Origin of the sequence: Corallococcus sp. CA049B, assembly GCF_003611685.1 — a bacterium.
Classification (GTDB): domain Bacteria; phylum Myxococcota; class Myxococcia; order Myxococcales; family Myxococcaceae; genus Corallococcus; species Corallococcus coralloides.
The window spans coordinates 1-44725 of sequence record NZ_RAWC01000053.1; the positions used below are offsets into that span (position 1 = coordinate 1).

General features: G+C 70.4%; 46 protein-coding genes and 1 tRNA gene. 22 read left to right on the forward strand and 25 right to left on the reverse strand.

Features of this window, described 5'->3' with window-relative positions:
- Nucleotides 1-187 precede the first annotated feature (187 nt).
- Nucleotides 188-261: transfer RNA gene (locus tag D7W82_RS14505), tRNA-Arg, on the forward strand.
- A gap of 194 nt (nt 262-455) precedes the next feature.
- On the opposite strand, the gene D7W82_RS14510 is transcribed toward D7W82_RS14505, so the two are convergent.
- The 25 genes from D7W82_RS14510 to D7W82_RS14630 all read right to left on the reverse strand — a co-directional run bounded on the left by D7W82_RS14510 (nt 456) and on the right by D7W82_RS14630 (nt 26492).
- Nucleotides 456-2204 (reverse strand): molybdopterin-dependent oxidoreductase, encoded by a 1749-nt coding sequence (locus tag D7W82_RS14510; protein WP_120618956.1) that lies wholly within the window; start codon nt 2202-2204, stop codon nt 456-458.
- 50 nt (nt 2205-2254) lie between these two features.
- Complete coding sequence (locus D7W82_RS14515; protein ID WP_120618922.1) at nt 2255-3046, reverse strand: succinate dehydrogenase/fumarate reductase iron-sulfur subunit; 792 nt, start codon at nt 3044-3046, stop codon at nt 2255-2257.
- A 222-nt stretch (nt 3047-3268) separates the two neighbouring features.
- Nucleotides 3269-5182, reverse strand: coding sequence for a fumarate reductase/succinate dehydrogenase flavoprotein subunit (locus D7W82_RS14520; protein WP_120618957.1), 1914 nt, complete (start codon nt 5180-5182; stop codon nt 3269-3271).
- A gap of 2 nt (nt 5183-5184) precedes the next feature.
- Nucleotides 5185-5904, reverse strand: coding sequence for a succinate dehydrogenase cytochrome b subunit (locus tag D7W82_RS14525; RefSeq protein ID WP_120618923.1), 720 nt, complete (start codon nt 5902-5904; stop codon nt 5185-5187).
- A 441-nt stretch (nt 5905-6345) separates the two neighbouring features.
- Nucleotides 6346-7443, reverse strand: a complete 1098-nt coding sequence (locus tag D7W82_RS14530; RefSeq protein ID WP_120618924.1) for a glycosyltransferase family 4 protein — start codon at nt 7441-7443, stop codon at nt 6346-6348.
- 121 nt (nt 7444-7564) lie between these two features.
- The gene (locus tag D7W82_RS14535) at nt 7565-8848 is read right to left on the reverse strand and encodes a hemolysin family protein (protein ID WP_120618958.1); all 1284 of its coding nucleotides are present in this window, start codon (nt 8846-8848) and stop codon (nt 7565-7567) included.
- A gap of 84 nt (nt 8849-8932) precedes the next feature.
- A complete protein-coding gene (locus tag D7W82_RS14540; protein ID WP_120618925.1) occupies nt 8933-9361 on the reverse strand; it encodes a response regulator in 429 nt (142 codons plus the stop codon).
- A gap of 50 nt (nt 9362-9411) precedes the next feature.
- Complete coding sequence (locus D7W82_RS14545) at nt 9412-10263, reverse strand: metallophosphoesterase (RefSeq protein WP_120618926.1); 852 nt, start codon at nt 10261-10263, stop codon at nt 9412-9414.
- Nucleotides 10264-10324: 61 nt separating this feature from the next.
- The gene (locus tag D7W82_RS14550) at nt 10325-11512 is read right to left on the reverse strand and encodes a ceramide glucosyltransferase (RefSeq protein ID WP_120618927.1); all 1188 of its coding nucleotides are present in this window, start codon (nt 11510-11512) and stop codon (nt 10325-10327) included.
- Nucleotides 11513-11599: 87 nt separating this feature from the next.
- Entirely contained in the window at nt 11600-12283 is a 684-nt protein-coding gene (gene phoU / locus D7W82_RS14555) for a phosphate signaling complex protein PhoU (RefSeq protein WP_120618928.1), read from the reverse strand.
- A 31-nt stretch (nt 12284-12314) separates the two neighbouring features.
- Nucleotides 12315-13058, reverse strand: coding sequence for a phosphate ABC transporter ATP-binding protein PstB (pstB, locus tag D7W82_RS14560; protein ID WP_120618959.1), 744 nt, complete (start codon nt 13056-13058; stop codon nt 12315-12317).
- Nucleotides 13059-13104: 46 nt separating this feature from the next.
- The gene (gene pstA, locus D7W82_RS14565; RefSeq protein WP_120618929.1) at nt 13105-14016 is read right to left on the reverse strand and encodes a phosphate ABC transporter permease PstA; all 912 of its coding nucleotides are present in this window, start codon (nt 14014-14016) and stop codon (nt 13105-13107) included.
- Nucleotides 14013-15008 (reverse strand): phosphate ABC transporter permease subunit PstC, encoded by a 996-nt coding sequence (gene pstC / locus D7W82_RS14570; protein WP_171425638.1) that lies wholly within the window; start codon nt 15006-15008, stop codon nt 14013-14015. Before pstC ends, pstA begins: the two co-directional genes overlap by 4 nt.
- A 58-nt stretch (nt 15009-15066) precedes the next feature.
- The gene (locus D7W82_RS14575) at nt 15067-15891 is read right to left on the reverse strand and encodes a phosphate ABC transporter substrate-binding protein (protein ID WP_120618930.1); all 825 of its coding nucleotides are present in this window, start codon (nt 15889-15891) and stop codon (nt 15067-15069) included.
- A 108-nt stretch (nt 15892-15999) separates the two neighbouring features.
- The gene (locus D7W82_RS14580; protein WP_120618961.1) at nt 16000-16689 is read right to left on the reverse strand and encodes a response regulator; all 690 of its coding nucleotides are present in this window, start codon (nt 16687-16689) and stop codon (nt 16000-16002) included.
- A 299-nt stretch (nt 16690-16988) separates the two neighbouring features.
- Nucleotides 16989-17390, reverse strand: coding sequence for a hypothetical protein (locus D7W82_RS14585; protein ID WP_120618931.1), 402 nt, complete (start codon nt 17388-17390; stop codon nt 16989-16991).
- Between the two features lie 180 nt (nt 17391-17570).
- The gene (locus tag D7W82_RS14590; RefSeq protein WP_120618932.1) at nt 17571-18050 is read right to left on the reverse strand and encodes a histidine phosphatase family protein; all 480 of its coding nucleotides are present in this window, start codon (nt 18048-18050) and stop codon (nt 17571-17573) included.
- Nucleotides 18051-18115: 65 nt separating this feature from the next.
- On the reverse strand, nt 18116-18565 hold the full coding sequence (locus tag D7W82_RS14595; RefSeq protein ID WP_120618933.1) for a DUF1634 domain-containing protein: 450 nt from the start codon (nt 18563-18565) through the stop codon (nt 18116-18118).
- Nucleotides 18562-19425, reverse strand: a complete 864-nt coding sequence (locus tag D7W82_RS14600) for a sulfite exporter TauE/SafE family protein (protein ID WP_120618934.1) — start codon at nt 19423-19425, stop codon at nt 18562-18564. Before D7W82_RS14600 ends, D7W82_RS14595 begins: the two co-directional genes overlap by 4 nt.
- 96 nt (nt 19426-19521) lie before the next feature.
- Nucleotides 19522-19779, reverse strand: coding sequence for a hypothetical protein (locus tag D7W82_RS14605; RefSeq protein ID WP_120618935.1), 258 nt, complete (start codon nt 19777-19779; stop codon nt 19522-19524).
- On the reverse strand, nt 19780-21546 hold the full coding sequence (locus tag D7W82_RS14610; protein ID WP_120618962.1) for a chloride channel protein: 1767 nt from the start codon (nt 21544-21546) through the stop codon (nt 19780-19782). It abuts the gene before it with no gap.
- Between the two features lie 171 nt (nt 21547-21717).
- Entirely contained in the window at nt 21718-23292 is a 1575-nt protein-coding gene (locus D7W82_RS14615) for a S1C family serine protease (RefSeq protein ID WP_158617666.1), read from the reverse strand.
- A 186-nt stretch (nt 23293-23478) separates the two neighbouring features.
- On the reverse strand, nt 23479-24429 hold the full coding sequence (locus D7W82_RS14620; protein ID WP_120618963.1) for a metallophosphoesterase: 951 nt from the start codon (nt 24427-24429) through the stop codon (nt 23479-23481).
- A 13-nt stretch (nt 24430-24442) separates the two neighbouring features.
- The gene (locus D7W82_RS14625) at nt 24443-25804 is read right to left on the reverse strand and encodes a cell wall metabolism sensor histidine kinase WalK (RefSeq protein ID WP_120618937.1); all 1362 of its coding nucleotides are present in this window, start codon (nt 25802-25804) and stop codon (nt 24443-24445) included.
- A gap of 7 nt (nt 25805-25811) precedes the next feature.
- Nucleotides 25812-26492, reverse strand: a complete 681-nt coding sequence (locus tag D7W82_RS14630; protein ID WP_120618938.1) for a winged helix-turn-helix domain-containing protein — start codon at nt 26490-26492, stop codon at nt 25812-25814.
- Nucleotides 26493-26845: 353 nt separating this feature from the next.
- On the opposite strand from D7W82_RS14630, the gene D7W82_RS14635 reads away from it, so the two are divergent.
- The 21 genes from D7W82_RS14635 to D7W82_RS14735 form a co-directional block, all read left to right on the forward strand.
- Nucleotides 26846-27445 carry a DUF177 domain-containing protein gene (locus tag D7W82_RS14635; protein ID WP_120618939.1) on the forward strand — a complete coding sequence of 200 codons (600 nt, stop codon included), beginning with the start codon at nt 26846-26848 and terminating at the stop codon, nt 27443-27445.
- A gap of 58 nt (nt 27446-27503) precedes the next feature.
- On the forward strand, nt 27504-27692 hold the full coding sequence (rpmF, locus tag D7W82_RS14640; RefSeq protein WP_014395447.1) for a 50S ribosomal protein L32: 189 nt from the start codon (nt 27504-27506) through the stop codon (nt 27690-27692).
- Between the two features lie 20 nt (nt 27693-27712).
- A complete protein-coding gene (plsX, locus tag D7W82_RS14645; RefSeq protein ID WP_120618940.1) occupies nt 27713-28774 on the forward strand; it encodes a phosphate acyltransferase PlsX in 1062 nt (353 codons plus the stop codon).
- A gap of 44 nt (nt 28775-28818) precedes the next feature.
- On the forward strand, nt 28819-29820 hold the full coding sequence (locus tag D7W82_RS14650; RefSeq protein WP_120618964.1) for a beta-ketoacyl-ACP synthase III: 1002 nt from the start codon (nt 28819-28821) through the stop codon (nt 29818-29820).
- Between the two features lie 28 nt (nt 29821-29848).
- A complete protein-coding gene (gene fabD / locus D7W82_RS14655; RefSeq protein WP_120618941.1) occupies nt 29849-30787 on the forward strand; it encodes an ACP S-malonyltransferase in 939 nt (312 codons plus the stop codon).
- Nucleotides 30784-31533, forward strand: coding sequence for a 3-oxoacyl-[acyl-carrier-protein] reductase (fabG, locus tag D7W82_RS14660; RefSeq protein ID WP_120618942.1), 750 nt, complete (start codon nt 30784-30786; stop codon nt 31531-31533). Before fabD ends, fabG begins: the two co-directional genes overlap by 4 nt.
- A gap of 106 nt (nt 31534-31639) precedes the next feature.
- Complete coding sequence (acpP, locus tag D7W82_RS14665; protein ID WP_014395452.1) at nt 31640-31888, forward strand: acyl carrier protein; 249 nt, start codon at nt 31640-31642, stop codon at nt 31886-31888.
- Between the two features lie 86 nt (nt 31889-31974).
- Nucleotides 31975-33231, forward strand: a complete 1257-nt coding sequence (gene fabF / locus D7W82_RS14670; protein WP_120618943.1) for a beta-ketoacyl-ACP synthase II — start codon at nt 31975-31977, stop codon at nt 33229-33231.
- A 103-nt stretch (nt 33232-33334) separates the two neighbouring features.
- A complete protein-coding gene (gene rpiB / locus D7W82_RS14675; protein ID WP_120618944.1) occupies nt 33335-33781 on the forward strand; it encodes a ribose 5-phosphate isomerase B in 447 nt (148 codons plus the stop codon).
- Between the two features lie 60 nt (nt 33782-33841).
- Nucleotides 33842-35098 carry a serine hydroxymethyltransferase gene (gene glyA, locus D7W82_RS14680; protein WP_120618945.1) on the forward strand — a complete coding sequence of 419 codons (1257 nt, stop codon included), beginning with the start codon at nt 33842-33844 and terminating at the stop codon, nt 35096-35098.
- Nucleotides 35099-35107: 9 nt separating this feature from the next.
- Nucleotides 35108-35611, forward strand: coding sequence for a transcriptional regulator NrdR (gene nrdR / locus D7W82_RS14685; RefSeq protein WP_014395456.1), 504 nt, complete (start codon nt 35108-35110; stop codon nt 35609-35611).
- Between the two features lie 10 nt (nt 35612-35621).
- Nucleotides 35622-36785 (forward strand): bifunctional diaminohydroxyphosphoribosylaminopyrimidine deaminase/5-amino-6-(5-phosphoribosylamino)uracil reductase RibD, encoded by a 1164-nt coding sequence (ribD, locus tag D7W82_RS14690; RefSeq protein WP_120618946.1) that lies wholly within the window; start codon nt 35622-35624, stop codon nt 36783-36785.
- A gap of 40 nt (nt 36786-36825) precedes the next feature.
- Nucleotides 36826-37491 (forward strand): riboflavin synthase, encoded by a 666-nt coding sequence (locus D7W82_RS14695; RefSeq protein WP_120618947.1) that lies wholly within the window; start codon nt 36826-36828, stop codon nt 37489-37491.
- Between the two features lie 27 nt (nt 37492-37518).
- A complete protein-coding gene (gene ribE, locus D7W82_RS14700; protein WP_120618948.1) occupies nt 37519-38019 on the forward strand; it encodes a 6,7-dimethyl-8-ribityllumazine synthase in 501 nt (166 codons plus the stop codon).
- A gap of 5 nt (nt 38020-38024) precedes the next feature.
- Nucleotides 38025-38450, forward strand: a complete 426-nt coding sequence (nusB, locus tag D7W82_RS14705) for a transcription antitermination factor NusB (RefSeq protein ID WP_120618949.1) — start codon at nt 38025-38027, stop codon at nt 38448-38450.
- Nucleotides 38447-38938, forward strand: coding sequence for a M17 family peptidase N-terminal domain-containing protein (locus D7W82_RS14710; protein WP_120618950.1), 492 nt, complete (start codon nt 38447-38449; stop codon nt 38936-38938). The genes nusB and D7W82_RS14710 overlap by 4 nt, the downstream gene beginning before the upstream one ends.
- 54 nt (nt 38939-38992) lie before the next feature.
- On the forward strand, nt 38993-39367 hold the full coding sequence (locus D7W82_RS14715) for a response regulator (protein WP_120618951.1): 375 nt from the start codon (nt 38993-38995) through the stop codon (nt 39365-39367).
- On the forward strand, nt 39364-41607 hold the full coding sequence (locus D7W82_RS14720; protein ID WP_120618952.1) for a chemotaxis protein CheA: 2244 nt from the start codon (nt 39364-39366) through the stop codon (nt 41605-41607). Before D7W82_RS14715 ends, D7W82_RS14720 begins: the two co-directional genes overlap by 4 nt.
- A gap of 34 nt (nt 41608-41641) precedes the next feature.
- Nucleotides 41642-42205, forward strand: a complete 564-nt coding sequence (locus tag D7W82_RS14725) for a chemotaxis protein CheW (RefSeq protein WP_120618953.1) — start codon at nt 41642-41644, stop codon at nt 42203-42205.
- Entirely contained in the window at nt 42202-42729 is a 528-nt protein-coding gene (locus tag D7W82_RS14730) for a chemotaxis protein CheW (RefSeq protein WP_120618954.1), read from the forward strand. The genes D7W82_RS14725 and D7W82_RS14730 overlap by 4 nt, the downstream gene beginning before the upstream one ends.
- An 81-nt stretch (nt 42730-42810) precedes the next feature.
- On the forward strand, nt 42811-44725 hold a 1915-nt coding region (locus tag D7W82_RS14735), incomplete at its 3' end, for a HEAT repeat domain-containing protein (RefSeq protein WP_233587573.1).

Sequence of the window (44725 nt, forward strand, 5' to 3'; positions counted from 1 at the left end):
GGCTCGGGGCAGGGGACGCCGCGGGCGTCCGGGGTGACTCCGTGCAGGCCAGGCAGGCAGCGAGGAGACAGGCGGATAGCAGGGGAGCGCGGTTCATGTCCCCGGGTCTAGTCCATGGCAGGTCGGGATTGCGTGCTTGCGTCGTCTGGGGACTTCGGTTACTCCTCCGGCATCGGAAAGCGGTTCTGCGCGATTAGCTCAGCTGGATAGAGCGTTGGCCTCCGGAGCCAAAGGCCGCAGGTTCGAATCCTGCATCGCGCGCAGAGACAAGGGCCCGGGATTGTTGGGGATTTTTCCCAATAATCCCGGGCCCTTCGTCGTTTCCGGCCGGGCCTTGCTGCAAGGAGGCAGCAAACGGAATGGCTGCCGCACCGGAGCTTCCGGTCGCTGGGCAGTGCCTCCCGCCAGGCAGGGGGCCATGGTGAGCACCCACGTCGTGCGTTCACCGCTGCTGGTCAGATCGACTGCCGATACCCGAAGAACTCGTGGTCTTCGTTGTAGCCGCCCTGCCCGCCGCCGACCTCGGAGTAGTCGGCTACGAACTCGATGCCGGCGATCCACTTCACCTGCTTGAAGCCGAGCTGGACCTCGTTGCGAAGGCGAAGCGGCGCCCCGTGACCGTAAGACAGTGGTTGGCCGTTCATGTCGTAGGCCAGCATCGTCAGGTGGTAGCTCATCTGCTTGATGGGGTGCGCGTCATAGTAGAGGCCCTGGTCCGGACCGTCGCCGAGCGAATAGAACACCACCCACTTCGCTTCCGGCTTGGGCTTGACCAGGTCGAGGACGGTCTGCATCGAGACGCCACCCCATTTGGCGACGCCCGACCATCCCTGGATGCAGAAGTGTTGGGTGATCTGCTCGTGGTACGGCAGGGCGCGCAGCTCGGCCAGGCTCAACTCGACCGGCTTCTCGACGAGTCCGCCGACCCGGAGCCGATAGCTCGCGAACTGGCCATTGAAGAGTGCCCGGTACTCGGCCGACTCGGGATACTTGCCGTTGTGCCAGAAGTACGGGGAGATGTCGTTCTCCGAGTATTCACCGGGTTTCGCATCCGCATGCTCGAACAGTCGCTGCACCGGGCCGATCAGGGCGAAGCCGATCCGCTGCACCCAGCGCGGATGTCGCAGGGTCACGGGGGTCGCGGCGACCCAAGCGACCGTGACCACCACCATCGACGCCGCGAACATTCCGAACCCGACCCAGTCGCCGCTGTCGACCCCAGCGTAGATGTGGTTCAAGTTCCGCAGCGCGCCGGTCGTGAAGACCAGGGTGACGTGAACGACGATGAAGAGGAGGAACCAGCAGAGGACGAGGAAGTGCAGCGAGCGAGCCATCTGGATGCTGAGCCGCTTGCTGACGCGCCTGAACCGGGTGGAGAGCGCGGGTGACATGCCCAGCCCGGTCACGAGGGCGAGCGGCGCGGCCACGAAGACGGTGATGAAATAGGCGATGGCCTGCAGCCCGTTGTATGCGGCCCAGCCGTTGTCGACAGGCCAATCGAGCGACAGGTACTGGAGGAGGACCGACGCGGCATCGGGGAAGACCTGCCAGCTCGTCGGGACGAGCCGACGCCATTCTCCCGTCGAAAACAAGAGGACGTAGAAGACGATCCCGTTGGCGAGCCAGAGCATGTCGACACCGAGGTGCCACCAGCGTGCCAGCCCAATAGAGTGGCGGATGCCCGGCAGCCCGAGGTGTTTCGGCAGGGTGATGGAGTCCTGCTTGGCGGTCCAGAGTGGGACGTCAGGCACCTTCTTCTGCATGCGGAGCCACTCTCGCCCGGGCGTCGAGTGCCGCGTCCAATACAGCCGGGGATGGTCGGCCAGGATCTGCAGCCCAGCCCGGATGATGAAGATCAGGAAGAACAAGTTCAAGAAGTGCTGAACGCGCAGCCAGACCGGCATCGCGGTGGTGAAGCGGGTGGCGAAGCCGGTCCCCGGGTGTCGGAGGATGAACTGCTGGACCTCCGGCATCGTGCGGAGCCCCTTCGCCACGGAGATCGCCGCGATCAAGGCCACGAAGCAGAGCGGGATCATCCAGAGCAGGTTGAACCAGCGGTTCGCGCCAATCCGTACCCGTGGCGCGATCCCGAAGGCGGCGGGGAGGGAGCCCGCCCAGGTCTCGGGATCGACGACCTCCTCTCCCGCGGTGAGCCGCGTTCGAAAGTCGCGCACGGCGTCGGGTGTCACCCCATTTTCGTCCATGTGGAGCGTCCCGGTCGGCTGTACGCCGGAAGGGCTGCGCCGTTTCACCATTACGGTTCGCTCACGGAGTCGTTGGTGCGGTCGGGCGTGGACCGCCGCCCGTCGGCCAGCTTCGCCCGGCTCCAGTCACGGCTCGTGCGCGCAATGGTGTCGATGCTGATGGATTTGGGGCACGCCGCCTGGCACTCCCCGTGCCAGCTGCAGTTGCCGAAGCCCTCGTCGTCCATCCGCGCCACCATGGCGAGCGCCCGGCGCGCGCGCTCCGGCTGCCCCTGCGGCAAGAGGCCCAGATGAGAGAGCTTGGCCCCGACAAAGAGTGCCGCCGATGCATTGGGGCAGGCCGCGACGCAAGCACCACAGCCGATGCAGGCCGCGGAGTCCATCGCTGCGTCAGCGCCTTGCTTCGGGACCATCGCGCTGCTTGCCTCGGGGGCAGCCCCTGTCGGAACCGAGATGAAGCCGCCAGCGGAGATGATCCGATCGAAGGCGCTCCGGTCCACGATCAGGTCCCTGAGCACCGGGAACGCCCGCGCTCGCCACGGCTCGATCACGAGCTCCTCACCATCGGAGAAATGACGCATGTAGAGCTGACAGACCGTCGTACCCCCGATGGGGCCGTGCGCCGCGCCGTTGATCATGACGCCGCACGAGCCGCAGATCCCCTCGCGGCAGTCGCTCTCGAAGGCGACTGGCGCTTCTCCCTTGGACGCGAGCTGCTCGTTCAGGGTGTCGAGCATCTCCAGAAAGGACATATCGGGCGTGATCCCCCCGACCTCGTAACGGCTGAAGGCCCCCTCGGACTGAGGGTTCTTCTGCCTCCAGAGCTGTAAAACGAAGTTCACGTCGAGCCCCTTTCTCTCGAAAAGCGTGTCACGTCGCAGCGCGCCTGGCGCCCCATGAGCAGGCGGACGCGAACGCTCCGTTTCCGCGATCCACGCGGCCCTTGCCTGTCTTCAGGCTCCCCACCCACCGTGCCCATGCCTTGCGTAGCGGCATGCTGCCCCCTCTCTCAACGTGAAGTTCGAAGTCGGCGAGGAGCGGTGGTCACGGCTTGGGGCCCGTTCTCACTTGTAGGTCCTGGTGGAGGGTGGGACCGCCTCGAACGAGAGCGGCTCCTTGTGGAGGACCGGTGGCCTGCCCCCGTCCTGGTGCTCCCACACCGCGACGTGGGCGAAGTGTTGGTCGTCGCGTCGCGCCTCGCCGTCGGGCGTCTGGTGCTCCTCCCGGAAATGCGCGCCGCAGGATTCGTCTCGCTCGAGCGCGTCGCGGCACATCAGCTCCGCGAGCTCGTAGTAGTCAGCGAGGTGCCCGGCGCGCTCCAGCGACTCGTTCAGTGTTTCCCCGGTATCGGGTAGCCGGAGATCGCGTTCGAACTCGCTCCGCAGCACGGGGATTCGCTCGAGCGCCGCCGAGAGTCCGCGCTCGCTGCGTGCCATGGCACAGTGCTCCCAGAGGAGGGCGCCGAGCTCCCGGAAGTGATCCTCCACGGTCCGCGTGCCTCGCGAGGCGATGAGGCGATCGAGCTTCGCCCTGGCGCCGCGCTCCGCATCCCGGAACGCCGAGTGCTCCGGGTCGAGTGGTGAGGGCCCGGCGCGCGCCAACCCGGCGGCGATCGTGTTCGGAACGATGAAGTATCCATCGGCGAGCCCCTGCATGAGGGCGCTCGCGCCCAGGCGGTTTGCCCCGTGGTCGGAGAAGTTGGCCTCGCCAAGAACGTACAGGCCCGCAAGCGTGCTCCGCAGATCGTAGTCCACCCAGAGGCCGCCCATGGTGTAGTGGACCGCCGGGTAGATTCGCATCGGCACGCGGTATGGATCCTCGCCAGTGATCCTCTCGTACATCTCAAGCAGGTTTCCGTAGCGCTCGCGGATTGCACTCTTGCCGATACGGCGCAGCGCCTCGTCGAGATCGAGGTAGACGCCACGTCCGCCCGGACCCACGCCCATCCCCTCGTCGCAGACCTCCTTCGCCGCGCGCGAGGCGATGTCCCGAGGTGCCAGGTTGCCGTAAGTCGGGTACCGCCGCTCGAGGTAATAGTCTCGCTCGTCGTCCGGGATGTCGCACGGAGCGCGCCGGTCCCCTTTGCGCTTCGGCACCCAGACTCGTCCGTCGTTGCGGAGCGATTCGCTCATCAGCGTCAGCTTCGACTGGTGGGGGCCGCTCGCCGGGATGCAGGTGGGATGGATCTGCGTGAAGCACGGATTCGCGAAGCCGGCGCCCCTGCGATGCGCACGCCAGATCGCGGTAGCATTGGACCCTCGCGCGTTCGTCGATAGATGGTAGACGTTGCCGTAACCTCCGGTTGCGAGGATCACCGCATCGCCGGCGAACGAGCCAAGTGCTCCGGTCAGCAGATCGCGCACGACGATCCCTCGCGCCCGGCCATCCGCGACGACGAGATCGAGCATCTCGGTTCTCGCGTGCATGCGCACCTGTCCAGACTGCACTTGCCGCTCGAGCGCCTGGTACGCGCCAAGGAGGAGTTGCTGCCCGGTTTGACCGCGCGCGTAGAAGGTCCGCGAGACGAGCGCGCCCCCGAACGAGCGTGTCGCCAATGTTCCCCCGTACTCACGGGCGAACGGAATCCCCTGGGCCACGCAATGGTCGATGATTTGATTGCTGACCTGGGCGAGCCGGTAGACGTTTGCCTCTCGCGAGCGAAAGTCGCCGCCCTTGAGCGTGTCGTAGAAGAGCCGCCAGATGCTGTCCCCGTCGTTGCGGTAGTTCTTCGCGGCGTTGATGCCGCCCTGCGCGGCGATGCTGTGCGCGCGTCGCGGCGAGTCCTGGAAGCAGAAGCAGTGCACGCGATAGCCGAGCTCGCCGAGCGAGGCCGCCGCGGAGGCTCCCGCCAGGCCTGAGCCGACCACGAGGATGGTGTACTTGCGGCGGTTGCTCGGCCCGACGAGGTGCCCTTCACGCAGGCGCTGGTCCCACTTGGCAGGCAGCGGTCCTTCCGGGATCTTGGCGTTGAGCTCCATGACTAGCGCACCCACCCGAGCCAGACCGCGAGCGGAATGCTCGTGAAGCCACCCCAGAGAAGCAGGGCCAGGAGCCACGCGACTGGCCGACGCTTCGGTTGGGGCGAGGGCCTCGACACCCCGAGGCTACGCAAGGACGCCCATGCTCCGTGCCAGACGTGCAACCCGACGAGCACCATGGCGCCGAGATACGCCGCCGCGACCCAGCCCACGCTGAATCCCCCGACCACGTTGCGATACACGTCGTGTTCGTTGAATGGCACGGGCTCGATGATTCCGGCGGTCAGGTGCAGGATGTGGAACACGATGAATCCGCCGAGCCCGAGGCCGGTGAGCCGCATCGTGCGAGACGCTACCGTGGCGGAGCGCCGGGCCACGCGGCGGTAGCGCACCGGACGCGCGCGCCGGTCCCGCGCCCAGAGCAGCACGGCGGCGCCGACGTGGATGACCGCGGAGAGGAGAAGCACCGCGCGGGCCACCCACAGGAGCAGGGGTTCGCGGACGAGGAACGCAGAGTACGAATTGAGCGCCGTGGAGCCTTGGTAGACGAGCAGATTGCCGAGCAGATGGAGGACGAGAAACGTGACGAGCACGACGCCGGTCACGGCCATCAGCACCTTCAGCCCCACCGTCGTCCGCCAGCGGCGCTGGCTCACCGAGGCGCCGGCGGCGGGCGCCGCGTCATGGGGTGGCCCTTCGGCGGGTTCGTCGAGCGTCCTCATTCCGTCCGCCCCTTCGCGGAGGGCCGTCGCCCATCTCGGAGTCGCAGGATTCGAATGCTCACCCGCAAACGCGAGACGTCTCCGATGCCACCCCTTTCGAGCAGGGGCGACGAGAAGTACGTACGCAAGCCTCCCGGAGGGAGCTCCAACGGCTGGCGCAGATGGATCATCGCGCTCCTCACGAGGGCCTCCGCGGCCATGGCAGCGCCTCCATCTGCGCGCCAGGGCGTCCCGGTGCAAGTCCATTACCCGCGAAGTCCCAGAACTGCACACGGCTCAGGTGCTGCGGGGTGGCCTGTCGAATACAAGCACCTGGCAACGAGGAAGAAGGCATCCCGCTGGAGGTACTCCGCGCACTTCGGTCTGGAGGGCGGGCAAGGTCCGGCTCGGTGAGGGGCAGGCCTGAGCGCTCCGGCTACCCGGAGGGTTCGCATCCGCCGCTCAGACGCCCGTCACCTGGCGGATGAACGCGAGCATCCGCGAGCACGTCGTGTCCAGGTCCATGTGCGCCTCGGCCATGCGGCGGGCCTCCCGTCCCATGGCCTCCAGTGTCGCCGGGCGCTGCAACAGCGCGTCCAGCATGTGCGCCAGCGCCGTGTAGTCCCCCGCCGGCACGATGCGCCCGTCCACGCCGTCGCGCACCAGCTCGCCCACGCCGCCCGCGGGCGTGGACAGCACCGCCAGGCCCGCGGCCTTCGCCTCCGCGATGGCCCAGGACGACATGTCCGCCATCGTCGGCAACACGAAGAGGTCCGCCGCCTGCGCCAGGCCAATCAGCTCCGGCGAGTTCGGCTGCACGCCCACGTGGACGCGCACCCCCGGCGGCGCCTCGAAGGGCGTGGTCGTCACCAGGTCCAACCGCCAGTTCCTCCGCCGCGTCTCCCGCGCCCAGCGCAGGAGCAGCTGGCCGCCCTTGCGCCCCAGGTCGCCTCCCACGAAGAGCAGCCGCACCACGCCGTCGCGGGGCTTCTTCTCCGGCGCGGGGCGCCACAGCGTCGTGTCCACGCTGGGCCACACGACGTGCACGCTCGCGCCGGGCACGCCGTACTCCTCCACCAGCGAGCGCTTGGTGTACTCCGAGAAGGACAGCATCCCCTTCGCGATGGCGTACGTGCGCCGGTGCAGCACGTTCTTCGCCCGGCCCAGCCAGCCCGCGTGCTGCGTGCGCAGGCCGTAGTAGCGCAGGTATTCCTCCAGCCCGCTGGGCGTCGCGTCCGTGGAGATGACGCTCGGCACGCGGCGCATGAAGCCGTGCGACAGGTGCGCCAGCCGCTGCGTGTGCACCACCGCGGCCCGCACCGGCTCCCGCGAGGAGGCCTGGTTCAGCGCGACGCGGGCCCGCAGCCCTCCGCGCATCGACAGCCGCGAGCGCACCATGGGCAGGTACTCCCAGAGGTCATCCGCGTGTTCGTCGATGGGCAGCCACACCGGCGTGATGTCGGTGCGACGCCCCATGGCCCGCTTGAGGTTGTCCAGGAACACCGCGTTGCCGAGCGTCGTCTCGATGACGAACGCGATGCGTGGGGCTGAGGACTGCATCCGCTGCGCGCGCCTCCCCAGGGCCGGGGTGCCCCTCCCGGGCATATAGGTGCCCGGTGCGGCATCACCAACGGCACCCCAGGGCACCCGTCCGGATTCACACGAAGAGGAGGGACCGCTGTCACGCCTCCGACTGCACGGGCTGCTCCGGCAGGTGGAAGCGCACCTCGCGCACGCGGCGCGGCGACGCCTCCACCACCTCCAGCACCGTGCCGTCCGGCATGGTCAGCTTCGTGCCCGGCTCCGGGATGGCGCCTCCCGCGAGCGCGATGCACAGGCCCGCGACGGTGGAGTAGTCCTCGCTCTCCTCCAGCTCCAGCCCCAGCGCGCGGTTCACCTCGCGCAGGCTCGCCTCGCCCTGCACCACCGCGACGCCAGGCCCCTCGCGCCGCACCAGCTCCTCCGGCGTCTCGGACTCGCTGAGGATGTCCCCGACGAGCTCCTCCACCAGGTCCTCCACCGTCACCAGCCCCACCACGCCGCCGTGCTCGTCCACCACCACCGCAAGCTGCATCCGCCGGCGCTGCAGCTCCTTCATCGCCGCGATGGCGCGCATGGACTCCACCAGGAACAGCGGCGGGCGCAGCACGTCCTCCAGGACGATGAGGTGCCCCTCCCAGGCCACGCCCAGCAGGTCCTTGGCCACGATGTAGCCCACCACGTTGTCCAGCGTGCCCTCGTACACCGGCATCCGCGAGTGCCCGTGCTCCAGCAGCACCTGGCGGATCTCCTCGTTGCTCGCGTGCCGGCGCAGCGCGACGATGTACTCGCGCGTCACCATCACCTCGCCCAGCGTCAAGTCCCCCAGCTCGAAGGCCCGCGACGCGATCTCCCCCGCGCGCGGATCCAACGTGCCCTGCTTCGACGCCTCCTCCACCAGCTGCATCAACTCGTCCGGCGACAGGCGCGACTCGGAGAAGTTCGTCTTGTCCCCGAAGAGCTTCAGCACCACGTTGGAGCTCGCGGTGAGGAACCACACCAGGGGCCGCATCACCCACGACAGCGCCTTGAGCGGCCGGCCCAGCGTCAGCGCGTACTGCTCGGAGAAGCGCAGCGCCAGGGACTTGGGCACCAGCTCCCCCAGCACCAGCGACAGGTACGACACCATCGCGACCACCCCCGCGAACGCGACCTGGCTCGCCGTGGCCTCCGGCACGCCCAGCCCCGCCAGCACCCCCGCCAGCCGCTGCGCGATGCTCGCGCCGCCGAAGGCCGCCGCCGTGGAGCCAATCACCGTGATGCCAATCTGCACCGTGGCGAGCAGCCGCTCCGGATCATCCCGCAGCGCCGCGACGGCCTTCGCGGACTTGCTGCCCTGCTCCAGGAGCTCCTTCAGCCGCGTCTTGCGCACGGACAGCAGGCCCAGCTCGGCGCCCGCGAAGACGCCATTGGCCAGGACCAGCAAGAGGATGATGACGAGCTCCGTGACGATGGCGGACCTCCCGGCTGGACCCACCCCGCCTCGTGGCGGCGGGTGACCCCTCCCGTCCTACACCCCCAGCGATTGCAGGAGGAGCGACAATTGGTCGCGACTCGCACCCTTGGGCAGGTAGTAGTGGGGACCAGACATGAGTGCGCTGCCTACATCCTGCGCCGCCGCGGAGGTGAGGAAGACGATGCGGGGGGTGGTGGCCGCGCGTGGCAGCTTCTCCACGACCTCCAGGCCGCTCATCCCCGGCATGTTCAGGTCCAGGAGCATGACGCCGAAGCGCTCGCCCCGCTTGAGCGAGTCGAGCGCCTCCTGTCCGTCCGCTGCCTCGGTGGTCTCATAGCCGAGGTCCTCCAGGCTCACCCGGAGGAACTCCCTCCAGTCCGCGTCGTCATCCACGACCAGGACCTTCCGAGCCCCATCATCCAGCGCGAGTCGCCCCAAGCATCCTCCTGACTTGAGGAGAACCTTCCGGGGCCCCGCTGGCATTCGCGACACTTGTACCCGGGGACAGGCTCCAGCAGGCGGCCGTGCAGGCCCTAGAACAGCGCCATGCCCAGCTGGCCCACCAGGTACTGGAGGGCGGGCCTGACGTTGTGGACCGCCGTGCGCGGCCTGGCCGGCTCCGACGCCTGGCACCACGCGGGCTCGCCCACCAGCTGGCCGGCCATGTGGCTGAAGACGCGGAAGCGCCCCAGGTCCGTGCTGCTGCCCGAGTTGTAGACGCGCAAGGAGCGCTCGCCCGGGATGCCCAGGTCCGCCTCGCTGGGGATGTGCCGGTGGCCGTGCAGCACCAGGTCCGCCCGGCCGCCCACGCGCTCCAGCAGTCGGCCACCCAACGCGAGCTCCGACGCGTGGGGCAGGCCGAACTTCGTGGCGATCCACTCCGGGAAGCTCTCCAGCGGCAGCGGCATCACGTGGTGGTGCAGCAGCACCGCGACCAGCGCGTCCTTGGGCGCGTGCTCCAGCGCGCGGTCCACCTCCTCCACGACGCCTTCCGTCAGTTCGCCGTGGCTGTGGAAATAGTTGCGGTTGTGCTCACCGGTGGAGTCCACGCAGACCAGGAAGAGTCCCGCCTTCTCCACGGTGTGGACCTTGCGGCCCTCCATGAAGCCGCTGCCCACATCCTCGCCGGGCCGGTCATGGTTGCCGGGGATGAAGGTGAGGCGTCCGGTCTCCATCCAGGGAGCGAAGTGTTCACGGAAGCGCTGGAACTCGGCGTGGGATCCGCGGTGCGTGAGGTCTCCCGTCACCACCACGTGATCCACCTCCTGCGCTGTCAGTGCCTTCACCAAGGAGGACGCGGAGGCATCGCTCTCGCGGCTCATGTCCAGGTGAAGATCCGAAAGATGCGCCAGCTTCAGGGAGGGCATGCTGAAGGAGATAGGCATCGGTTCTTCGAGCGGCGAGGGTTGCTGTACGAAGGTTCGTCAAAAGTTGGGCCAGCGTCGTTCACCCCACCCCGTTGCTGGGGATCCACTCCGTCGCGGGAGTGCTCCGAGCCCGCATCGGCACCAGGCGCGTGCCTGACACCACGCGCAACCGCGTGCCGCGCCAGTCCACCGTGCGCCTGAACGCGCCGTGCCACCACGCGGCGAAGAGCAGCGCGTCCTTCACCAGAACCGCGGGCGCCGCGCGCCAGGACACCGGCTGGGGCCGCAGCGCGCGGAACACCGCCACGTCCACCCAGACCTTGCCCAGCGCCACCGCCAGCGCCGCCAGGCCCGTGAGCGCGGACGGGTGGAACACCGCGCCCAGCACCGCGAGCGGAGCCGGGTTGAGGAGCGCCTGCGCCACGTAGGTCGAGGGCGATACCGCTGTGCGGTGGATGACGCTCCAGCGCAGGTAGCGCTGGAAGAAGGCGTCCACGCTCTTGCGCAGGGACACGTTGAAGACAGGGGCGTGCGCCAGCACCACGCGCTTGCCCAGCTTGCGCGTCACCCACTGGCCAATGACGTAGTCCTCCGCCAGCACGTCCTTCACGGAGAAGAAGCCGCCCAGCGCCTCCACGTCCTCGCGGCGCAGCGCCATGGACTTGCCCACCACGATGTCCCGGTCCGCCGCGTGCTTCGCGGCGATCATCCCCGCCGCGGCGCTGGAGGACAGGTGCAGGTTGTCCAGGAGCGAACCGAAGGTCTGCTCACCCAGGCCCGCCACCGGGTGCGTCACGCAGCCCACCGTGGGGTCCTCGAAGGCCGCGGCGATCTCCTCCAGGTAGCCGTCCCCCACGCGGGTGTTGCTGTCGCTCACCACCCACAGGTCGAACCGGGCCTCGGACGACAGCGTCACCAGCTGGTTCACCTTGGGGTTGAGGCCGGGCTCGCCCTCCTGGAGCACCACGCGCATGACGTGGGGCCACTTCGCCTGCGCGGCCCGCGCCACCGCCCAGGCCGGGTCGCGCGCGTCCTTCACGCCCAGCAGGACTTCGTAGTGGGGGTAGGGCAGCTGGGCGAACCGGGCGAGGTTCGCTTCCAGGTCGTCATCCACGCCGCACAGCGGCTTGAGGATGGACAGGCCGGGCTTGTGCGTGGGGGCCGCGGGGACGGCGCGGCGGTGGCGGCGCACGAACAGCGCCTGGAGGAGGAGGGCCAGGAGACCCACTGCGGACGCGGCCAGGAGGAGGCTGGAGGCGATGAGCATGCCGCCACCCTAGAAGCCTCACAAGGCGGGACCGGGGCGGCGGGGCGGCGGGACGGCCAACTCGCCGTGACACCCCGGTGAAGCCGCCTACTCCAGGTCGCGGCTGCGCGGGTGGCGCACGTCCTTGCCGCGCACCATGTAGATGACCATCTCCGCCACGTTGAGCGCGTGGTCGCCAATGCGCTCCAGGTGCTTCGCGATGAACATCAGCGCCGTGGCCCGGCGGATGTTGCGCGAGTCCTCCATCATGTAGGCCAGAAGCTCGTTGAAGATCTTCAGGAAGAGGGCATCCAGCAGGTCATCCCCCTTGAGGACGTCCTCCGCCTTGGCCGCGTCCCCGGACACGAACGCATCCAGGGCCTTCTTGACCTGCTGCTGCGCCAGCTCCGCCAGCTTCGGCGTGTCCACGTAAGGCGCCAGCGGGGGCACCTGGTTCAGGTCCATGGCGCGCTCGGCGATGTTCACCGCCAGGTCGCCAATGCGCTCCAGGTCGGTGACGATCTTCAGCGCCGTGGTGATGAGGCGCAGGTCGGACGCGGCCGGCTGGCGCAGCGCGAGGATGCGGCGGCACAGGTCGTCGATGTCGACCTCCAGCCGGTTCACCTCGCGGTCCGCGCCCACCACCTGCTCCGCCAGCGCCGAGTCGCGGTCGGTGAGGGCGCGGGTGCTCTGCGAGATGAGGGTCTCCACCTTGGCCCCCATGGCGAGCAGCTTCTCGCGCAGGTTGCGCAGGTCCTGCTCGAATGCCTTGTCGGTGTGCGTGGCCGCCATGTCGTCCTGTTCCGTCGCGCGGGTGAGGCTCTCAGCCGAACTTCCCGGTGACGTAGTCCTCCGTGCGCTTCTCTTGGGGGTTGGTGAAGATCTGCTCCGTGGGCCCGCACTCCACCAATTCCCCCATGTAGAAGAAAGCCGTGCGGTCGCTCACGCGCGCGGCCTGCTGCATGTTGTGGGTCACGATGGCGATGGTGTACGTGGCCTTGAGCTCGTGGATGAGCTCCTCGATCTTCGCCGTGGCGATGGGGTCCAGCGCGGACGCGGGCTCGTCCATCAGCAGCACCTCCGGCTCCACCGCCAGGGCGCGCGCGATGCACAGGCGCTGCTGCTGGCCGCCGGACAGGCCCAGGGCGCTCTCGTCCAGCCGGTCCTTCACCTCGTCCCACAGCGCCGCGCCGCGCAGGGACTTCTCCACGCGCGCGGCGAGCTTCGCCTTGTCCTTGAGGCCGCCCACGCGCAGGCCGTAGGCGACGTTCTCGAAGATGGACTTGGGGAAGGGGTTGGACTTCTGGAACACCATGCCCACGCGGCGGCGCAGGTCCACCACGTCCAGGGCGCGGTCGTGGATGCTGCGGCCGTCCAGGAAGACGCTGCCGTCGTGGCTTGCCCCCGGGATGAGGTCGTTCATCCGGTTGAGCGAGCGCAGGAAGGTGGACTTGCCGCAGCCGGACGGGCCGATGAGCGCCGTCACCTTGTGCTCGGGGATGGCCAGGCTCACCTGCTTGATGGCCACCTTGCTGCCGTAGCGCAGGGTGAGCTCGCGGGCTTCCATCTTGTTGCGCGGCGTGGCGGAGGAGAGGGGCATGGGATGAAGAGCGTCAGTGTCCGGCCGCGGCCTTGCGGCGCGTGCGCGTGCGTATGAGGACCGCGACCAGGTTCAGGGCGAAGGTGAGCAAGAGCAGCACCAGCACCGTCGCGTACAGCAGCGGGCGGGTGGCCTCCACGTCCGGCGACTGCGTGGCCAGCACGTAGGTGTGGTAGCCCAGGTGCATGAACTGCGAGTTCAGGCTCGTGGGCAGGTCCGGCAGGAAGTACGCCGCGCCGGTGAAGAGGATGGGGGCCACTTCGCCCGCGCCGCGGGAGACGGCCAGCACCGCGCCGGTGAGGATGCCCGGCAGCGCGCCCGGCAGCACCACCCGCGCCAGCGTCTGCGACTGGGTGGCCCCCAGCGCGAGGCTCGCGGTGCGCTGCTCCTGGGGCACGGCGCGCAGCGCCTCCTCCGTGGACACGATGACGACGGGCAGGGTGAGCACCGCCAGCGTGAGCGACGCCCAGAGGATGCCCGGCTGGGCCCAGTGCATCTCCTCGTAGCCCAGGGCGTGGTCCAGGCCCCTGCCCACGAAGAGGATGAAGAAGCCCAGGCCGAAGAGGCCGAAGACGATGGAGGGCACGCCCGCCAGGTTCGCCACCGCCACGCGCACCGCGCGGGCCAGGAGGCTGGACGGCGGGGCGTACTCGTGCAGGTAGACCGCGGTCATGACGCCCACCGGCATCACCGCCAGGGTCATGAGCAGCGTGAGCGCCGCGGTGCCGAAGAGGGCGGGGAAGATGCCGCCGCCCATCATCCCGTCCGTGGGCGCCTGGGAGAGGAACTGCCAGGACAGGTGGCTCCAGCCGCCCCGGACGACGTCCAGGAGGATGATGGCGAGCATGGCCACCATGATGAACGCGGCCAGCCCCGTGAGCGACACGAGCGACAGGCCCACGACCTTGCGTGTGGCGTGCTTCACCCCGCACCTCCCTTGAGCCGCTGGATGACCTTCTTCGTCCACACCCCCGCGAGCATGTTCAGCACGAAGGTGAAGAGGAACAGCTCCACGCCGAGGAAGAAGAGCAGCGCGTAGTGCGGGCTGCCCACCACCACCTCGCCCATCTCCGCGGCGATGGTGGCGGACAGCGAGCGCACGGAGTCGCCCAGGTTCCAGGACACGATGGCCGCGTTGCCGGAGGCCATGAGGACGATCATCGTCTCACCGATGGCGCGCCCGAAGCCCAGCACGCACGCGGCGAGGATGCCGGGGGCCGCCGCCGGGAGCACCACCTTCCACGCCGTCTCCCAGGGCGTGGCGCCCAGCGCCAGGGACGCCTCGCGGTAGCTGCGCGGCACGGCGGTGAGCGCGTCCTCGGTCACCGTGAAGATGACCGGCACGATGGCCAGCGCCAGGCCCAGCCCCGCCACTACGGCATTGAGCCGGGACGTGAAGCCGAACACCTCCTGGAGGAAGGAGGCCATCACCATCAGCGCGAAGAAGCCCAGCACCACGGACGGGATGCCGGCGAGCAGCTCGATGGTGGGCTTGAGCACTTCACGCAGGCGGCGGGGGGCGAACTCCGCGGCGAACAGCGCGCCGAAGATGCCCAGGGGCACGGCCACCAGCATGGACACGGCCGTCGTCTTCAGCGTGCCGATGAAGAGCGGAATCATGCTGACCTTGGGCACGCCGGACACCGGCTGCCACACGTAGGCCAGGGGCTTTCCCTTCCGCACCAGCTGCGGGAGGAACATCTTGGAGAAGCTGGCCTCCTCGCGCGCCGCCGCGTCGGTCACGAGCGTCAGGGCCTCCTTCGCCACGAAGACGAGGATGAGCACCAGCGCGGCGATGCCCGTGAAGGCCACCGCGGTGATCAGCGCGGCGATGGCCTTCTCCTTCAGCTGGCGCCGGCGTGCCGCGGGCGACAGCGTGGGCAGCGCCACGGGGGGCGCGAGGTCCTGCTCCTGCATGACGGCCTGTCTATCCAACATGGGACTCCCGCGCCGGGTGACAATCGCGTGACGCCAACTACTTCACAGGGAAGTAGCCGACCTGGGTGACGATGGCCTGGCCCTCGGCGGACAGCGCGAAGTCGATGAAGGCCTTCACCTCGCCCGCGGGCGCCTTGCCCAGGTAGAAGAACAGGTCGCGCGACAGCGGGTACTTGCCGCTCTTCACGTTCTGCGCGCTGGGGGCGAAGGACTCGTTGCCCTTCTTCACCTTCAGCTCCTTGATGCCCTTGCCGTACGCGGCGCCGCCGTAGCCGATGCCGTTCTTCTCCTTGGCCACCGCGTTGACCACCGCGGCCGTGCCGGGGAGCGTCTGCGCCTCCGGGGCGAAGTCCTCGCCGCCCAGCACGTGGTCCTTCACGAAGACGTAGGTGCCGGAGGAGTTCTCACGCGAGTACGGGACGATGGGGGCGTCCTGCCCGCCCACGTCCTTCCAGTTCGTCGTGTCGCCCAGGTAGATGGCCTTGAGCTGCTCCGCGCTGAGCGCCTCCACCTTGTTGGTCTCGTTGACGTAGAAGGTGACGCCGTCCCTGGCCACGGGCAGCGCGGTGGGCGCGGCGTTGTTGCGGGCGCGGATCTTCGCGGCCTCCGCCTCCTTGATCTCCCGGCTGGACATGGCGATGTCGGTGGTGCCGTTCTGCAGGGCCGCCAGGCCCGTGCCGGAGCCGCCGCCCGTCACCTGGATCTTCGTGGCGGGGTTCTTCTTCATGAACGCCTCCGCCCAGCGCTGGGCGAGGATGACCATGGTGTCCGAGCCCTTCACCGTCACCGTGCCTGCCTGGGCGGTCAGCGGGAGGACGGCGAGCCCGAAGGCGACGAAGCTTGAGAGCAGAGTCTTCTTCATGAGGTGTCTCCTCCCCGAAGGGTCGGGGTCGCGTGACGATCTATGGAGCAGATGTGGCCGTTTGACGGCCCTTGCGTGACAAATGGGTAACGGAAAGCAGGCCCCTGCCTACCCGGCCGCCGGATCCACGATGCGGTAGCCCACGCCGCGCACCGTCTCCAGCAGGGCGCGGGCAGGGCCCAGCTTGTCGCGCAGGCGCATCACGTGCGTGTCGATGGTGCGCGTCTCCAGCGCGCTGGACAGGCCCCACACCTGCTCCAGCAGCTGTTCGCGGGTCTGCACCCGGCCCAGCCGGGCCATGAGGTACTCCAGCAGGCGGAACTCCAGCGCGGTGAGGGGCGTCTCCTTCTCCTCCACGAAGAAGCGGTGCTGGGTGACGTCCAGGCGCAGGGGGCCCAGCGCCAGGGGCGGGCTGCCCTCCTGGGGCGAGGACGCGCGCCGGAGGATGGCCTTGAGCCGCAGCACCAGCTCGCGCACGGAGAAGGGCTTGACGACATAGTCGTCCGCGCCGACCTCGAAGCCGCGGATGCGGTCCGCCTCCTCGCTCTTCGCGGTGAGCATGACGATGAGCACGTCACGCAGGCGGGGGTTGGCGCGCAGGTGGCGGCAGACCTCGATGCCGGACAGGTCCGGCAGCATCAGGTCCAGCAGCACCACGTCCGGGGGCTGCTCGCGTGCGGCGGTGAGCGCCGCCTCCCCGGTGAAGGCCACGCGGGTGGTGAAGCCCGCGCCGCGCAGGTTGAAGTCGATGAGCTCCGCGAGGTCGCGCTCGTCGTCGACGATGAGTACGTGGGACATGGCGGGCACGTACTGTGCGCGCATCGCTTCGCGCCTACGTGACGCGCCGGCAACAAGTGCGTCACGTCCGTCACGGGACGGTGTGCGCGAAATACGACGGGCGCGGACGGGCCCCGGGGAGAAGGGGGACGGGGCCGTCCGCGCCGCTTGTCCTCGCCCGGGTTGCGCGAGGCCACCTTCGGCGTCCGCTCCAGCGCAGCCGCGCCGGAAGCGTCGCCATTTCATTCGTTGGGCATTGCCCGCCTGGCGGCGTCCTCGCCGCGCGGCTCATGGGCTTGAGGCGCGGGGGACGGCGGACGTCAGACGGAGGCTGCTTCGTCCAGGCCACCGCGGCGCGGCAGCTGTTGGCGGCGCAGCGCGATGCCCTGCTCATCCGGAGCGTCAGGCGGGGCCACGGAGGCCACGCCGCGCAACGCGGGCTGGAGCGAGGCGAGGAACGCGGCCAGGCCGCATCCGGTGGGGACCGGTTCGATGAACAGGCCACCCGAACGGCGGTGCTTCTCCGCGAAGACCTTGATGCCAACGTCGGCACGGGGGTGGTCTTCCTCGAAGGGGCCTTGGGTGCCCTGCCCCTGGCTCATCGGGACGATGGGCGTGAAGGGCTTCGAGGGCGCCATCACCCCGGGCAGGACCCCGAGCCCGATGACGACCCATGCGAGCAGCTTCAGCTTCAGCAGGCCGAGCACGCGTGCCACGACCAACGCGCGCGCGTGCTCCAGGCCGTGTCCGGCGCCGGGAGCCGCAAGGGCTGGGGTCTGTGGAAAACGCATGTCTCGCTGGAGCACGAACTGCCTGACGGAGCGCGTAGTCCTGCACGCGGCGGGGGGGCTCCGCAAGGCCTCGTACGGGGAAACCGCATGTTTCCAAACGCGCGCGGGTGGCTACGGGCGCCGCAGGGACCGCCCTGGCGCGGCCATCCATTGCAGGGAGAACCCGCGCCCTTCGGGCCGCAGGGCGACCGCGCAGCCCTTGCGGAGCTTGTCCGGCAGGGCATGGCCCAGCGCGAGCGCGGCGGCGCGCTCCAGCGAGGGGTTGTGTCCCACCAGCGCCCAGCCCGGGCCCACGTCGCGCGCCAGCTTGAGCACGTTGCGGGCCGCGCCCTTCATGGGCACGAGCGCGGGGTGGACCTCCACGTGGGACAGGCCGAGCGCGTCCGCGAGCAGCTCCGCGGTCTGCACCGCGCGCACCAGGGGACTGGTGATGATGCCCATGAGCGGCGTGAGGCGCGTGAGCTTCTTCGCGTGCTGACGGAAGGCGGCGCGGCCCTGGGGCGTGAGGGCACGGGCCTCGTCGCCCAGGGCGTGGGAGTCCTCGGCCACGGCGTGGCGCACGAGGAGGAGGGGCAGATCGCGTTCGGCCATGGGCGCGCGTTGTAGTGCGTTTCGCGCCCGCGCGGATGTGACGAACGGGTGGACTGCTGAGTGGACTACTCCACACCGCCCAGGAGGAAGGCGAGCAGGAGCAGCGCGAGCACGCCGGTGGTGATGGCGGCGAAGGCGCGGTCCTTCTGCGCGCGGAAGATGCCCAGGGACAGGGCCACGCGCAGCACGGGCACGGTGATCATCACCAGCAGCCCCGCCATCACGAAGGACTGGCCGCGCACGGCCATGACGCCCTCGAAGACGTCCGTCAGTTGGTGCGGCGCGTCGTCCGGTGAGGTGAGCCGCTGGAGCGCGTCCGAGGACGAGAAGTAGTCCGGGTGCCGGAAGAAGGTCATCACCATGCCGCAGGTGACGAGCGACAGGCTGAGCAGCACGCCGCCGCGCAACAGCTGGCTGATGAGCAGCTCCGGCGTGAGCGGCACCACCTCGTCCTGCGCGACGGCGGTGCTGGTCGTCTGCCGAGGAGACGGAGGTTCAGCGGGTACCGGGCTCATCCGTGGATCCCCTTGGACAGCATCTCGTATGACACCCACAGCAGGACGGCCACGAAGAGCATGCGCAAGGAGCCGCTCTTGAGCTTCGTGAGGTAGCGCGAGCCCATGAACGCGCCCAGCGTGACGCCCACGCACACGGGGCCGGCGATGAACGGGTCGATGTCGCCGCGCGCGAAGTAGATGCCCGCGCTGGCCGCCGCCGTGACGCCGATCATGAAGTTGCTGGTGGCGGTGGAGACCTTGATGGGCAGCCCCATCGCCAGGTCCATGGCTGGCACCTTCAGCGCGCCGGAGCCGATGCCGAGCAGGCCGCTCACCGTGCCCGCGACATACATGAGCCCCAGGCCCATGAGCGGCCGGTGCACGCGGTACGTCACCTCGCCGCCGGTGGACACGTCGTAGTAGCTGCCGTGCAGCGCGAGCCTGTCCGCGAGGGCATCCGGCGGAGGCTCTTCCCGGGGTCTGCCGTCCTCGCGCAGCTTGCGCAGCATCGCGAGCGCCGAATAGGCCATCACCGCGCCGAAGAGGAAGTACAGCGCGCGGCCACCCACCAGGCCCGCGAGCATCGCGCCCGTGACGGCGCCCGCCACGGTGGCCAGCTCCAGGAACATGGCCACGCGCATGTTGGCCAGGCCGTCTCGCACGTACGCCGCCGCCGCGCCGCTGGACGTGGCGATGACGGACACGATGGAGGCTCCCACCGCGTAGCGGATGTCCACCTTGAGCACGAGCGTGAGGACGGGGATGAGGATGAGGCCACCGCCCAGGCCCAGCAGCGAACCCAGCAGGCCCGCTCCAATGGAGACGCACAGCACGATGGCGACGAAGTTGAACGGAGTGGCATCCAAGGCGGCGGCCATCTTCCTCCCGGCCCTCCCGCATGCAAGCGCTTCACGCGCAGGCCGCCTGGTCGCCCGCTCTGGACCGTCCCTTCAGGGTGGGCGGACGGTAGACCTTCAACGTTGCCGGGGCGCGTCGGACGGCTTCGTGTCGTGTGCCGGAGGCGTGTCCGGGGGCTGAGGGACGGGCCAACCCTGGAAGAGCGGCCAGCCCCGGTAGGGGTTGCCCCGGGTGCGTTCTTCCGTGGGCACCTGCTCCTCCGGAGGGTGCTGACCGGGGCGGGGTGGGGTGCGCAGCAGCACCCACGTCAGCACGGCGCACAGCAGGCCCATGGCGACGATGCTCCACGCGCGCGTGCGGGGCTCCAGCTCCATCTAGAAGCGCCCCCGCTTGAGCAGGTCGCCCTTGGAGAGCGAACCCAGCAGGCGCCGGCCTCCGTCCACCACGGGCAACCGATCCAACTCCGTGTGGCCGAACCGCGCGGCCACCTCCGCCAGGGACAGGTCCGGGGTGATGGGCTGCACGCCGGTGTCCATCACGTCCGCGGCCACGGTGGCCTGGAGCAGCGAGTGGTCCGGCAGGTGGCCCTTGAGCGCGTCCAGGGTGATGACGCCCAAGAGGCGCCCCTCGGCGTCGGTGACGTAGAGGTCCGCGCCCGCGGGCTGCTCCAAGAGCAGCACCACCACCTCGTCGAAGGGCGCGGAGGGCGGCACCCGCTGCGTGGCCGGTGACAGGAGCGAGCGCACGCCTTCCTCCCGCAGCCAGTGCGGCACGGAGGCGGGCACGCGCACGTCGCGCTTCGCGAGCACGGACGTGTAGAGCGACTCCGGCTCCAGCCGGCGGCTGACGACGGCGGCCACCACCGCGGCGAGCATCAGCGGGAGGATGAGGTCGTAGTCGCCGGTCATCTCGAAGATCATCAGCACCGCGGACACGGACGCGTGCGTGGTGCCCGCGAGCACCGCGCCCATGCCGAGCAGAGCGTAGGCCCCGCTGGGCGCCGCGCCGCCCGGAAGCGCCCGCTCCACCAGCATCCCGAACGCGCCGCCCAGGAGCGCGCCGAAGAAGAGGGACGGGGTGAAGAGCCCGCCCGGCACCCCCGCGCCCGCGCACAGCGATGTCACCGCCAGCTTCGCCAGGGGCAGGATGAGCAGCAGCGTGAGGGGCAGCGTCCCGTGCAGCGCCATGTTCACGGAGTCATAGCCGTTGCCCATGAGGTACGGCCCCGCGATGGCGGTGAGGCCCACCGCCGTCATCGCGACCAGCGGCATGAACGGGGTGAGCCACGACGGCAGCTTGTCCAGCAGGTCCGACGTGAAGTTGATGCCGCGCACGTAGAGCGCGGAGGCCCCGCCCACGAGCACGCCCAGCATGATCGCGAGAATCAGCTCACGCGGGTGGGTGAGGGCGTAGTGGGGGATGACGTAGCTGGGGTGGTCCGCGATGAGGGTGCGCGACACGAGCGTCGCCACCACGCACGACACGACGATGGGGCCGAAGAGCTCCAGCGCGAAGCTGCCCAAGAGCACCTCCAGGCCGAAGAGGGCGGCGCCAATGGGGACGTTGTACGCGGACGCGATGCCCGCCGAAGCGCCGCACGCCACCAGCACGCGCGCCTGGCCCGGCCCCAGCTTCAGCCACCCGGACAGCGCGGACCCGCTGGCCGCGCCCGTCTGGAGGAGCGCGCCCTCGCGGCCCAGGGGAGCCCCCAGCGCCACCGCGATGATGGACACGAAGCCGCGCAGCAGCGCGCGGGGGAAGGGCAACCGGCCGGACTTCACCCAGATGGATTCGATGATGCCCGCGGTGCCGTGGCCTCGCAGGGGCTGGCCCACCACCAGCGACACCAGCGTCACCAGCGCGCCGCCCAGCACCGGCACCAGGAACCGGCGCCAGCCCGGCGACGCGAGCGCGCCCTCCAGGAAGTGCTCGGAGTTCGTCTGCCAGAACAGGTGCTGGGTGAAGCGCAGCACGGCGAGCAGCGCCACCGCGCCCAGGCCGGAGATGAGGCCCACGCCCACCACCAGCACCCAGAAGCGCCGCTCCTGCCCCAACAGCCCCCGGAGGATCCGCCGCAGCCAGGGCGAGGGCTCCCCCGTCCTCAGGTCGGGATGTACGGCTCCGGATGCGGGTTCGGGCATGGCCTCCACACCTGTCCAATGTACGGAGGCGGGAAGGGCCTTCCCGAAACCGCGCTGCGATTTCCAACGGCTCCCGCCCGGCTGCCCGTCCTCCGGATAGACTACCTGCCCACCGGAGTCCTGGCCGCGCAGCGCCGCGTGCTTCACGCGGGCCGTCGCGTTCTGGACGGGCTACTTGCCTGACGGAGTCCTGGCCGCCTTGCCCTGCGTGCTCTTCGCGGGCTGACGCGCTCCGGTGTCACGAGGCGGCGCGCCCGAGGGGGCCTGCCCCGCCGGCTCACCCGTGAGGCCCAGGTGGATGCCGGGCGGCGGAGGGTTCTTCAACACGGACTCCGTGCGCGTCGCGGGCTCCGTGGCGTCTGGCGCGAAGCGGTCCGCCAGCTCCGCGACGGCGTCGCTCAGCTCGCGGTGCGCGACGATGGTGCGCTCCAGCGTCTTGCCCAGCCGGGCCGACGTGTCGAAGGTCTGCCGGGACTCATCCGAGCCCGGCAGCGAGTCCTGGTACGAGAACGTCAGCGTCGCGTCCCGGCGCAGCGCATCCAGCAGGCGGGCCAGTTGCTGTTGCAGCTCCGCGTCCTGCTCCGCGCGAGGGCGCTCCAGCAGGCCCCGCTCGCCCCCGAACCAGACGCGCCCCACCTTCCCGAAGCCCCCGTCCGCGGAAGGGACGGGCAGGTCCTCCAGCACGAGCAGCGGGTGCACGCGGCGCGGGAAGTCCTGTTCATACAGCGCGAAGAGCAGGGTGCCGTCCGCGCGGGGGAACACCGCCGCGGTGCGCGAGCCGAAGGGGAAGAAGGGCGTGGCGGACACCTCCGCGCGCTTCGCCACGCGGGCCCGGGCCAGCGCGTCCAGCGGCGTCGAGTCCTCCATGGCGCGCCTGGGCGTGCGGCGCAGGTTGTTCATCAGGTCGCGCGCCTGGTCGATGCCCACCACCACGTTGAGCGCGCTGCCTCGCGAGTAGCCCGCGTGGTAGACGCCCACCAGCTCGAACTCACCCGTCTTGCAGGAGATGGCGAGCACGGGCGACCCCGAGTTGCCCTGCGACAGCAGCGCGTCGATGACGAAGTCGTCGTGGTACCACTCCTTGTACTCGTCGCGGTCGTAGGCGGAGATGACCTTGCCCATGTTGGTGGCGTTGAAGACGCCCAGCGGGAAGCCGCGCACGTCCACCACGTCGCGCTCGCGCACGGCGGCGCTCTTGCCCACCTTCCAAGGCATCACCGTCAGGGGCGCCTTGGACTTGATGACGGCCAGGTCCAGCTGCGGATCCACCACCGCCTTGGACAACGGGATGTCGTCGCGGTCGTAGTGGTCCGCCTCGTTCTCCACGATGCTCAGGGCGTCCTTCACGCGCTTGCAGCCGGAAGCCACGCCGTCCACCGGGTGCGCGTCGCTGGTGACGTCCGGCCACTCCACGACGTGCTCGTTGGTGAGCAGCAGCGTCTCCCCGGCCTGCTGCTTGTACGCGAACGCGGTGCCGTGCGCGGACACCGGCGTGCGCGTGCGGCGCACGTTGCCCTCCGCGCCGTAGGACAGGCACTCGTACACGGCGGTGCTGCGCACGCAGTACGTGTACTTCTTCTGCATTGCCTGCTCGAAGGCCCGGGCCTTGGGGGACAGCGCGGCGTAGCTGTCCGCGTATTCGCCTTCGCAGTACGGCGCGGGCGGCGGAGTTTCGGGGAGAGCTTCTGTGCCGGAAGTGGCCAGGGACACCGCCACCACCGACAGTCCGACCATCCACCCGACCATGGCCCCTCCCGCGTTGTCGTCGCCTGAGGTGTTGCTAAGGCCCGGAGCGCCCACGTGCATCTGTGCGCGCGGGAGGCCGAGCGGATTTCGCGGTGCGAAAAGCCCGCTGCCCGTCAGAAGTGACGGAGCGCGTGTCCATTCCCGGACGGGCAGGCCCCACGCGCACGCACCCGGTGGGCGTGGGCCTCACCCGTCCAGGTCGTTGAGCGCGTCGGGCGGCAGCGGAGCGGCGCCCGTCACCGTGCCGTCCAGGTCCAGGGGCAGCGTGGACGGATCGACCTCGGGCGGAGGGCTGTTCTCGAAGGGCGCGGCGAGCGCGGGGCGAGCGCCCCCCGCACCCGGCGGCGGCCGCAGCACGGGCCCCGGAGGCGGCAGCCCCGAGTGCCGCCGCGCGGCCTCCAGCAGGGCGTTGTGGTGGCGGTAACGCGCCTCCACGAGCTTGTGGATGAGCAGCGGCCCCCCGGGCACGCGGCGCGCGGTGAGGGCCTGGGTGGCCTTGCGCACCGGGTAGCGCACGCGGCGGATCTGCACGCGCCAGCCCTTGGGGGTGAAGGTGAAGACGCCGTAGGCGGGGCGCAGGTCGCCGTCGCGAGGAATCCCGGCGCTGGCCACGTCCGCGATGAGCATCCGGCCCACGCGCCGGCGGTAGGGGAAGTGCAGGTGCCCGAAGGCGCACGCGGCCGCGTCCAGGTGCGTGAAGAAGCGCCGCACCGCGTGGTCGTCCAGCGTGGGGTCCAGCGACTCCTCCAGGTTGCGGGGATTCGCGTGGCAGATGAACAGGTCCTGTCCCTTGCGCGGCGTGTAGCGCAGGGAGAAGGGCATCTGCCCCAGTTGATGGAGCAGCGTGTCGCCCAGCTGGTCGCGCGTCCAGCGCAAGAGCTCCGTCTTCCAGTGGTCGCGCTCGCGGTACGCACCGCCCAGGTAGTTGCCGGCGAGGTACGCGTCCGTGTTGCCCATGATGAGGGCGTGGCACTTGCTGAAGAGCAGCTCCACCGTCTCTCGCGGGTGCGCGCCGCGCAGGGCCAGGTCTCCGGCCGCGACGATGTAATCCGGCGCCACCGATTTGGTGATGTCGTCCAGCACGGCCTCGCAGGCCGGAAGGTTCCCGTGAATGTCCGCGAGGATGGCGACCCGCATGGCCGCCCCCATCCTAGCCCGTCGCCGCCGTCGGGCCAGCCGCCGAGGGTAGAAAAATGACGAAGGTACTGCCCACGTTCGGCTGGCTCTCCACCTTCACCTCGCCGTCCATCGCGCCCATCAGGTGCTTCACGATGGAAAGGCCCAGCCCCGTCCCCCCCATGTCCCGGCTTCGCCCCTTGTCCACCCGGTAGAATCGCTCGAAAATCCGGGAAAGATGCTTGGGCTCGATTCCCACGCCTGTGTCGCGCACGCGCACGACGCACCGGCCGCCCTCGTACGCTCCGTCCACGTCCACCCGGCCGCCCGCGGGCGTGTACTTCACCGCGTTGTCGAGCAGGTTGAGGAGCACCTGCTCGATGGCCCGCCCATCCCCCATGGCCACCAGCTCCGGCGGCACGTGCAACCCGATTTGCTGGTTCTTGCCCTCGGCCTTGGGGCGCACGCCCTCCGCGGCGCGGGAGACGGCCAGGGCCAGGGGCACCTCCGCGCGCTGGAAGGTCATCTCGCGCGCCTCCAGGCGGGAGAGCTCCAGCAGGTCCTCCACCAGCTCGGAGAGGCGCTCGGACTGACGGTGGATGATCTCCACCATCTTCGGCGCCACCTGGGTGTCCTGGAGCGCGCCGCCCTGGAGCGTCTCCGCGTAGCCGCGGATGGCGGTGATGGGCGTGCGCAGCTCGTGGGAGACGTTGGCCACGAAGTCCTTGCGCACCTTCTCCAGCCGGCGCAGCTCCGTGACGTCGTGGAAGACGGCGGCGCTGCCGGGCAGGTCGCGCCCCACGGGCGTCACGCGCACGGCCAGGGTGCGGGAGTACAGCCCCTCGAGCGTCAGCTCCAGCCGCGTGGAGGCGCCTTCATGACAGGCGCGGGCCACCGCGTCGTTGAGGGCCTCGTTGCGGATGAGCGCGAGCGGCCGCTGGCCCACGATGGCGCCGTTGGCGGGCAGGAGCATCTCCGCGAGCGCGTCGTTGTGGCGCACCACGGTGCCCTCCGCGTCCGTCACCCAGAGCCCCTCCGCCATGCCGTCCAGCACGGCGGTGAGGATGCGCGCCTCCTGATTGAGCGCGGCGGCGCGCATGGACAGCTTGTCGTCCAGCGTGTCGATGGCGTCTTCCAGCTGCGCCAGGTCGTCCGTGCGCTCCAGGCCCGCGGGCGGCGCCACGTCCATGCCCGCCGCCAGCGACTGCGTCTTCTGGGTCAGCGCGCGAAGCTGCCGCTCCATGGCCACGCGGCTGGTGCCCAGGGCCAGCGCGGAGCCCGCCAGCGTGACGAGCCCCGCGGCGAGAGCGCCCGCCGGGTGCCCGAAGAGCACGAGCAGCGTCGACACCAGCAGGGGAGGAACGAGCAGGGCCAGGAGCGTGAAGCGCAGGGGCATGGCGGCCTCACGGAGGGCTGAGCTTGTAGCCCACGCCGCGCACGGTCTCGATGATGTCGCCCGCGGGGCCCAGCTTCTCGCGCAGGCGCTTGATGTGCGTGTCCACGGTGCGCGTGTGGATTTCGGCCTGGATGCCCCAGACGTCGGACAGGAGCACCTCGCGCGTCTGCACGCGGTCGCTTCGCTCCAGCAGTGTGCGCAGCAGGCGGAACTCCAGCGCGGTGAGGATGATCTCCTCGCCCTTCACCCGCACCTGGTGGCGTGACGTGTCCAGGCTGATGTCGCCCGCGGTCAGCACCGCGGCGGGGCCTTCCTCCGCGTCCGCGCGGCGCAGCACGGCCTTCACGCGCAGGAGCAGTTCGCGCACGGAGAAGGGCTTCACCACGTAGTCGTCCGCGCCCAGCTCCAGGCCCTGGATGCGGTCGGCCTCCTGGCCCTTGGCGCTGACGATGACGACCGCGGCCTTCTTCAGCTCCGCGTCGCTCTTGAGCATGCGCAGGACTTCACCGCCCGCCACGTCCGGCAGCATCAGGTCCAGCAGCACCAGGTCCGGAGGGTGGGCCCGCGCCCGGGCCAGGCCCCCCGCGCCGGTGTTCGCCGTGTCCGTTTCGAAGCCCGCCGCGCGGAGGTTGTAGTCGACGAGTCCGGCCAGGTCCTGCTCGTCCTCGATGATGAGGATGCGCGCCATGAAGGTGCTCCCGCGAAGGGATGGAATGCGTGGCGTCCCGTAACAGATTCGTTCCGGCACGCCCGGGACATCCATGTGACATCCAGGCCCCACGCCCGCCCGCCTCCCCACCCTGGCACCTGGGGACGGGGGCCGGGGCGCACGGCCCCGCCCCGGCAGGGCGAGCGTCAGCCCGAGCCCCCAGACGCGGAGTGTGCCCCGCCAACCTCGGGCGGGGGTGCGCATCAGATGGAAAGCTGGCAGAGCGGTGTTGAGTGGATCCACGCGGCACGGCTCGCGAGTCCAACCCGGCGTGTTGACTGAAGGGGGGAGTCCCTCTATGTTGCGCGCCCTTTTGCCGGGAAGCCTTGTAGATGGTCGTAAAGATTGAACAAATCAAAGAAGCGGGGCTGACGCTCGACGAGCCCATCGCTCCTGGCCTCCTCAAGGAGGCCCTGGAAGGCCCGGGGTCCGGCGAGGACACCGGCTTTCAGGCGACCGCTCCGTCCACGCTCCACGCCACGCTGCGCAAGCTCAGCGGCGGCGTGCTGCTGAAGGGCAACTTCACCGTCCACGTGGGCGCGCCCTGCAAGCGCTGCCTCACGGACGTGAAGCTGGACCTGCCCGTGTCCTTCACCATCAACCTGGTGCCGGAGTCCCTGGCCCGGGGGGATGACTTCAAGGACGACGACGAGAAGGTCATGGAGAAGAAGGAACGCACCCAGGGTGAATCCGGGGGCACCTTCGCGCTGGACGACACGGACGAGCAGGTTTTCGATGGCAAGACGATCGATCTGGATCCGATCGTCCGGGAACAGGTATTGCTCGCGCTCCCGATGAGCGCGGTCTGTCGGGAAGACTGCCAGGGGCTCTGCTCGCAGTGCGGCCAGAACCTCAATGAAAAGAAGTGCGGCTGCGAGCCGAAGGTCGTGGACCCTCGACTGTCGCCGCTGAAGAACATCAAGCTGAACTGACGGTCCCTATGCCCCTCGCAGGTCGCGAGGGGGGACGGGTCCGATGCCGAGGTGAGCCGTGGGAGTTCCCAAGAAGCGGACGTCGAAGATGCGCCGGGACCGTCGTCGGGCCGGCAACAACAACCTGCGGACCCCCGTGCAGGTCATCAAGTGCTCCAAGTGCAAGGAGCCCGTGATGCCGCACCGCGCCTGCGCGGCCTGTGGCAACTACGGTGGCCGTGAGGTCATCGCGACCGCCGCGGAGTAGTTGAAAGCGGAAGGCTGCCGGTGCGGCTCGTCCTCGACGCGATGGGTGGCGACCACGCCCCCGACGCCGTCGTGGACGGGGGCGTGCTGTTCGCGCGAGCGTATCCCGGGCACGAACTCGTGCTGGTCGGGGACGCCACGCGTGTGCGCCCTGTCCTGGAGCGCGCCGGCGCGCCTCCCAACGTGTCCCTCCACCACGCGTCCGAAGTGGTGGAGATGGACGACCCCGCGACCGCCGCGTTCCGGCGCAAGCGGGACTCCTCGCTCCGGGTGGGCTTCGAGCTCGTCCGGCAAGGGGAGGCGTCCGCCCTCGTGTCGGCGGGCAACTCCGGCGCGGTGATGGCCGGTGGCATGTTGACGCTCGGCCGGATCCCCGGCGTGGAGCGTCCGGCCATCGCGGCCCTGTTCCCGGCCTTGAAGGGCGAAGGCCGCTGCCTGCTGCTGGACGCGGGCGCCAACGTGGACTGCCGCGCCTCACACCTGGCCCAGTTCGCCGTGCTCGGCGAGGCCTACTCGCGCACGCGCCTGGGCGTGAAGCGCCCCCGGGTGGCGGTGCTCTCCAACGGCGAAGAAGAGTCCAAGGGCACGCAGCTCACGCGGGACGCGAGCGCGCTGTTGCGCCGCTCGGACCTGGAGTTCGTGGGCTACGTGGAGGGCAAGGACCTGTTCTCCGGCGACGTGGAGGTCGTCGTGACGGACGGCTTCACCGGCAACATCGTCCTGAAGACCTCCGAGGGCGTGGGCATGGGCATCACCGGCCTCCTGCGCTCCGCCATCGAGAAGCGCGGCGGCCTGCCGGAGAAGCTGGGCGCGCTCCTGCTCAAGCCCACCCTGCTGGGGCTGCGCCGCGTCATGGACTACGCCGAATACGGCGGCGCGCCGCTCCTGGGCCTCCAGGGAGTGGGCATCGTCGCGCACGGCCGCTCCTCTCCCCGCGCCATCCACAACGCGCTCGTCACCACGCTGCAGCATGTGCGCGCGGGCGTGCAGGAAGAGCTGACGCGCTGCATCGCCAACGCCGCCGCCTGGCTTCCTCCCCACCAGCGGGGGAGGAAGGCGGACGGGGACGAAGGGGCCGATTAGAGCGCGCCGGCCATGCGTTGGACTCCGACGACTCCGGAGGCCTCGTGGCACGCACGCACATCATCGGAACCGGTTCCTATGCTCCCACGCGGGTCCTGACCAACCAGGACCTGGAGCGCCTGGTGGAGACGAGCGACGCGTGGATCCGCGAGCGCACCGGCATCCAGGAGCGCAGGCAGGCCGCCCCCGACGAGGCGACGAGCGACCTGGCGGTGAACGCCGCCCGCCACGCGCTGGAGATGGCGGGCGTGTCGCCCGGTGACCTGGAGCTCATCGTCGTGGGCACCGTCACCGCGGACATGCCCATGCCGTCCTGCGCCGCGCTGGTGCAGTCGAAGCTGGGGGCGAAGCGCGCCTTCGCCTTCGACGTGTCCGCCGCGTGCGCCGGCGGGCTGTACGCGCTGAGCGTGGCGGACCAGTTCGTGCGCTCGGGGCAGGTGAAGCGCGCGCTCGTCGTGGGCGCGGACCTGCTCACCCGCGCGGTGGACTGGACGGACCGCAACACCTGCGTCCTCTTCGGGGATGGCGCGGGCGCCCTGGTGCTGGGGGCGGAGCAGGACACGGACGAAGACGCCATGGCGCCGCGCGGCATCCTCTCCACCCACCTGCGCACCGACGGCGACCTCGCGAACCTGCTCTGCATCCCCGCCGGTGGCTCGAGGACCCCCGTCACCGCGGACAACGTGGATGCAAATCTTCACAAGCTCAAGATGAACGGGAAGGAAGTGTTCCGCTTCGCGGTGCGCGCGCTGGTGGAATCCACCCAGGCTTCATTGGGGGCCCACGGAATGGATGCGACGCAGGTGGACCACGTCATCGCCCATCAGGCGAACCTGCGAATCCTGGAAGCCGTGATGGAACGGCTGGAGATTCCCAAGGAAAAATGCTGGCTCAACCTGCACAAGTACGGCAACACGTCGTCCGCCTCGCTGCCCATGTCGCTGGATGAGGCGCAGCGCGCCGGCCGCCTCAAGCGCGGGGATGTCATCGCGATGATGGCCATTGGCGCGGGGATGGCGTGGGGCAGCGCGGTGGTGCGCTGGTAGGCAGGACGACACAAGGAAGGACCGCAACATGGCGAAGGTCGCGTTCGTGTTTCCCGGGCAGGGCAGTCAGGCCGTGGGGATGGGCAAGGACCTCTACGAGCAGTTCCCTGAAGCGCGGGCCGTCTTCGACGCCGTGGACGACGCGCTGCACGAGAAGCTCTCCACCTCCTGCTTCGAGGGCCCGGAGGAGGCGCTGAAGCTCACCGCCAACACCCAGCCGGCCATCCTCACGGTGTCGGCCGCGGTGCACGCGGTGTTCCAGAAGCGCGGCCCGGCCCCTGCGTTCGTCGCGGGCCACTCGCTGGGCGAGTACTCCGCGCTGGTGGCCGCGGGCGCCATGGACCTCCAGGACGCGGCGCGGGCGGTGCGCGCGCGCGGCACCTTCATGCAGGAGGCGGTGCCCGTGGGCACGGGCGGCATGGCCGTCATCCTGGGCCTCACCCCGGACGCGGTGAAGGCCGCCTGCGACGCCGCGGCGGAAGGGCAGGTCGTCTCTCCGGCCAACTACAACTCCCCCGAGCAGACGGTCATCGCGGGCCACGCGGCCGCGGTGGAGCGCGCGGGCGCGAAGTGCAAGGAGGCCGGGGCCAAGCGCGTCATGCCGCTGCCCGTCTCCGCGCCGTTCCACTGCGCGCTGATGGACCCGGTGAAGCCGCGCCTGGCGGAGGTGCTGGCGGGCGTGCGCATCCATGCGCCGTCCGTGCCGGTGGTGAGCAACGTGGAGGCCAGGCCCAACGCGGACGCGTCCCGCGTGGTGCCGCTCCTCTTGGAGCAGGTGAGCGCGCCGGTGCGTTGGATTGAGTGCGTGGAGTCGCTGAAGGCGAACGGCGTCACGCACGTGGTGGAGCTGGGGCCGGGCAAGGTGCTGGGCGGGCTCATCAAGCGCATCACCAAGGACATCGAATCGTTCAACGTCGAGAACGCCGCGACCCTGGAGAAGGTGCTCGCCGCGTTGGGGGCAGCATGAGCGGCTTCAAGGACAAGGTGGTGCTGGTGACGGGCGGCTCGCGCGGCATCGGCCGGGCGTGCGCGCAGGCCTTCGCGAAGGCGGGCGCGTCCACCGTGGTCATCAGCTACGTGGGCAACGAGGCCGCCGCGCAGGAGACGGTGGCCCTGCTCCAGGAGGCGGGCGCGAAGGCGGAGGCCGTGAAGTTCGACCTGGCGGACACCGCCGCGTGCGCGGGCGCCATCGACGGCGTCGTCAAGGCGCATGGCCGGCTGGATGTGCTGGTGAACAACGCCGGCATGGCCATTGACGGCCTGGTGATGCGCGTCAAGGACGAGGACTGGGACCGGCAGCTGGACACCAACCTCCGGGGCGCCTTCGCGCTCATCCGCGCCGCCAGCCGCCCCATGATGAAGCAGCGCTCCGGCGCCATCATCAACATCACCTCGGTCGTGGGGGAGATGGGCAACCCGGGGCAGGCGGCCTACTCGGCGGCCAAGGCGGGGCTCATCGGCCTGACCAAGTCCGTGGCCAAGGAGCTGGCCACCCGGAGCATCCGCGTCAATGCCGTGTCCCCCGGGTTCATCGGGACGGACATGACGTCGCACCTGGACGACGAGCTGCGGCAGAAGATGGTGGGCGGCATCGCGCTCGGCCGCCTGGGCAACCCGGAGGAGGTCGCCGGGGCCGTGGTGTTCCTCGCGAGTGATGCGGCGTCCTACATCACCGGCGAGGTCCTGAAGGTCAACGGCGGCATGTACATGTAAGCCAAGGTTGGATTGCCGCCGGGCGTGGGATATACCGCGCCCGCCTTGAAGACGGCCCGCGACTCAAAACGGCGGGCCCCATCTGTAGCTGGAGGGTTCTGCACGTATGTCCACCACCGCAACCGACGTGGAAACCAAGATCAAGTCCATCATCGCCGACCAGCTCGGTGTGGGTGAGGATGAGATCAAGCCTGAGTCGTCCTTCATCGAAGACCTGGGCGCGGACAGCCTCGACATCGTCGAGCTGGTCATGGCGATGGAAGAGGAGTTCGAGGTCGAGATTCCGGACGACGAGGCGGAGAACATCAAGACCGTCGGCGACGCCGTGAACTACGTGAAGACCCACAAGAAGTAGGCAGTCGCGACACCCGGAAGTCCGGGGCCTGGGGGAGCGTCCTCACCGGCGCTTCCGCGCCCCATCGCGGTCAGCGGAGAAGAACAGTGTCCAACCGTCGAGTCGTCATCACCGGAACCGGCATCATTTCTGCGCTGGGCACCGGCACCGAGAAGAACTGGCAGGCGATGCTGGCCGGTCAATCCGGTATCAGCACGATCACCCGTTTCGACCTGGGGAAGCTCGACGCGCGCATCGCGGGCGAGGTGAAGGACTTCCAGCCCGAGCAGTTCATCGACAGGCGCGAGGTGCGCCGGATGGACCTGTTCGCCCAGTACGCGATGGCCGCGGCCGACATGGCGGTGAAGGAGTCGGGCCTGCCCATCGGCCCGGACGCGCCCCATGGCTACCTCCCGGAGCGCGTGGGGGTCATCGTGGGCTCCGGCATCGGCGGCATCTCCTCCCTGGAGGAGCAGCACCGCAAGGGGCTGGAGAAGGGGTTCGACCGGCTGTCGCCCTTCTTCATCATCCAGATGATCGTCAACATGGCGCCTGGGCTCATCTCCATGCGCTACAACTGCAAGGGCCCCAACTGGGCCCCGGTGTCCGCGTGCGCCACCAGCGCGCACGCCATCGGCGAGGCCTGGAAGTCCATCCGCCTGGGTGAGACGGACGCGGCCATCGCCGGCGGCGCGGAGGCGGCCATCACGCCCCTGGGCATGGGCGGCTTCTCCGTGATGAAGGCCCTGTCCACGCGCAACGACGACCCGGCGCGCGCCAGCCGTCCCTTCGACAAGGAGCGCGACGGCTTCGTGATGGGCGAGGGCGCGGGCATCGTCGTCCTGGAGGAGATGGAGGCCGCGAAGAAGCGCGGCGCCAACATCCTGGCGGAGGTGGTGGGGTATGGCGCCAACTCGGACGCGTACCACGTCACCCAGCCGGCCCCGGAGGGCGAGGGCGCGGCGCGCTGCATGCGCCTGGCGCTGGCGTCCGCGGGCATGCGGCCGGACGAGGTGGGCTACGTCAACGCCCACGGCACGTCCACGCCGTTCAACGACGCGAACGAGACCAAGGCCCTGAAGGCCGTGTTCGGCGACCACGCGCGCAAGCTGGCGGTGTCGTCCACCAAGTCCATGACGGGCCACATGCTCGGCGCGGCGGGTGGAGCGGAGGCGGTGGTGAGCGTGCAGGTGCTCACCAAGAACGTGCTGCCGCCCACCATCAACATGACGTCGCCGGACCCGGACTGCGACCTGGACTACGTGCCCAACACGGCGCGCGAAGCCCGCGTCGACGCGGTGATGAGCAACTCGTTCGGCTTCGGCGGCACCAACGCGGTGCTGGTGTTCAAGCGCTTCGCCTGACGGCCCTCCGGCCCGCTGCTCCCGGTGACGGGCAGCGGCGGGCAGGGGCCCTCCTTCCCGGCCCCGCCCTCACGGCGCGGGCCCCGCCTTCCGGAGTCCGGCCGTGAAAGTCATCCTCGCCTCCGACCATGCGGGCATCGAGCTGCGCCAGGAGCTGGTGGCGCTCCTGAAGGAGCGCGGCACCGACTTCCAGGACCTGGGCCCGCAGACGCGCGAGTCCGTGGACTACCCGGACTTCGCCTCCCAGGTGGCACGCCAGGTGGTGGCCGAAGAGGGCACGCTGGGTGTGCTGGTGTGCGGCACCGGCATCGGGATGAGCATCGTGGCCAACAAGCACCGGGGCATCCGGGCGGCCCTGTGCACCACCGAGTTCGAGGCGCGGATGACCCGCGCGCACAACGACGCCAACGTGTTGTGCCTGGGCCAGCGCGTGGTGGGCGCGGGCGTGGCGCGCGGCATCCTGGAGGCCTTCCTCTCCACCGCCTTCGAGGGCGGCCGCCACGAGAAGCGCGTCCAGAAGATTCGCGACGTCGAGGCCCAGCAGCGCTGACGGGCTTCGCGGACGTCCCTCAAGCAGTCCCCTTCGTTCGTACGCCAGGAGGCAACCCCCATGGAGAACACCCGCACGCTGTCCCAGGTGGATCCTGAAATCGCCCAGGTGCTCCGGCACGAGACGGAGCGTCAGGAGGAGGGGCTGGAGCTCATCGCCTCGGAGAACTTCGTCAGCCCCGCGGTGCTGGAGGCGGTGGGCTCCGTGCTCACCAACAAGTACGCGGAAGGCTACCCCGGCAAGCGCTACTACGGCGGCTGCGAGGTGGTGGACGTGGCGGAGAACCTGGCCATCGCGCGCGCCAAGGAGCTGTTCGGCGCGGACGCGGTGAACGTGCAGGCGCACTCCGGCAGCCAGGCCAACATGGGCGCCTTCATGGCGCTGATGAAGCCGGGCGACACCATGCTGTCCCTGGACCTGAACTCCGGCGGCCACCTCACCCACGGCGCGTCGTTCAACTTCTCCGGCAAGCTCTACAAGGTCGTCCACTACGGCCTGTCCCGCGACACGGAGACCATCGACTTCGCGCAGGTGGAGTCCCTGGCCCTGGAGCACAAGCCGAAGGTGCTGGTGGTGGGCGCCAGCGCGTACCCGCGCACGCTCGACTTCGCGAAGTTCCGCGAGATCGCCGACAAGGCGGGCGCCGCCATGCTGGTGGACATGGCCCACATCGCGGGCCTGGTGGCCGCGGGCGTGCACCCCTCGCCGGTGCCCTTCGCGGAGATCGTCACCACGACCACGCACAAGACGCTGCGCGGCCCGCGTGGCGGCATGGTGCTCAGCCGCGAGGCCTTCGCGAAGACCATCAACAGCCAGATCTTCCCCGGCATCCAGGGCGGCCCGCTGATGCACGCCATCGCGGGCAAGGCGGTGGCCTTCAAGGAGGCGCTGTCGCCGGAGTTCAAGACGTACCAGAAGCAGATTGTGGCCAACGCGCAGGCGCTGGCGGAGGCGCTGAAGTCCGCGGGCCTGCGGCTGTGCTCGGGGGGCACGGACAACCACCTGATGCTGGTGGACCTGCGCGCCAAGAAGCTCACCGGCAAGGTGGCCGAGGACGTGCTGGGCAAGGCGGGCATCACGGTCAACAAGAACATGATCCCCTTCGACCCGGAGAAGCCCACGACGACGTCTGGCGTCCGGGTGGGCACCCCGGCCATCACCACGCGCGGCATGCGCGAGGCGGAGATGGCGGTGGTGGGCCGGCTCATCGGCCAGGCGCTGGACGCCGCGCAGGACGACGCGGCGCTCGCGCGGGTCAAGGGCCAGGTGAAGGAGTTGGCCCAGGGCTTCCCGCTGTACGCCTCACGGTTGAAGTAAAGAAAGCCCGTGCGCTGCCCCTTCTGTCAGGACCCGGAGAACAAGGTCATCGACTCGCGCGAGTCGCACGAGGGCTCCGTCATCCGGCGGCGCCGCGAGTGCCTGGCCTGCAAGCGCCGCTTCACCACGTACGAGCGGGTGGAGGAGCTCTACCCGCTCATCGTGAAGAAGGACGGCCGGCGCGAGGCCTTCGACCGCGAGAAGATGCTCAACGGCCTGAAGAAGGCGTGTGAGAAGCGCCCGGTGTCCGCCGCGCAGCTGGAGGCGACGGTGGAGGACATCGAGCGGCTGCTCCAGGGGATGGGGGAGAAAGAGGTCCCCTCCTCATCCATTGGCGAGCACGTGATGCGGCGGTTACAGCAGCTGGACGAGGTGGCCTACGTGCGCTTCGCGTCCGTGTACCGCAGCTTCCGGGACATCTCCGAGTTCATGCACGAGCTGAAGGACCTGCTCGAGGACCAGGAGCGTGAGCGCAAGGCGAAGCCGCCTGTGACTCCGCCCAAGGACGGTTAGGAAGGGCGGTATGCGCTTGCTCACGCGGTCACGGTTGCAGGCGGTGAAGACGCCCCGCTCCAAGCGCGCGGCGGACTTCGACCACGCGGTGGCCGAGTTCTTCATGCGCATCGCCCTGGAGGAGGCCGCCAAGGGCCTGGGCCGCACCAGCCCCAACCCCGTCGTGGGCGCGGTGCTGGTGAAGGGCGGGCGCATCATCGCGCGCGGCCACCACAAGAAGGCCGGCACGGCGCACGCGGAGGTCGTCGCGCTGGAGGCCGCGGGCTCCAAGGCGCGCGGCGCGGACCTCTACACGACGCTGGAGCCGTGCGACCACTACGGGCGCACCCCGCCGTGCAGCCTGGCGGTGCTGGAGGCCGGCGTGCGGCGCGTGTTCAGCGCGTCCTCGGACCCCAATCCGCTCGTCAGCGGCAAGGGGCTCAACCGGCTCAAGCGCGGCGGCGTGGCGGTGATGACGCACGTCCTCAAGGACGAAGCGGACGCGCTCAACCGCCCCTTCTTCAAGATGATGCGCACGGGCCTGCCGTGGGTGACGCTCAAGGCCGCGGTGACGCTGGACGGGAAGATCGCCGCGCCGTCCGGAGACTCGCGCTGGGTGACGGGCGAGGCTTCGCGCGCGTGGGTGCACCGGCTGCGCGACCAGGTGGACGCCATCCTCGTGGGCGCGAACACCGTGCGCATGGATGACCCGCAGCTCACCACGCGGCTGCCCGGCGGGGGGGGCAAGGACCCGGTGCGCGTGGTGGTGGACTCGCACCTCAAGCTGTCTCCGGGCCACACCGTCTTCACCCAGCGCAGCCCCGCGCGCACCGTCATCGCCACGCTGGAGGACCCGGAGGGCCGGCGCGCCCGGCGCTTCCTGGCCCAGGGCGTGGAGGTGTGGAACGTGCGCGCGAAGCAGGACCGCGTGGACCTGAAGGCCGTGCTCAAGCGCGTGAAGAAGGAGGGGCTCAACCACGTGCTCGTGGAGGGCGGCGCGGGCCTGTACGGCACGCTGCTTCGCGAGCACCTGGCGGATGCGCTCGCCCTGTTCCTCGCCCCCAAGCTGGTGGGGGCGGGGGGCCTGTCGTGGGCGGGCGAGCTGGGCGTGAAGGACATGGCCCATGCCCTGGCCGTGAAGGACCTGACGATGGAGAAGGTGGGGGACGACGTCCTCCTGCGCGCGCTGCTCTGAAGGCCAGCGCCCGGCCAGGGCATCCGTTAAGGTTCCGGCCATGTTCACCGGACTCATCCAGGACACTGGCACCGTCACCCGCGTCACCTCTGGCGCGATGACCGACTTCTGGATTCGCACCTCGCTGGGCGCGGAGGCCTTCGCCCTGGGTGAATCCATCGCCGTGGACGGCGCGTGCCTCACGGTGGTGGAGAAGGGCGGGGACACCTTCCGCGTGCAGGCGGCCCCGGAGACGCTGCGGCGCACCACGCTGGGGGACCGGAAGACGGGCGACAGGGTGAACCTGGAGCGGGCGCTCGCCCTGGGGGACCGGCTGGGCGGGCACCTGGTGTCGGGCCACGTGGACGCCGTCAGTGAGGTGCTGGAGACGTTCTCGGAAGGGGGCTCTTGGGTGATGGTGTTCCGGCTGCCTCCGGAGCTGGCGCCCTGCTTCATCGAGAAGGGCTCCGTCACCATCGACGGCATCAGCCTCACGGTGAACGCGGTGGATGCCAGCACCTTCCGGGTGCAGCTGATTCCGGAGACGCAGGCGCGCACCACCCTGCACGGCAAGGGCCCCGGGGCGAAGGTGAACCTGGAGGGCGACCTCATTGGCAAGTACGTGGCCCGGCTGTACGCCCTCCGGGGAGCCCCGGAGGCGGCTGGCCAGGGGACGGGGCTGACGGAGGCGGTGGTGCGGGCGGCGGGTTTCAGCCCTCGCGGGTAGGGGCGCAGGTGGTGTAAGGAGCGCGCCATGCCTCGCTATTTCGAAGGGGATTTCCTCCCCCCCCAGGGCCGGTTCGCCATCTGCGTGTCCCGGTTCAACAGCTTCATCACGGAGGAGCTCTTGAAGGGCGCCGTGGACACCCTGGTACGCCATGGCGTGAAGGACGACGCCATCGACGTGTACCGCTGCCCCGGCACCTATGAGCTGCCCGGCCTCACCCGCCGCGTGTCGGAGGGGGGCCAGTACGCGGGCATCATCGTCCTGGGCGCGGTGATTCGCGGCGGCACCCCCCACTTCGACTACGTGGCGGGCGAGTGCGCCAAGGGCATTGGTTCGGTGGCGTTCAGCGCGGCGTCCGGCGTCAAGCCGGCGGCGGTGACGTTCGGCGTCCTCACGTGCGATACCGTGGAGCAGGCCATCGACCGGGCCGGCGTGAAGGCGGGCAACAAGGGCGCGGAGGCCACGCTGGCCTGCATCGAGATGGTCAACCTCTTCGCGCGCATGACGGGCGCGGAGCGAAAGGGATAACCGCGATGGGCGCGCGCAGAACAGCACGGGAGCGGGCGCTGCAGGCGCTCTACAAGTTGGAGATGACCCAGGGTGCCACCACGCGGGAGGCCCTGGACGCGGCGTGGGCCGCCTCCGCGGAGGACGGCACTCCGGAGCCGGACGCGGTGAAGTTCGCCAAGGAGCTCGTGGAGGGCGTGGAGGCCCACCGCGAGGAGATTGACGGGCTCATCGAGCGCCACAGCCACAACTGGCGCCTGGACCGCATGTCCCGCATCGACCGCAACGTCCTGCGGCTGGGCATCTTCGAATTGAAGTACCGCCCGGACATCCCCCGCAAGGTGACCATCAACGAGGCGGTGGAGCTGGGGAAGAACTTCGGCAACGAGGAGTCGAGCGCCTTCGTCAACGGCCTCTTGGACCGCGTCGCGGTGGCGCTCGGGAAGCCGTGAGCCAGACGCAGACCCTGGACGTGGGCCTGGAGGGCCTGGACGCGCTGAACGGGGTGGACGCCCTCTGCCTCTTCGTGGCCGAGGACGACCGCCCCCTGCCGTCCTCCGCCGGCTACGTGGACTGGCGGCTGTGCGGCGCCCTGTCGCGCGTGCTCCAGGGCGGGTTCTTCACCGGCGTGAAGGACGACTGGCTCTTGTTGCCGTCGGACGGGAAGCTGACCGTGCCGCGCATCTTCGTGGTGGGGCTGGGCTCCCGGAAGCGCCTGGACCCGGCCTCGCTGGGGGAGGCGCTGGCGGGCGCGGCGAAGGTGTTGAGCCGCGCGAAGGTGGAAGCCGTGGCCTTGGAGGTGCCCCAGGGGTCTTCCCTGAGCGACTCCGCCCGGGCGGAGGCGTACCAGCGGCAGTTCCTGCCCGCGTTCAAGGGGGGACGGGTGTCGCTCCTCGCGGACAAGGGGCTTGTCGGGTCGCTGTCATCCCGGAAGGGTTGACGCGCAGCGGCCAGGCAGGGGTTCTGCTAGCATCCAGCCCTTGAGGCGCGCGCGATGAAGTTCAAGGTGTTGATCGTCGAGGACTCCAAGGTGTCGCGCGAGCACATCGCCGCGACCGTGGAGGCCGTGGAGGGCGTGGAGGCCGTCACCACCGCCAGCGGCTTCGAGGCGCTGAAGCTGCTGCCGCGCCAGCGCTTCGACCTCATCATCACCGACATCAACATGCCCGACATCAACGGGCTGGAGCTCATCAACTTCGTCAAGAAGAACCCCAACTACCGGGACGTGCCGCTCATCATCGTCACCACCGAGGGGCGTGAGCAGGACCGCTCGCGGGGCATGGCGCTGGGCGCCGCCGGCTACCTGGTGAAGCCCTTCCAGCCGGAGGACCTGGAGGCGCTCCTGCGGCGCTTCCTGAAGCCGCTGTGACGCCCGGAGGCAAGGCGCTGGCGGAGTTCGTCGCGGAGGCCACCGAAATCCTGGATGCGCTGGGCCGCGACCTCCTGGCGCTGGACGAGGCGCGGGGCCAGGAGGCGGACCCCGAGCACATCAACGGCATCTTCCGCGCGGCGCACTCGCTCAAGGGCCTGTCGGGCCTCTTCGGCCAGGAGCGCATCAGCCAGCTGGCGCACGCGGCGGAGGACCTGCTGGACCGGCTGCGGCTGGGCCGGCTGACGCTGGACGACCAGGTCCTGGACACGCTGGTGGACGCGCTGGACACGTTCCAGGCGCTGCTGGGCGAAGCCTCCCGGAGCGAGGAGGGCCAAGAGCTCTCCCAGCGCACCCGCGACATGGAGGACCGCATGGCGCGGCTGGGCTCGCCCCCGCCCGCCGTGGAAGAGGATCCGCTGGAGCGGCTGGCGCTGGACGCGACGGTGCGCGCCGTCTTCACCGAGTACGAGGAGCACCGGCTGCGCGAGAACGTGCGGCGCGGCGTGGCGCTGTGGCGGGTGCGCGCGGCGTTCGACCTCACGGACTTCGACCAGGGCCTGGCGGACCTGAACGCGCGCCTCAAGCCCCTGGGCGAGGTCATCAGCACGCTGCCCTCGTCGCGGCCGGGCGGTCTCAACGGCATCGCGTTCGACCTCATCTTCGGCGCGAAGGTGGACGCGCGGGCGCTGGAGGACGGCCTCCGGGGCTCGCCCGCGGAGCTGGCGCCGCTGTCCGTGCGTCCGCCGGAAGCGGGCTCGGCGGAGCCCGTGTTCAACGTGCCTCCGCCGCGCGATGCCGTCGCCGTGCGCGAGGACATCGAGGTCCTGCCTCCGGATGAGGACGCCGGGGACGAGGACGCCGAGACTCCGGTGGAGACCACGAGCCTCGCGACCGTGCCCGCGCACCCGGGGGCAGGCTCTCCGCGCATGCGGGCGGTGGCGCCTCCGGCCACGGTGGTGGGGCTCCAGGCCGCCGCGTCCGCGCCGCTTCCCGCCGGCCGTCCCAAGGCGGAAGAGACGTCCCTGCGCTCGCTCACGCAGACGGTGCGCGTGGACATCGGGCGGCTGGACGGCCTCATCAACATGGTGGGCGAGCTCTTGCTCATCAAGGCGAACCTCCAGCGGCTGGCGGAGACGTCCCGGCAGGACGGCACCGTCGCGCTGTCCAAGCTCTTCGGCCAGGAGCTGTCGCGGGAGACGCGGCAGCTGGAGCGCAAGCTGGAGGCGCTCCAGGAGGGGCTGCTCGAAGCGCGCATGGTCCCGGTGGGCCAGGTCTTCGACAAGCTGGCTCGGCTGGTGCGGAAGATTGCCCGCGAGGCCGGCAAGGAGATCGACTTCGTCAGCTCCGGCGGCGAGGTGGAGCTGGACAAGCTCATCGTGGAGGAGCTCAGCGACCCGCTGATGCACCTCATCCGCAACGCCATCGACCATGGCGCGGAGGGGCCGGAGTCGCGGCTGTCCGCGGGCAAGTCCCGGCGCGCGACGGTGCGGCTGCGCGCGGAGCAGAAGGGCAACCACGTCGTCATCAGCGTGTCCGACGACGGCTCGGGCATCGACGAGGTGCGCGTGCGCGAGGTGGCGCTGTCGCGGGGGCTCGTCACCCCGCCGCAGGTCAGTGAGATGACGCGGCGCGAGCTGCTCAACCTCATCTTCCTGCCGGGCTTCTCCACCCGCTCCAGCGTCAGCTCGCTCTCCGGACGGGGCGTGGGCCTGGACGTGGTGAAGAACAACCTGGGCAACCTCTCCGGCATCATCGACGTGTGGAGCGAGCGCGGGAAGGGAACGGCCTTCCACCTGACGCTGCCGGTGACGCTGGCCATCGTGCGCGCGCTGGTGGTGGGCGTCAGCGGCCGCACCTACGCGGTGCCGCTCAACAGCGTGCTCGAAATCCTGTCCGTGCAGCCGCGCGACATCCGCACCGTGGAGCGGCGTGAGGTGCTGGACCTGCGCGGCCAGACGCTGCCCTTCCTGCGGCTGGGGCGCCTGTTCCACCTGCCGGAGCGCGAAGTGAGCCGCCACTTCGTCGTCGTGGTGGGCCTGGCGCAGCAGCGGCTGGGCATCGCGGTGGACGAGCTGTTCGGCCAGCAGGACATCGTCACCAAGCCCCTGGGCGGCCGGCTGAGCCGCGTGAAGGGCATCTCCGGCGCCACCGACCTGGGCAACCGCCGCACCGTCCTGGTGCTGGATGTCGCGGAACTCCTGGAAGAGGGCATCGCGCAGGAGCGGCGCCGCGCTTGAGGCGTCCGCGCCGGGGGCTGCTATCCTCCCGGGCGTGTCCCGTTTCGAAGCCCTGCTCGACGCGTTCTTCTACCGCCCGGACGAGGACGTCAGCGGCCTGCTGGACTTCGCCGCGGGCAGTGACGACCGGGCGCAGCCGCTGCTGGAGGAGGAGCCCGTCGAGTACCTGGCCTTCCGCCTGGAGGCGGAGTGCTACGCGGTGCCCATCCTCGCGGTGAGGGAGATCTGCAAGGTGCCGCTGCTCACGGAGATTCCGCGCGCGGAGCCGCAGCTGTTGGGCGTGATGAACCTGCGCGGGGAGCTGCTGCCCGTCTACGACGTGAAGCTGCGGCTGCGGCTGGCGGACGCGCCGCCGTTGGTGGCGGGGCCGGACGCGGGCCTGCCGCCCCGGGCCGCGCGCATCCTGGTGCTCAAGACGGAGGACGGGCCCGCGGGCGTGTGGGTGGACTCGGTGGCGGGCGTGGTGCGGCTCAAGCCGTCCATGGTGGAGCTGTCGCCCGCGGGGCTGCGTGGAGACAGGGACTGCGTGGCGGGGCTGGGGCGCAAGGGCTCGCAGCTCTACATCCTGTTGGATCCGGAGCAGGCGCTCGCCCCATGACGGACCCCGTGAATCTGCTGGCCCGCCGCCCGCGCGGTGAGCGGACCTCCGAGACGCCCGCGGCCGAGGCGGAGGTGCAGCTGTGCGCCTTCTTCGTGGGCAACGAGGAGTACGTCCTGGACATCATGCGCGTGGAGGAGATCCTCCCGCCCCAGCGCGTGATTCCCATCCCGCACGCGCCCGCCTTCGTGGAGGGCGTGCTGCACCTGCGCGGCGCGATGCTGCCCGTGGTGGACCTGCACCGGCGCCTGTTGGGGCAGCCCGCGCAGGAGTCGCGGCGCACGCGGCTGCTCGTGTGCCGGCTGGGGACGCGGCGCGTGGTGACGCGGGTGGACCGCGTGGCGGAGGTGCTGCGCGTGCGCCGGTCCGACATCAAGCCCGCGCCGGCGCTCATGGCCGGGGGCCGCACGCCGTTCGTGGTGGGCGTGTGCGGGCCGCCGGAGCGGCTGCGGCTGCTGTTGGACTTGAAGGCGCTCCTGCGCGCGGAGCTGGAGCGCGACGCCCGCCCGCCGCCCGCGGGCTGAGCGCGCCGCATGTGGCGAAGGGTGCGAAGGTGAACGTTTCCATCCGGCGCAGGGCTGCCCACCGGCGGTGGGAGCCGTCTCGTGGGACGCGACTCCCCCGGCGGCTTCAAGCAGGATGCGGACATCCCGAGCAACACGAGCCCCGAAGGAGGACGGCGGATGAGCGACACGGAGCGGTCCCCCGCGGGGCAGGAAGAGGCCCGGTACCGGGCACTTCAGGCGGTGGACCCGCGCGCGCCCGGCGCCCTGGAGACCTTCACCACCGGCCTGCATGACGAGAGCTGGCGCGTGCGTCACGCGGCGGCGGAGGGACTGCGCCGCGTGCCGGATGCGCCGGGCGTCACCGCGCGGCTCATCTCCGTCCTGGGCAGGCGCGGTGAGACGGGCGCGCGCAACGCGGCGGCCGAGGCGCTGGCCGGAATGGGGCCGGTGGCGGTGCCTCCGCTGGTGCACCTGCTGGAGCACGAGGATCCGGATCAGCGCAAGCTGGCGGCGGACATCCTGGGCCAGCTGGGCCGGCCGGAGGTGGAGGACGTGCTCCTGCGCGCGCTCTCCGACGACGACCTCAACGTGCGCGTGGCGGCCGCGGAGGCGCTGGGCCGGATGGGCGGGGACGCCGCTGCGCGGGCGCTGGAAGGCCTGCTGGACGCGCCCACGCCCCTGTTGCGGCTGGCCGCGCTGGAGGGGCTCGCGTCGCTCAAGCGCGCCCCCCCGTTGTCGCGGGTGCTGGCGCTGGTGGAGGACCCCGGGGTGCAGCGCAGCGCCCTGCGGCTGTTGGGCCTGTACGCCCCAGGCGTGGCCACGGAGCGCATCTGCCGGGCGCTGGCGTCGCCGGTGCGCTCGGTGCGCGAGGCGGCGCTCGTCGCGCTCGGGAAGCAGGCCGTGGGGCTGGGCCCGTACGAGCGGGGTGAGCTGGATGCCGTGGCGCGCTCCGTGCTGAGCGGCATCCCGGACGTGACGGCGCACGTGGCGCAGGCCCTGGACGGCGATGACGTCCGGGTGCGGGCCGGCGCGCTGGTGGCGGCCGGAGCGCTGGGCGAAGCGTCGCTCGCGGTGGCGGTGGCGGAGGTGGCGCGCGAGGACCGGCTGTTGCGCGAGGTGCTCTTCACGCTGGGCCAGCTGGGGCCGGAGGGCCGGCGCCTGTTGCTCGGGAGCATGGGCACGCTGTCGCTGCCCGCGCGCACGGTGGCGGCCGAGGCGCTGGTGCTGCTGGTGGACTCGACGTCGGTGCCGGAGCTGTGCGCGCTCCTGGAGTGGGCGGAGGACGACCTGCGCGCGGTGGTGGTGCGCGCGCTGGGGCGCACGCGCTCGCCGGACGCCGTGGCGCCGCTGGTGGAGCTGCTCTCGGACCCCGCGCTGTCGGGCATGGCGGCGCGAGCGCTGGAGCAGCTGACCGTGGCCCACCCGCTGGAGGCGCTGGCCGCGCTGGAGGCGGCGGTGGAGCAGCGCACGACGCCAGCGGCGGTGGCGGTGCTGGGCCGGCTGGGCGGCGCGAGGGTGCTGCCCGTGCTGCGGCGGATTGCCCGTGATGAAGACGCTTCCTGGCGCGCGGCGGCGGTGGAGGCGGCGGGCCGCGCGGACGGAGAGGCCGGCCTGGAGCTGGCGCGCGGCGCGTTGGCGGATGAATCCCCCAAGGTGCGCATCGCCGCGGTGCGCTCCCTGGGGCAGCAGGGCGGCAGGGAGGCCGCGACGTTCCTGGGGCTCGCGCTGAAGGACGAGGACCGCGGCGTGCGCGTGGCAGCGGTGGAGGCCGTGGGCGCGGCGGGCGCGAAGGAGCGCACGCCGGACCTGGAGGCCCTGGTGCGCCATGGCGATGGTGCGCTCGCGATGCTGGCGGTGCGCGCGCTGACGAAGCTGGGGACGGTGGGCGCGGGCGTGCTGTGGGACGCGCTCAGCCATCACGACGCGGAGGTGGTGAAGGCGGCGTTGCAGGCGCTGGGGGCGGCGGGGGCGTCGGCGGATGGGGCGGCGCTGGCGATGTCGCTCCTGGGCCACC

Bases quoted from the DNA above. Each gene is read 5' to 3' on its own strand.
- D7W82_RS14530 (WP_120618924.1), bottom strand. From the start codon at position 7,443: ATGCAGTCCTCAGCCCCACGCATCGCGTTCGTCATCGAGACGACGCTC.
- D7W82_RS14605 (WP_120618935.1), bottom strand. From the start codon at position 19,779: ATGGAGCTGGAGCCCCGCACGCGCGCGTGGAGCATCGTCGCCATGGGC.
- D7W82_RS14600 (WP_120618934.1), bottom strand. From the start codon at position 19,425: ATGGCCGCCGCCTTGGATGCCACTCCGTTCAACTTCGTCGCCATCGTG.
- D7W82_RS14615 (WP_158617666.1), bottom strand. From the start codon at position 23,292: ATGGTCGGGTGGATGGTCGGACTGTCGGTGGTGGCGGTGTCCCTGGCC.
- D7W82_RS14695 (WP_120618947.1), top strand. From the start codon at position 36,826: ATGTTCACCGGACTCATCCAGGACACTGGCACCGTCACCCGCGTCACC.
- D7W82_RS14550 (WP_120618927.1), bottom strand. From the start codon at position 11,512: ATGCTCATCGCCTCCAGCCTCCTCCTGGCCGCGTCCGCAGTGGGTCTC.
- D7W82_RS14610 (WP_120618962.1), bottom strand. From the start codon at position 21,546: ATGCCCGAACCCGCATCCGGAGCCGTACATCCCGACCTGAGGACGGGG.
- D7W82_RS14525 (WP_120618923.1), bottom strand. From the start codon at position 5,904: ATGAGGACGCTCGACGAACCCGCCGAAGGGCCACCCCATGACGCGGCG.
- D7W82_RS14630 (WP_120618938.1), bottom strand. From the start codon at position 26,492: ATGGCGCGCATCCTCATCATCGAGGACGAGCAGGACCTGGCCGGACTC.
- D7W82_RS14575 (WP_120618930.1), bottom strand. From the start codon at position 15,891: ATGAAGAAGACTCTGCTCTCAAGCTTCGTCGCCTTCGGGCTCGCCGTC.
- fabD (WP_120618941.1), top strand. From the start codon at position 29,849: ATGGCGAAGGTCGCGTTCGTGTTTCCCGGGCAGGGCAGTCAGGCCGTG.
- fabG (WP_120618942.1), top strand. From the start codon at position 30,784: ATGAGCGGCTTCAAGGACAAGGTGGTGCTGGTGACGGGCGGCTCGCGC.
- D7W82_RS14520 (WP_120618957.1), bottom strand. From the start codon at position 5,182: ATGGAGCTCAACGCCAAGATCCCGGAAGGACCGCTGCCTGCCAAGTGG.
- D7W82_RS14620 (WP_120618963.1), bottom strand. From the start codon at position 24,429: ATGCGGGTCGCCATCCTCGCGGACATTCACGGGAACCTTCCGGCCTGC.
- ribD (WP_120618946.1), top strand. From the start codon at position 35,622: ATGCGCTTGCTCACGCGGTCACGGTTGCAGGCGGTGAAGACGCCCCGC.
- D7W82_RS14590 (WP_120618932.1), bottom strand. From the start codon at position 18,050: ATGGCCGAACGCGATCTGCCCCTCCTCCTCGTGCGCCACGCCGTGGCC.
- D7W82_RS14595 (WP_120618933.1), bottom strand. From the start codon at position 18,565: ATGAGCCCGGTACCCGCTGAACCTCCGTCTCCTCGGCAGACGACCAGC.
- D7W82_RS14730 (WP_120618954.1), top strand. From the start codon at position 42,202: ATGACGGACCCCGTGAATCTGCTGGCCCGCCGCCCGCGCGGTGAGCGG.
- D7W82_RS14510 (WP_120618956.1), bottom strand. From the start codon at position 2,204: ATGGACGAAAATGGGGTGACACCCGACGCCGTGCGCGACTTTCGAACG.
- D7W82_RS14545 (WP_120618926.1), bottom strand. From the start codon at position 10,263: ATGCCTATCTCCTTCAGCATGCCCTCCCTGAAGCTGGCGCATCTTTCG.
- D7W82_RS14635 (WP_120618939.1), top strand. From the start codon at position 26,846: ATGGTCGTAAAGATTGAACAAATCAAAGAAGCGGGGCTGACGCTCGAC.
- acpP (WP_014395452.1), top strand. From the start codon at position 31,640: ATGTCCACCACCGCAACCGACGTGGAAACCAAGATCAAGTCCATCATC.
- D7W82_RS14580 (WP_120618961.1), bottom strand. From the start codon at position 16,689: ATGTCCCACGTACTCATCGTCGACGACGAGCGCGACCTCGCGGAGCTC.
- D7W82_RS14540 (WP_120618925.1), bottom strand. From the start codon at position 9,361: ATGCCAGCGGGGCCCCGGAAGGTTCTCCTCAAGTCAGGAGGATGCTTG.
- phoU (WP_120618928.1), bottom strand. From the start codon at position 12,283: ATGGCGGCCACGCACACCGACAAGGCATTCGAGCAGGACCTGCGCAAC.
- ribE (WP_120618948.1), top strand. From the start codon at position 37,519: ATGCCTCGCTATTTCGAAGGGGATTTCCTCCCCCCCCAGGGCCGGTTC.
- pstC (WP_171425638.1), bottom strand. From the start codon at position 15,008: ATGCAGGAGCAGGACCTCGCGCCCCCCGTGGCGCTGCCCACGCTGTCG.
- nusB (WP_120618949.1), top strand. From the start codon at position 38,025: ATGGGCGCGCGCAGAACAGCACGGGAGCGGGCGCTGCAGGCGCTCTAC.
- D7W82_RS14715 (WP_120618951.1), top strand. From the start codon at position 38,993: ATGAAGTTCAAGGTGTTGATCGTCGAGGACTCCAAGGTGTCGCGCGAG.
- glyA (WP_120618945.1), top strand. From the start codon at position 33,842: ATGGAGAACACCCGCACGCTGTCCCAGGTGGATCCTGAAATCGCCCAG.
- D7W82_RS14625 (WP_120618937.1), bottom strand. From the start codon at position 25,804: ATGCCCCTGCGCTTCACGCTCCTGGCCCTGCTCGTTCCTCCCCTGCTG.
- pstB (WP_120618959.1), bottom strand. From the start codon at position 13,058: ATGGAAGCCCGCGAGCTCACCCTGCGCTACGGCAGCAAGGTGGCCATC.